The sequence below is a fragment of the Chryseobacterium sp. C3 genome, from assembly GCF_014218905.1.
Classification (GTDB): domain Bacteria; phylum Bacteroidota; class Bacteroidia; order Flavobacteriales; family Weeksellaceae; genus Chryseobacterium; species Chryseobacterium mucoviscidosis.
Genome location: NZ_JACLCU010000004.1, coordinates 115343 through 173013, shown reverse-complemented (window position 1 = coordinate 173013; position 57671 = coordinate 115343). Strand labels below are relative to the sequence as shown.

The 57671-nt window shown below is 35.8% G+C and carries 47 protein-coding genes and 4 tRNA genes (2 of these 51 running past the window's edge); 41 read left to right on the top strand and 10 right to left on the bottom strand.

The genetic code is table 11. From position 1 onward, the window contains the following. On the bottom strand, positions 1-876 hold the 5' portion of the coding sequence (gene glgP, locus H6W53_RS10525; protein ID WP_185206651.1) for an alpha-glucan family phosphorylase. The gene continues 783 nt to the left of window position 1, outside the view; the window shows 876 of its 1659 coding nt (coding positions 1-876); its start codon is at positions 874-876; its stop codon lies beyond the left edge, outside the window. 201 nt (positions 877-1077) lie between these two features. Here glgP and H6W53_RS10520 point away from each other — a divergent pair, with 201 nt between their 5' ends. From H6W53_RS10520 to H6W53_RS10500, 5 genes are all read left to right on the top strand, one after another. Then, the gene (locus H6W53_RS10520) at positions 1078-1875 is read left to right on the top strand and encodes a hypothetical protein (protein ID WP_185206649.1); all 798 of its coding nucleotides are present in this window, start codon (positions 1078-1080) and stop codon (positions 1873-1875) included. A 133-nt stretch (positions 1876-2008) separates the two neighbouring features. Further along, positions 2009-4105: a T9SS type B sorting domain-containing protein gene (locus H6W53_RS10515; RefSeq protein ID WP_185206647.1), complete on the top strand. Its 2097-nt coding sequence runs from the start codon at positions 2009-2011 to the stop codon at positions 4103-4105. Between the two features lie 84 nt (positions 4106-4189). Then, entirely contained in the window at positions 4190-4711 is a 522-nt protein-coding gene (locus H6W53_RS10510; RefSeq protein WP_185206645.1) for a DUF1572 family protein, read from the top strand. Beyond that, positions 4711-4899 carry a hypothetical protein gene (locus H6W53_RS10505; protein ID WP_185206643.1) on the top strand — a complete coding sequence of 63 codons (189 nt, stop codon included), beginning with the start codon at positions 4711-4713 and terminating at the stop codon, positions 4897-4899. The genes H6W53_RS10510 and H6W53_RS10505 overlap by 1 nt, the downstream gene beginning before the upstream one ends. Positions 4900-4994: 95 nt before the next feature. Then, positions 4995-5348: a hypothetical protein gene (locus tag H6W53_RS10500; RefSeq protein ID WP_185206641.1), complete on the top strand. Its 354-nt coding sequence runs from the start codon at positions 4995-4997 to the stop codon at positions 5346-5348. A gap of 34 nt (positions 5349-5382) precedes the next feature. Here H6W53_RS10500 and H6W53_RS10495 read toward each other — a convergent pair whose 3' ends face one another. Further along, positions 5383-6459, bottom strand: a complete 1077-nt coding sequence (locus H6W53_RS10495) for a helix-turn-helix domain-containing protein (RefSeq protein ID WP_185206639.1) — start codon at positions 6457-6459, stop codon at positions 5383-5385. Between the two features lie 386 nt (positions 6460-6845). On the opposite strand from H6W53_RS10495, the gene H6W53_RS10490 reads away from it, so the two are divergent. The 3 genes from H6W53_RS10490 (at position 6846) to H6W53_RS10480 (ending at position 10949) form a co-directional block, all read left to right on the top strand. Then, a complete protein-coding gene (locus H6W53_RS10490; protein ID WP_185206637.1) occupies positions 6846-7514 on the top strand; it encodes a hypothetical protein in 669 nt (222 codons plus the stop codon). Positions 7515-7890: 376 nt separating this feature from the next. Beyond that, positions 7891-9237 carry a tRNA (N(6)-L-threonylcarbamoyladenosine(37)-C(2))-methylthiotransferase MtaB gene (gene mtaB / locus H6W53_RS10485; RefSeq protein ID WP_185206635.1) on the top strand — a complete coding sequence of 449 codons (1347 nt, stop codon included), beginning with the start codon at positions 7891-7893 and terminating at the stop codon, positions 9235-9237. A 194-nt stretch (positions 9238-9431) separates the two neighbouring features. After that, on the top strand, positions 9432-10949 hold the full coding sequence (locus tag H6W53_RS10480; protein ID WP_185206633.1) for an FMN-binding glutamate synthase family protein: 1518 nt from the start codon (positions 9432-9434) through the stop codon (positions 10947-10949). A gap of 47 nt (positions 10950-10996) precedes the next feature. On the opposite strand, the gene H6W53_RS10475 is transcribed toward H6W53_RS10480, so the two are convergent. Further along, positions 10997-11755, bottom strand: coding sequence for a hypothetical protein (locus H6W53_RS10475; RefSeq protein ID WP_185206631.1), 759 nt, complete (start codon positions 11753-11755; stop codon positions 10997-10999). A 57-nt stretch (positions 11756-11812) separates the two neighbouring features. On the opposite strand from H6W53_RS10475, the gene H6W53_RS10470 reads away from it, so the two are divergent. Next, complete coding sequence (locus tag H6W53_RS10470) at positions 11813-12250, top strand: RNA-binding S4 domain-containing protein (protein ID WP_185206629.1); 438 nt, start codon at positions 11813-11815, stop codon at positions 12248-12250. A 9-nt stretch (positions 12251-12259) separates the two neighbouring features. Here the strand turns inward: H6W53_RS10470 and H6W53_RS10465 are convergent, their stop codons facing one another. Next, a complete protein-coding gene (locus tag H6W53_RS10465) occupies positions 12260-12775 on the bottom strand; it encodes a shikimate kinase (RefSeq protein ID WP_185206627.1) in 516 nt (171 codons plus the stop codon). Positions 12776-12889: 114 nt separating this feature from the next. Here H6W53_RS10465 and H6W53_RS10460 point away from each other — a divergent pair. The 4 genes from H6W53_RS10460 to H6W53_RS10445 all read left to right on the top strand — a co-directional run bounded on the left by H6W53_RS10460 (position 12890) and on the right by H6W53_RS10445 (position 13476). Beyond that, positions 12890-12962, top strand: a tRNA-Lys gene (locus tag H6W53_RS10460). A gap of 39 nt (positions 12963-13001) precedes the next feature. After that, positions 13002-13084 (top strand) — tRNA-Leu (locus tag H6W53_RS10455). Between the two features lie 67 nt (positions 13085-13151). Further along, positions 13152-13224 (top strand) — tRNA-Lys (locus tag H6W53_RS10450). A 179-nt stretch (positions 13225-13403) separates the two neighbouring features. Continuing rightward, positions 13404-13476 (top strand) — tRNA-Lys (locus tag H6W53_RS10445). Between the two features lie 184 nt (positions 13477-13660). Here the strand turns inward: H6W53_RS10445 and panC are convergent. Further along, positions 13661-14509 (bottom strand): pantoate--beta-alanine ligase, encoded by an 849-nt coding sequence (panC, locus tag H6W53_RS10440; protein ID WP_185206624.1) that lies wholly within the window; start codon positions 14507-14509, stop codon positions 13661-13663. A gap of 181 nt (positions 14510-14690) precedes the next feature. On the opposite strand from panC, the gene H6W53_RS10435 reads away from it, so the two are divergent. From H6W53_RS10435 to H6W53_RS10395, 9 genes are all read left to right on the top strand, one after another. Further along, entirely contained in the window at positions 14691-15461 is a 771-nt protein-coding gene (locus H6W53_RS10435) for a glycogen/starch synthase (RefSeq protein WP_116098756.1), read from the top strand. A gap of 14 nt (positions 15462-15475) precedes the next feature. Next, a complete protein-coding gene (locus tag H6W53_RS10430) occupies positions 15476-17068 on the top strand; it encodes a DUF4270 family protein (RefSeq protein ID WP_185206622.1) in 1593 nt (530 codons plus the stop codon). 23 nt (positions 17069-17091) lie between these two features. Then, the gene (gene glmS / locus H6W53_RS10425; protein ID WP_185206620.1) at positions 17092-18945 is read left to right on the top strand and encodes a glutamine--fructose-6-phosphate transaminase (isomerizing); all 1854 of its coding nucleotides are present in this window, start codon (positions 17092-17094) and stop codon (positions 18943-18945) included. A 108-nt stretch (positions 18946-19053) separates the two neighbouring features. After that, positions 19054-20472 carry a gliding motility lipoprotein GldK gene (gene gldK / locus H6W53_RS10420; RefSeq protein WP_116098753.1) on the top strand — a complete coding sequence of 473 codons (1419 nt, stop codon included), beginning with the start codon at positions 19054-19056 and terminating at the stop codon, positions 20470-20472. A 57-nt stretch (positions 20473-20529) separates the two neighbouring features. Then, entirely contained in the window at positions 20530-21219 is a 690-nt protein-coding gene (gldL, locus tag H6W53_RS10415) for a gliding motility protein GldL (protein WP_087711710.1), read from the top strand. Positions 21220-21273: 54 nt separating this feature from the next. After that, on the top strand, positions 21274-22863 hold the full coding sequence (locus H6W53_RS10410) for a GldM family protein (RefSeq protein WP_116098751.1): 1590 nt from the start codon (positions 21274-21276) through the stop codon (positions 22861-22863). A 9-nt stretch (positions 22864-22872) separates the two neighbouring features. Further along, complete coding sequence (gldN, locus tag H6W53_RS10405) at positions 22873-23811, top strand: gliding motility protein GldN (RefSeq protein WP_087711706.1); 939 nt, start codon at positions 22873-22875, stop codon at positions 23809-23811. A 55-nt stretch (positions 23812-23866) separates the two neighbouring features. Next, positions 23867-24910, top strand: a complete 1044-nt coding sequence (locus H6W53_RS10400) for an NAD(P)/FAD-dependent oxidoreductase (protein WP_185206617.1) — start codon at positions 23867-23869, stop codon at positions 24908-24910. 174 nt (positions 24911-25084) lie between these two features. After that, complete coding sequence (locus tag H6W53_RS10395; RefSeq protein WP_087711702.1) at positions 25085-25342, top strand: SemiSWEET transporter; 258 nt, start codon at positions 25085-25087, stop codon at positions 25340-25342. Between the two features lie 59 nt (positions 25343-25401). On the opposite strand, the gene H6W53_RS10390 is transcribed toward H6W53_RS10395, so the two are convergent. The 3 genes from H6W53_RS10390 to H6W53_RS10380 form a co-directional block, all read right to left on the bottom strand. Then, the gene (locus tag H6W53_RS10390) at positions 25402-25848 is read right to left on the bottom strand and encodes an META domain-containing protein (protein ID WP_185144421.1); all 447 of its coding nucleotides are present in this window, start codon (positions 25846-25848) and stop codon (positions 25402-25404) included. 18 nt (positions 25849-25866) lie between these two features. Next, positions 25867-26271, bottom strand: coding sequence for a hypothetical protein (locus H6W53_RS10385; protein ID WP_185206615.1), 405 nt, complete (start codon positions 26269-26271; stop codon positions 25867-25869). Positions 26272-26529: 258 nt separating this feature from the next. Next, the gene (locus H6W53_RS10380) at positions 26530-27402 is read right to left on the bottom strand and encodes a hypothetical protein (RefSeq protein ID WP_087711697.1); all 873 of its coding nucleotides are present in this window, start codon (positions 27400-27402) and stop codon (positions 26530-26532) included. 412 nt (positions 27403-27814) lie between these two features. Here H6W53_RS10380 and H6W53_RS10375 point away from each other — a divergent pair, with 412 nt between their 5' ends. From H6W53_RS10375 to H6W53_RS10285, 19 genes are all read left to right on the top strand, one after another. Further along, a complete protein-coding gene (locus H6W53_RS10375; RefSeq protein WP_185206613.1) occupies positions 27815-28204 on the top strand; it encodes a hypothetical protein in 390 nt (129 codons plus the stop codon). Positions 28205-28352: 148 nt separating this feature from the next. Then, on the top strand, positions 28353-29438 hold the full coding sequence (locus tag H6W53_RS10370) for an efflux RND transporter periplasmic adaptor subunit (protein ID WP_185206610.1): 1086 nt from the start codon (positions 28353-28355) through the stop codon (positions 29436-29438). Between the two features lie 87 nt (positions 29439-29525). Continuing rightward, entirely contained in the window at positions 29526-32720 is a 3195-nt protein-coding gene (locus H6W53_RS10365) for an efflux RND transporter permease subunit (protein ID WP_076392652.1), read from the top strand. Next, positions 32707-34152, top strand: coding sequence for a TolC family protein (locus tag H6W53_RS10360; protein ID WP_185206608.1), 1446 nt, complete (start codon positions 32707-32709; stop codon positions 34150-34152). Before H6W53_RS10365 ends, H6W53_RS10360 begins: the two co-directional genes overlap by 14 nt. A gap of 620 nt (positions 34153-34772) precedes the next feature. Continuing rightward, a complete protein-coding gene (locus tag H6W53_RS21675; RefSeq protein ID WP_185206606.1) occupies positions 34773-36491 on the top strand; it encodes a helix-turn-helix domain-containing protein in 1719 nt (572 codons plus the stop codon). Between the two features lie 250 nt (positions 36492-36741). Further along, a complete protein-coding gene (locus H6W53_RS10350; protein WP_185206604.1) occupies positions 36742-37596 on the top strand; it encodes a cell wall anchor protein in 855 nt (284 codons plus the stop codon). Positions 37597-37602: 6 nt separating this feature from the next. Then, positions 37603-38076 (top strand): hypothetical protein, encoded by a 474-nt coding sequence (locus tag H6W53_RS10345; protein ID WP_185206601.1) that lies wholly within the window; start codon positions 37603-37605, stop codon positions 38074-38076. A gap of 38 nt (positions 38077-38114) precedes the next feature. Further along, complete coding sequence (locus H6W53_RS10340; RefSeq protein WP_185206599.1) at positions 38115-44669, top strand: RHS repeat-associated core domain-containing protein; 6555 nt, start codon at positions 38115-38117, stop codon at positions 44667-44669. Beyond that, positions 44670-45158, top strand: coding sequence for a hypothetical protein (locus tag H6W53_RS10335; RefSeq protein ID WP_185206596.1), 489 nt, complete (start codon positions 44670-44672; stop codon positions 45156-45158). 469 nt (positions 45159-45627) lie between these two features. Then, positions 45628-45768, top strand: a complete 141-nt coding sequence (locus tag H6W53_RS10330) for a hypothetical protein (RefSeq protein ID WP_185206594.1) — start codon at positions 45628-45630, stop codon at positions 45766-45768. Positions 45769-45924: 156 nt separating this feature from the next. Then, entirely contained in the window at positions 45925-46377 is a 453-nt protein-coding gene (locus H6W53_RS10325; protein ID WP_185206592.1) for a hypothetical protein, read from the top strand. Positions 46378-46786: 409 nt separating this feature from the next. Continuing rightward, positions 46787-48319 carry a M20/M25/M40 family metallo-hydrolase gene (locus H6W53_RS10320; protein WP_185206590.1) on the top strand — a complete coding sequence of 511 codons (1533 nt, stop codon included), beginning with the start codon at positions 46787-46789 and terminating at the stop codon, positions 48317-48319. 235 nt (positions 48320-48554) lie between these two features. Then, on the top strand, positions 48555-49250 hold the full coding sequence (locus H6W53_RS10315) for a hypothetical protein (protein WP_185206587.1): 696 nt from the start codon (positions 48555-48557) through the stop codon (positions 49248-49250). 438 nt (positions 49251-49688) lie between these two features. Further along, positions 49689-50534, top strand: coding sequence for an RteC domain-containing protein (locus H6W53_RS10310; RefSeq protein ID WP_034735056.1), 846 nt, complete (start codon positions 49689-49691; stop codon positions 50532-50534). Positions 50535-50784: 250 nt separating this feature from the next. Next, positions 50785-51138, top strand: a complete 354-nt coding sequence (locus H6W53_RS10305; protein WP_013632656.1) for a helix-turn-helix domain-containing protein — start codon at positions 50785-50787, stop codon at positions 51136-51138. Positions 51139-51150: 12 nt separating this feature from the next. Next, positions 51151-51459, top strand: coding sequence for a helix-turn-helix domain-containing protein (locus H6W53_RS10300; protein ID WP_002978404.1), 309 nt, complete (start codon positions 51151-51153; stop codon positions 51457-51459). 85 nt (positions 51460-51544) lie between these two features. Then, positions 51545-53005 carry a DUF3945 domain-containing protein gene (locus H6W53_RS10295; RefSeq protein WP_013632655.1) on the top strand — a complete coding sequence of 487 codons (1461 nt, stop codon included), beginning with the start codon at positions 51545-51547 and terminating at the stop codon, positions 53003-53005. A 6-nt stretch (positions 53006-53011) separates the two neighbouring features. Continuing rightward, positions 53012-55105: a type IA DNA topoisomerase gene (locus H6W53_RS10290; RefSeq protein ID WP_013632654.1), complete on the top strand. Its 2094-nt coding sequence runs from the start codon at positions 53012-53014 to the stop codon at positions 55103-55105. Then, entirely contained in the window at positions 55095-55976 is an 882-nt protein-coding gene (locus H6W53_RS10285) for an ORF6N domain-containing protein (protein ID WP_091098879.1), read from the top strand. The genes H6W53_RS10290 and H6W53_RS10285 overlap by 11 nt, the downstream gene beginning before the upstream one ends. An 81-nt stretch (positions 55977-56057) precedes the next feature. Here H6W53_RS10285 and arsB read toward each other — a convergent pair whose 3' ends face one another. Together arsB and H6W53_RS10275 are read right to left on the bottom strand one after the other, a co-directional pair. Continuing rightward, a complete protein-coding gene (gene arsB, locus H6W53_RS10280; RefSeq protein WP_091098876.1) occupies positions 56058-57086 on the bottom strand; it encodes an ACR3 family arsenite efflux transporter in 1029 nt (342 codons plus the stop codon). A gap of 3 nt (positions 57087-57089) precedes the next feature. Further along, positions 57090-57671, bottom strand: the 3' portion of a protein-coding gene (locus H6W53_RS10275) for a protein-tyrosine-phosphatase (protein ID WP_072885949.1). The gene runs 33 nt beyond the window's last position; 582 of the gene's 615 nt are visible here — the last part of the coding sequence; its start codon lies off the right edge, out of view; the stop codon is at positions 57090-57092.

Below are 57671 nucleotides of genomic sequence, written 5' to 3'. Positions count from 1 at the left end.
TGAAGTAATCTCACAGATTCCCGGATATTTGCTCCACATTGCTCTGGAAACCACTCCATGAAGCTGAGAAACTCCGTTTGCTATTCTTGCCATTTTCAACGCGCAAAGCGAATGGTTGAAACGGTCGTCATCAGAACCTTCGATATTTTTTACCTCTTCCATACTGAATCCTGAAAAATAAGACATATCATAACATAGTCTCATATTGTGCTTTTCATTTCCAGCTTCTTCAGGAGTGTGCGTGGTAAAAACCAGCTTTTCTTTCACTTTATTCAGGTTTCCGTTGTATTTTTTCAGCAGATGGAACGCAGCAGGAAGTCCGTGAGCTTCATTTAAATGATAAACATCTCTTTCAATGTTCATTTCATCCAGCAATTTAGCGCCTCCTTTTCCTAGAAGAATGTACTGTGCCAGTTTTGTAGATTCATTGGCATCATACAGTTTATGACAGATGGTTTTAGAAATGTGGTCATTTTCAGGAACATCCGTTGACAGGAAAAACATTGGAGCCGTGTGGAAAATCTCAGGATCAAGGTACCATACTTTTACCCAAACCGGAGCGCTGTGGATTTCTATCTGAAATTTTATGCCGGTGTCTTCCAGAAAGCTGTACATTTTCTTCGTCCATGTCGGTTGTAACGTCTGATCATGATTTCTTGCCTGATCGTAATACCCGAATTTCCATAAAATCCCGATTCCGATAAGATCCTGTTTCAGATTGTAAGCACTTCTCATGTGGGAACCCGCCAGAAATCCTAATCCTCCCGAATATATTTTCAGCACCTGCTCAATCGCAAATTCCATAGAAAAATAAGCAACTTTCTTGGAATACTGCGGATTTACGCTAAAAGGTATTTTAAAATTTTTAAAATCCATGTGTAACAGTTTATTAAGTGAGGAGGCAAAGGTATTAATTATGAAAATAAACTCTACATTAATTATTTTATAAATTAACGTTAAAAATACTTTTTGAATCTGTTTTTTATTTACCTTTAATAGGTAATTTTTTGATAATCAAAACTTCATGATCTGAAACCGGAAGTTTTATGTGTTCCATAACAATAAAATAATAAGCACATGAAAAAGGCATTTTCTGATGAAGATTTAATTAAAAATCTGAGCTTATATTATCTGAACCGACACTTGAAAAAGAAGCCGATAGAAAAGTATCACCGTAAGATCGACGAATCTCCGCTTCACGACCGCGAAAAATATAAAAAGAAAGCGGAAATTTTACTGCTCAATTCTTTCATGCACCATTTTCCTGAAGTTAAATTTGAAGATTTAACCTGCGAAAGTCCCGACTTTATCGCAAAATTCAACGACAAGAAAATCGGAATCGAACTTACCGAAGTGATCAATCATCTTGAAATGAAGAAAGTTGAAAGCAATCTGAACAAGATTTTCCGTCAGGCAGAAATATTATTGGAACAGGAAGACACTACGAAATTTCGTGGTGTTTATTTTTTAGAATTTCACTCAAATATCAAACTTGATTCTCTGGAAAATCAGCAGGAAATTATTTTAAATATCTGTAAAAGCATCAAAAAAGGAAAACCTGTAGGAAATGTGAAAGGAATCCGAAAGTCTTTCCACCGTAGAAATGTTTTTATTACCCATGAATACAATATGAATCTTTTTGATGAATTATGTTCTGAGAAAATTGTAGAGCTGATTGAAAAAAAGAACGAAAAATTTCCTTACTACGATACTTCGGTCGACGAATGTTGGCTCGTTATTGTTTCGGATATGAATTCCATCGCCTCACGCTATACTTTTATTCAGGATAAAGAACATCTGCAAAAGGTAAAAAGCCCTTTTCACAAGATTTTTCATCTCGAAAATCTTTGCGGAAATATCACAAGTATCAAGTAGTAGCTGAAAATATTTCATTTTTAATCAGCTTTTATTGAATTATTTTCGTTGAATCTATTATTTTTAATTGGAATTGTTTATATTTGATAGACAGCAAATTACCGCACAAATTAATAACCAAATTCAACATGATATGAAAAAAACTCTACTTCTTTTCTTGCTTTTTATTTCATCTTTTATTTTCGCTCAGGCAGACTGTTCATCAGCACTTGCGGTATGCGGAAATTCCAGTATAACGTATTCTCCGACGGGAATCGGGGCCGTTAATGAAAATTTAGGAGGATGTTTATCTTCCGGTGAGCACAATTCAATCTGGTATAAATTTACCATTGCAACAGGCGGAACGCTTACTTTCGATCTCGTTCCTACAGATCCGGGAGCAGATTACGACTGGGCGATTTACGGACCGAATGTGAACTGTGCAAGTCTTGGTTTTCCGGTTCGCTGTAATGCAGCCACCGTTATCGGAGTCGGAGCTTCTACAGGCATGAATATGACGAGCACCATCATTAGTGCTGCAGGAGGATCGTTAACACCTTACTGTAAATATATGGATGTTTTACCGGGGCAGACTTACTATTTGTACATAGATAACTGGGTAGATGTTTTTAATCCTACAATGGCTCCGTTTTCTCTAAATTGGGGAGGAACGGCAACACTGGCTTCGCCGTTTACAGATCCTAACATTCAGACTTATCCATTTACTCCGCCGGGAGTTCCGGCTGCCAATCCTGCCAATCCAAGAGAAATTATTGTCTGCGAAAATCCCATGGTTTTTAATTTCAGTACCTTGTCTTCCGGTATTCTTAATGGCAACAGCAATTTCCAGATCAGTTATCATACTTCACAGAATGAAGCACTTTCCGGAGCAAATCCTATTGTGTCACCGATTACCGTTAATACTGCCACAACATATTATTACAGTATCCATTATCAGGATCCTGCAAACCCGAATAACCCTATTAATTCCTGCAGACAGGTGGGAGCTTTCAAATTTAAATACGGAAATATTTCAGGAACCAATGTTACGCTCTACAGCTGTAATAACAACAATGCCGGAACCGGAACTTACGATTTAACTTCCGCTGCTGTTTTTGGAGATCCTACCGCAGTAAAGGTTTATTATAATTCACTTTCAGATCTTAATGCGGGAATAAATCCCATTACAAACATCACTAATTTCGTTTCGGCAGAAGGAACGGTGTATGTTAAAATTACTTCTCAATATGGTTGTGTAGCTATTGCACAGATTATTCTGAAATTTTATCCGGTTGTTGTGGTTACCGAGGCCACTTTAAGAACCTGCTTTATTGAGTCCAATCCTTCAACGGGAGCATTTAATCTCAGTCTTGCAGCCGTCACCACGCAAAGCGGAACGACTAAAAAATATTATCCTTCTTTAGCAGATGCCCAAAACGGAACCAATGAAATTGTATTATTCTCAAATTACATCGCTCCAAATGGCGTTATTTACATCAAAGTATTTAATTCTAACAATTGTTTTGCAATTGCGAAAGTGAATTTAGTAGTCATTCAGCCGGTATATTCCAATGTCCTGAAAGACAAAATTATCTGTATGGAAGACCGAACCACACTGGATGCAGGTTCCGGATTTACGAGTTATGAGTGGAGTACAGGTGCAACGACACAGACCATCAATAATGTAGGAGTAGGAACGTATTGGGTGAAATTAAAAAGCGGCGACTGTATTACCAAGCAAAGTGTAAAAGTATATGCATCGGAACAGCCGGTAATTTCATCAGTTGATATTACCAATAATACCATAACGGTAGATGTTTCAGGTGGAACCGCTCCGTACAAATATTCTCTTGACGGAATCAAATGGCAGGATTCTAACGTATTTACAAACCTTCCGAGAGGAGACAGCAGAGTTTTTGTAAAAGATGCCTACAATTGTGAACCGATTGATATTACTGTGGTTGTTCCTAATTTGGTAAATGTAATTACACCAAACGGAGACGGAGTGAATGATGTGATCGATTATTCAGCTTTAGGATACAAACAGAATTTGGTATTGAGTGTTTTCGACAGATACGGAACGCTTGTTTTTAAGGCGGATAAATTCAGAAATTATACGTGGGACGGAACCATCGGAGGCAAAAAAGTCCCAACAGGAACTTACTGGTATTCGGTTTCTTGGAACGAAAATGATAAGAAGAACACCTTATTCAAGTATTCCGGCTGGGTAATGGTAAAAAACAGAGAATAATTTTCAGAACTCAATAGAAAACCGTTGCCTGTGTAACGGTTTTTGTTTTGTAAAATCCTTATCTTAGATATTCAAACTTACATCATGAAAGATTTATTGATAAAACGTTTTGAATACTATAAAATACTCGGAGATCAATCTTTCGGGCAGCTTTCGGATGAACAGATTTTCTGGCAGTTTAATGAAGAAAGCAATTCTGTAGCGATTATTGTTAAGCATATCGCCGGAAATATGTTATCCAGATGGACTAATTTTTTAACCGAAGACGGCGAAAAATCATGGCGGAACAGGGATGAAGAATTTGTTGATACTTTTAAAACGAAAGCTGAGGTTCTGGAATATTGGGAAAAAGGCTGGAAATGTTTTTTTGACGCTCTGAACCAGATGAATGATGAAAATATACATTCCGTAATTTACATAAGAAATGAAGCACATACGTTTATGGATGCCATTTTCCGTCAGTTGGCGCATTATCCTTATCATATCGGACAGATTGTGTATATCGCAAAAATGATGAAGAATGAAGACTGGAAAAGTCTTTCTATTCCGAGAAACAAATCGCAGGAATTTAATTCTGAAATGATTACTAAATTCAGACAGCAGTAATGAAGAACTTTACCATTCAAAATAAAGGAATTATTTCTGATGAATTTTTAAATAGAAAAATTACAGATTTTCATTCTGCGTGCCAATATATTTCAATGCTCCCTTACAAAAGAAATAATGATAAAAGCAGAACCGAATGTATTTTTGATGATTTTGGCGGAACCTGCAGTAAAAACACGCCGCCCTGAGAAAACTTGCTCTGGAAAACCATCACAGCGATGTAAAACTCATTCTTGGAATTTTTAAAATAGATGCAGAATACACTCCGAAAATTCGTGGTACTTTGCAAAAATTTAATTTGAAATACATTCCGGAAGCGCATAATTATCTCAAAATTGATGACGAATATTACGATTTTACGAACCGCAGTTCACATTATCAACAATTTAAAGATAAACTGCTGATTGAACAGGAAATAGAATTCAACGAAATTGGTACTCAGAAAATTTCATTTCACAAAGATTTTCTTGAAAAGTGGCTGAATGAAGAACGCATCACTTACAGTTTAGATGAATTGTGGAATATCAGAGAACAATGTATCATGGATTTGCAGCAGATTGATGAACCTGAAATTCAAAATTCGTCTCTCGTTTGTTACCAGAACAGTTCTGAGGTAAGAGACGAATACAGACAATAATCATAAACAGATGCCCCAGATAAATCGTCAACAGTCACATTTTAAATGAGTTTTTTTGTTTTTCGGAATTTTCCATATATTCCGAAGGAGTTATACCTTCCAGTTGTTTAAAAACACGATTAAACGTAGACTGGCTGGTAAAGCCTGCTTCAGTATAAATATACATGAGCGTTATTTTTTTCATATCACTTTCTTCTATTATTTTTTTTACATAGGAGATGCGGTGTGTGTTTATATAATGGTTGAAATTAGTATAACCATGAACTCTTATTGCTTTTGAAATATAATTGTTACTTATTTTCAGTATTGTACTCAGTGTCGAAATATTCAGATCCGGGTTGGTAAAAAGTTTATTACCTACAACTTCATGTTCTATTTTTTCAAAAAGAGAATCTGCCATTTCCAGTACTCTTTCATTAAGGGTAACCGGAAGGATAATTTTTTCCTTTTCTTCTATTTTGATGAGGGTGTTAACTTCCCTCATTTCATCTTTATAATAGGCTAACAAACCAACGACAAGAATGTTGGATAGAATCAGAAGAGTGTCCTTACAGTGTATCTTTTCGGGAATATGTTTTGTAAAGTTAAACGTAAAGAATTTATTGAGCATACACCCAAGAATTATAATGAAGCAGCAGTATAAAGAGTAAAGTATAACTTCTTTTCTAGCGAAAAATATATAAGCTCCAAAAGGAAGGGGGATGAGCCACACACATTGTCCTGTGGATACTTTCCAAAACTTTAGGATGATGTAAAATGCATATAAAGGAGCAATAATGAAATATGTATGCAGTATCTTATTCATTAGATTGTAGTAACATGTTCTTAGCCAAACCAATGTCAATAGCAATAAAATAACCCCTGCTGATAGATAATATACCAAAAAAATATCTTTCATAGCCGTTAGATAAATGGTAATATGCAATAGAAGTATAATACACATCAAATAAATATATCTTTCCGCTAATTCTTTTTTAAGCTTTAAAATCTGGCGTTCCCGGAGTGCTCTGTTATCTGTTAAAAGATATTGGGAATGCGCTTTAGATAAGTCATTAATCACTTTTGATATTCTTATTTTATTGATTATGAGCTTTTTTATCAATTTTTTCATTTTGTGTTTTTTTTCCATTTTACAATATATATATGTATTAATCAATAATCATTATTGGCTAATATTAATGAGGTTTCTATTTCAGTGATGAGCAGAAGTAAAATTATCTTTGTTGAAAATAAACGGAAGTAAAAATTCAAATCTTCTTTTAAGAATATTCTTGTTTTACAAGTAGGTAATAAGGGCATTCATTTGCCTGTGCGAACCTTAAAAGTCGAAAAGATTTGAAAGCACGAATTTATAAAAAAATCTGATAAAGCACGTCATTGTATCATTTTTTAACAAATGGCAGCTATTTTCAGCAAAATCTTTTACAAAACATCAGGTTGTGCTGTAATTATACTTATTATCATTTTAAAATATTAATCAAATATTATAATAACATTATGAAAATCAAATTTATTTCTCTATTAGCAGTTTTTCCTACAGTTTTATTTTACGCTCAAAATGGTAAAGTAGGGATTAATACCACCACTCCTGGGAACACCTTGGAAATTAAATCCGATTCCAACGGAACATCCGGCTTAAGATTCAGTAATCTTAACAGCTCTTCGAATACATCAGAAGGAAAGCCTCTTGGAGTAAACAGTAGTGGAGATGTAGTCACTATTACCGGAGGAGCGACTGTACTTTCAAAAACTTTTACTTTAACAGACAGTTACATTGCTGGACATCTCTCTCAAAACGTTTCTAATGACTCTTCCATTTCTTCTAATCTTTTGTCGATAGATGGTATTCTAATGGATGTTTTAGTATATTCCGCGGCTGAATATGTACCAAGAATAAAAAACCTCACAGGTAATACAATAAATGTAGCCTACGTTTCAAATATTGATATTTCGGTAGTAGGAAATACAACAGCAACTGATGTTTCTGTAAACAATGGAAGCAGCCTGAGTTTATCTTCTGCACCGGTAAGTTGGGTGGCGCCAACCAATTCGAGAATCGTTATTTCAATTAATAATACAAGTTGGTACGAGCTTAAATGGTTTTGCTACACAAAAGGAATTCCCGGAGTTAAATACATTTTTATATCTGCACAGCGCATCCTGTAAAAGAATAATTAAAGAAAAAACTCTGTCAATGTAAGCAGGACTACATTTAGTTTTTTAATTGTAGCCCTGCTTAAAACCACTTTCAGAATTAGCTGCAAAAGAGGCAAAAGATAATAATGCAGCGTATTTACGGAATAACCAAAACGCCCAATACAATAAAAATCAAGGGTTTTTAAAAATTTAATTTATCTTTTGCGACTTTTGTGGGTAAATAAAACTTTAAATAGCATTTTAGGATTTACGTGTTGTTTTTCCGGTCTGAAATTTTTGTTTTCCGTTTTCTATCAATTTTATGATGACACTATAATAGACTGAATCAATTCAGAATTCATCTTAAAATGATTATCTTTGCACCCACAAAATTCAGAATCAATAAATGTCTCAATTTCAAAGAACTGCCGCATTTCATACTCTTGGCTGCAAATTAAATTTTGCAGAAACATCTACCATTGCCCGCCAATTAACAGAAGCAGGTTACGATAAGGTAAGTTTTGATGAAAAGGCGAATGTGTATGTTATCAATACCTGTTCGGTAACTGAAAATGCCGACCGCGAATGCAAACTTCACGTAAAAAGAGCCATGAAAGCTAATCCGGATGGTCTGGTTGTAATAGTGGGATGTTATGCACAGTTGAAACCGGAGGAAATTTCACAGATTGAAGGGGTAGATTTGGTTTTAGGAGCCAAAGAAAAATTCAATATTCTGAGCTATCTTGATGATCTGGAGAAATCTGAAAACGAAGGGATCGTTCATTCATGCGAAATTGAAGAAACAGATTTTTTCATTGGAAGTTACTCCATCGGAGACAGAACCAGAGCTTTTCTGAAAGTTCAGGACGGCTGCGATTACAAATGTACCTACTGTACAATTCCTTTGGCAAGAGGGATTTCCCGTTCCGACACCATCGAAAATGTATTGAAAAACGCCAAAGAAATTGCTGAAAGAGACATCAAAGAAATTGTTCTTACAGGCGTAAACATCGGAGATTACGGAAAAGGAGAATTTGGAAACAAAAGACACGAACATACTTTTTTAGATTTAATTTCTGAGCTTGATCAGGTTGAAGGAATCGAAAGAATCCGTATTTCTTCCATCGAACCGAATCTGTTGAAAGACGAAAGCATAGAACTGGTTTCGAAAAGCAAAAGCTTTGTTCCGCATTTTCATATTCCTTTACAATCAGGAAGCGATGAATTGCTGAAAAAAATGAAGCGCCGTTATTTAACGAAATTATATACCGACAGAGTCAATAAAATCCGTGAGGTAATGCCGGATGCAGCGATTGGTGTGGATGTAATTGTCGGTTTTCCGGGAGAAACAGAAGAACTGTTTATGGAAACATATAACTTCCTGAATGAGCTTCCGATTACTTATCTTCACGTTTTCACCTATTCTGAAAGGGAAAATACGGAAGCGGCAGAAATGGAAGGCGTAGTTCCGATTCCCGAAAGAAAAAGACGCAATAAAATGCTTAGAATTTTATCTGAAAAGAAAAAGATGGCATTTTACCAGACCCAGCTTGGAAAAACACTTCCTGTACTTTGGGAACACGAAAACAAAGACGGAAAAATGTTTGGCTTCACAGAGAATTATGTGAGAGTTCAGAAAGATTTCGATCAGGCTTCAGTCAATCAGATTGAATTCTTAAAGCTTGAAAAAATAGAAGCAGACGGAACCGTTTCTGTGATGAATTCCTTTGAGAGTTTTCTCGAGAAAATTTAATATTCTTTTAAACAATTCATTTAAAATAATTCAGACATTGCTATCAGAGTGATGTCTTTTTTTGTTTTAATGAAATCGAAATCTGAAATCATCACATTTAATCCAAAAATAACTTCTTTCATTCATCTTTTTGATGTTTCTCAGCCCGTTCATATCAATTTAAATTTTTTAACTTTGGTAAAATTCAAAATGATATGAGAGACAAATTTTTGCTTTGGGGAGCTATTATTCTCGTCGTTGCGTGGTCGGTTGCTTTTTTAATAAGGGCAGATTGGTGGATTCCTGTTTTGTTAACCATTGTGTATGCAATCGGAATTTATAATATTACCCAATCTAAACATGCTATTCTAAGAAATTTTCCTGTTTTGGGCTATTTCAGATACTTTTTTGAGAGTATTTCACCGGAAATGCAGCAGTATTTCATTGAAAGAGAAACCGATGGAAAACCTTTTCCGAGAAATCAGCGTTCTGCGGTGTACAGAAGAGCCAAAAATTTAAGTGACACTGTGCCTTTCGGAACACAGCTCGAAGTTAACCACAGAAAATATGAAGGAATTAAGCATTCCATTTATGCAAAATCTCCTATGGAAGAACTTCCGAGAGTCTGGGTAGGAGGAGAGCAGTGTTCTCAGCCTTATCATGCTTCGTTATTTAATATTTCGGCAATGAGTTTCGGGGCATTAAGCGACCGCGCTCAGATCTCTTTGAACAGAGGCGCAAAAAAAGGAAATTTTTACCACAATACGGGAGAAGGAGGGATTTCTCCGCATCATCTGGAAGGAGGCGATCTTTGCTGGCAGATTGGAACCGGATATTTCGGCTGTCGTGATGAAGAAGGTAAATTTAATCCGGAATTGTTTAAAAAATATTCTACTTTACCCAATGTAAAGATGATTGAAATTAAATTATCTCAAGGGGCAAAACCAGGTCATGGCGGAGTTTTACCGGCTGTTAAAAATACTCCGGAAATTGCAAAAATCCGTCACGTCACTCCAGGAATGACGATTATTTCACCGCCTTCACACACTTCTTTTTCCGATGCTGCAGGTTTGTTGAGGTTTGTACAGCAGTTAAGAGAACTTTCCGGAGGAAAACCTGTTGGATTTAAATTGTGCGTCGGCGACACCAAAGAATTTGAAGATATCTGTGTCCAGATGAATGTTTTGAAGATTTATCCTGATTTTATAACCATTGACGGAGCGGAAGGAGGAACCGGAGCCGCACCGCCTGAGTTCTCAGATGGAGTAGGAATGCCTTTGGAACCTGCTTTGATTTTTGTTAACAGAACGCTGAATAATTATAATTTAAGAAGTAAATTAAGAGTGATTGCAAGCGGAAAAGTTCTGACAAGTCTAGACATTTTAAGAGCAATCGCGATGGGTGCAGATATGTGTAATAATGCGAGAGGATTTATGTTCTCTTTAGGCTGTATTCAGGCTTTAAGGTGTAATAACAATAATTGTCCGACAGGAGTTGCCACACAGGATAAAATGTTAATTAAAGGTCTGGATGTTACGGATAAAGCGGAAAGAGTGTATCATTTTCATAAAAATACGCTTCATACCTGCAATGAACTGATTGCAGCGGCAGGAAGAAGTTCTTACGAAGAAGTAGATGCCACAATGTTCATGAGGGGCGATGAGTTTGATCATTTAGCAGATCTCTATTTTCCGGATATTTTAGGAAATGTAAAGCAGAAAGCTAAGTATTAATTTTAAGCAAATAAAAAAGCGCTTCTTATTGGGAAGCGCTTTATTTTTTATTGTTCTAGAACAGGTCTCTGATTAGCTTTGTAAATTTGAAAATTGAATACAAAACAATTATTTTGGAGTGAATACCCTGTATAATTGTAGTGGGTATCTCTTCCGAAAGCAGCTCTTGAAGGGACGATAATTACACCCTGTAAATTATATGCGTCTCCGTCTGATAGATTTGCATATCCCTGAAAATACTTTAATCCTTCCTGAAGACCTTCTATTTCGTAGTATTTTCTTAGTTTGGCAGCATCAGTTGTAGCATCCGTCATTGTTTTTTTCTTCACATAATAAAACAACGGATCAGTTAAAGGAGAACCACTTCCGTTGATTGTGTTGGTTAAAACTCCTGATGTTGTAAATGCTACATTACCATCGGTATTTGTTGCAAGGTAATAGTTTGCTCTCATCATCGTTCTGATCTGAGTGGCGTTTGTTGCTTCAGGATTCGTTTCAAGAGTTACTCCTGAAGTTGGCTGTGCTCCGTTTCTTACAATATAAATAACCCCGGAAGAAAGTTTTACAGGACTCAGCTCAGATAATTTTTTCTCATTATCATCAGAAGTATCTGTAGAGCTGAATGCTTTTATATTTCCTTGTGAATCAAGGTAATTGTCATTCATAAACTTTTGGATCGCCTGATCATCATATGAATTTCTTACCGAGATATCTTCCGGTTCTACAAATGTTTCAACTTCATCATCCTTTTTACATGCCGTGAAACAAAGAGATCCAGCAAGGATATATAAAAATATTTTTTTCATTTTTCAAAAAACTTTAATTACTTTACAAATAATATAACGACAAAAGTATAAAAAATTATGAGAATAGATAAATTTTTATGGAGCATTCGTTTTTATAAGACCAGAACCATTGCTACTGAGGAGATTAAAAAGAACAGAGTTTCTATCGGTGCGTCGGTTGTAAGGTCTTCTAAAGAGGTGAAGGAAGGAGATGTTATTAAGATCCGTAAAAATCAGATTGACTATCAAATTAAAGTAATTCAGATTCCTAAAAGCAGGATCGGAGCGAAGCTTGTTCCTCTTCATATAAAGGATGTAACCGATAAGGAACAATATGAATTATTGAAAATGCGTAAAATGTCTCAGGATTATTATCGAAATAAAGGTGAGGGAAGACCTACGAAAAAAGACCGCAGAGACATGGACGATTACGTAGAAAATGATATTGCCTCAGATTTTACGGACTGGGACGATTTCTTTGGCGAAAATGGGGACGACTCTGAAAACGAAGATTAACAAAAAGCTCTAGAGATAGAGCTTTTCTGTTATTTCATTCACAATATCTTCCGGAGTTCTGCTGTCTGTAATTATGCTTATCTGTGCTTTATTATAAAAATCATTTCTTTCGAATAAATGCTTGGCTATAAATTCTGCAAGATTTTCATCAGTAATATTTGCAATTAAAGGTCTTTTTTCCTTCTGTTTAGAAAGTCTTTCTGTTAAAGTTGCAACAGAAGCCCTTAAAAAAACGCTTTTTGAATTATGGTTAATGATTTCCATATTGTTATAGTAAACAGGAGTTCCTCCGCCAAGACTTAAAATTGTATTTTTTTCGGACGCAAGAATTTCTTCCAATGTCTCTCTTTCCAGCTTTCTAAAGTAGATTTCTCCCTTTTTATCGAAGATTTCGGGGATTGTCATGTTGTTTCTTTTGGAAATCTCTTTATCCAGATCAATTAATTTAAAATTGAGTTTGTCGCTTAATATTTTGGAAATGTGAGATTTGCCACTTCCCATGTATCCGACCAGTGAAATTATCATGAATTTTTTTTAAACAAATTTGCAAAAAAGTTTTGAGATAAAGAAAAAACTCATATCTTTGCACCACTAAAAACGAGGGACATTATTACTGTGTTAATCGTTGATAAAGTGACCGACTCGGTAGCTCAGCTGGTAGAGCAATACACTTTTAATGTATGGGTCCTGGGTTCGAATCCCAGCCGGGTCACAAGCAAAAAAAGATTACTGGATTTTTGTAGTTTTTATTGCCTGCGTGGTGAAATTGGTAGACACGCCATCTTGAGGGGGTGGTTTCCTAAGGATGTGCTGGTTCGAGTCCAGTCGCAGGCACAATGCAGAAAATTTGAATAATTAATAGTAAAGTTTAGAATTTTAATTTTATCCTATTAATTGTGACGACTCGGTAGCTCAGCTGGTAGAGCAATACACTTTTAATGTATGGGTCCTGGGTTCGAATCCCAGCCGGGTCACAAGTTTACTGAAAAGTAAATTTTTTTCATATTAATATTTTGTGATTTGGTGTTTCAAAGGCTTTCTTAAGAAGCCTTTGATTTTGAAAATAAATTTTGCAGGAACGAAATAATTCGTATCTTTGCAGCTCTTAAAAAAAAGAATATTACTTTTTAAAGTAAATTCAAATTAAGTGACCGACTCGGTAGCTCAGCTGGTAGAGCAATACACTTTTAATGTATGGGTCCTGGGTTCGAATCCCAGCCGGGTCACAAGTTTACTGAAAAGTAAATTTTTTTCATATTAATATTTTGTGATTTGGTGTTTCAAAGGCTTCGTAAGAAGCCTTTGATTTTTTATATAATCTACTGTCTTCATTTATAGAGGTAGATAAAAATAACAAGCGTTGCTAAAAAGCAACGCTTGTTATTTTAAGATGATTTGAATTTGATTAAATTAATTCAGGTGCATATTGTCAATTAGTCTCACTCCATCCACAATTACAACTATAAATGCACGGAATTTTTTGTCCTTATAAAAGAAATCTGTTTCTTTGAGTGTTTTTTCATCGGCAATCAGAAAATATTCTAGCTGCATTCCTCTTTGATGATCAAAAATGTCCTGTACTCTGTTTTTTATTTCCGGAACTGTAATCACTCTGAACCATTCATTCACTTTTGTTAATGTCTCATAAATAACAGAAGATGCTTCTCTTCTGTCTTCATGAAGTCTTTGGTTTCGGGAACTTAAAGCAAGTCCGTTCTCTGCTCTGTAAATGGGAACACCCTTGATGTTAATCAGAAGTTTTTTCTTTTCAACCATTTTTTTGATAATTGCCAGTTGCTGGAAATCTTTTTCTCCAAAATAAGCATTGTCGGGCTTTACCTGACTGAAAAGCTCTTCTACGACCGTTCCGACACCGTCAAAATGTCCCGGTCGGGATTTTCCTTCCATTTCATTTTCCAGTCCGTCAAAATCATAATGCTGACTTTCTGTTTTTTCAGGATAAATGTCTGTGACTTCAGGAATGTAAACAGCGTCAACCAAACTTGATTTTTCAAGAATAGAAATATCTCTGTTGATATCTCTTGGATATTTTTCAAGATCTTCCGGATTATTAAATTGAGTAGGATTAACAAAAATTGATGATACCACAAGATCGTTCTCTTCTCTGGCTGCTTTATATAGGGATAAATGTCCGTCGTGAAGGGCTCCCATGGTAGGTGCAAAACCTATCTTTTTGCCCATTTCTTTCTGTCTTTCAATGAAATCCTGAAGAACTTTTTTATTTTTTAGAACTTCCATAGCTTATTTTAATAGTAATTCAAAAATACTAAAAATATCATATAATTATGATACATGAAGTCTTAGTTTTAATAATTTGACAAAGGGAATTATCGTAAAAAAATGTTAATTAAAATAATAATGAATGTTTTTTCGTAATTTTGCGCATTAAAGCATTTTTACAAAAATTAGATAGAAGTTTATGCCGAATCAAAAAATACTGTACATTACTACAGAGATGTATCCATATCAGGAAGATACAAATATGGCTGCAGTGGTAAACAAAATGGCACTTAAGATGCACCAAGAAGGCAATGATGTAAGAGTTTTTATGCCAAGATTTGGACAGATAAGTGAAAGGAAATTCCAGCTTCATGAGGTGATCCGACTTTCCGGAATGAATATTATTATTAATGATCTGGATCAGCCTCTTATTATTAAAGTAGCGTCTCTTCCGGGGGAAAGACTTCAGGTTTACTTTATCGATAATGAAGAGTATTTCAAAAGAAAACAATATTATTTTGATGATGAAGGACAGCCTTTCGAGGATAATGATGAAAGAGCAATATTTTTTGCCAGAGGAGTAATTGAAACCATTAAGAAACTGAATTGGGTTCCGGATGTTATTCATCTTAACGGATGGATGGCTTCTTTTGTTCCAATTTATCTGAAAACCTATTACGAAACAGATACTTACTTCAAGGATGCGAAAATCGTTCTTTCATTATACAATGAGAAAGATGCATCTTTGGCTTCCAATATCGACGAAAAACTGAAGTTTGATAATATTTCAGGATTAAAAGCGTTAGATAATCCGAGTGTAAAATCTTTTGTGATCGAAAGCATGAACTACGTAGATTTGGTTGTAAAAGGAGATGAATTTTTAGATGAAGACTTAGATAAAGCTTTCAACGAAAGTTCTACTCCCAAATCGGAATATCTTGACGTAGATTCTATAAATCAAATTTATTAAAAAACACATTTTTAATGATTCATACTATTAAAAAAGCAATCACCGTTTTTTCTATGGTGGTTTTCGGAAGTGCATTACTTTATAACTGTGAGCCAGATGCAGATACATTGGGAGAACAATTATTCTTAGATGGTGCTGCACAGGGAAATGAAAAATCTTTTGATGTTACTGCATTCAATATAAACAATAATGATAGTATCAGAAGTGATGCCTCTAAATTAACGTATGCTGTCTTAGGTGCTTTCAATGAAGGACAATTCGGAATGCAGAAAGCTTCTTATCTGACGCAGCTTAGACTGTCAACATACGATCCTGATTTTGGGACAAATGCAGTAGTCGACTCAGTAGTTTTGGTTATGAAACCTAGATACGCTACTGACAGTGTTACAACCAATACAGTAGATGATAGTTATACTTACACTACAGCCGCTGACGGGAGTGTTAATGCTAAAAAAGTAGTAAATACATATCCTGTTTTAAAATTTGGGAAGGCGAAAAAAACATTTAATTTAAGAGTTCATGAAGTAAATACATTCTTAAAAGGTGCTTCTGATAGTGCCAAATCTAATCAGACTTTTGATATAGGCGCAGATTTGGGATCAAAGCAGTTTAAAGGATATGTGAGTTCTGTAGCCATTACAAAAGATGATGGTGGTGCTGCTTTATTTACAGCATCAACTCCGGGAATCAGAATTCCATTGGATAAAACCTTTTTCCAGAGTAAAATTATAGCAAAGAAAGATCAGCCTGAACTTCAGGATGCTTCAAATTTCATAAGATATTTTAAGGGTCTTAGAATTTCTGTTGATGAAGAAGATGGCTATTTATTCCAGATTTCACATAACGATATGGAGCTTATTATGTACTATAAGTATGATAAAACTGAAAACGGTACAACAACAAGACCACAAACTACATATTCATTTGCTTTAGGGTCCGCTAATACCCATATTGGGCAATATCAATATGACAGAACAGGTTCTGCATGGGCATCTGCTACAATTGGAAATCAAAGTAATGGTGCTCCGAAATTATTTTTACAGGGAATGGGAGGTCCATCAATAGGTATTAAAATTCCAAATGAAACTATTAATCAGCTTAATCAATTGTATCAAAATGATAAAGCTGCTATTATTAGTGCTAAAGTGAGGATATATACAGATCCTACAGATTGGAATAATAATTTGGCTAAGCCGAGAGAGTTAACATTGTTAAAAAAATATATAGATCCGGCAAAGATTAATCCGACTACAGGTCTGCCGTCTACAATATCTAATTTTACAGATGATATATTAAATTTAGCGGGTTCTAATAATTATAGTATTTACAAGATTTTTGACTATGATAAAAATCCCACATATTATGATTTTATCGTTACTAAATCAGTAAAAGATCTTGTGGAAGATAGTAATTATGACTCTACTAAAAAGGCTACTATATATTTTAAAATTGATATGGGATCATTCCAGACTAATTCTGATGGAACCAGTTTAGCAGGATACAAATTCACTACAACACCATATAATACAAGTAGAGCTGTTTTTGTGGGGTCGCAGGTAGGAAACCCAAACAGGGTTCAATTAAAAGTAATTTACGGTACAAAATAATTTAAAATACATTTGATAAAAATATGTGCGGAATCGTTGGATACACAGGTTTTCAGGACGCTTACGATATTGTAATTAACGGTCTTAGAAGATTAGAATACAGAGGGTACGATAGTGCCGGAATCGTTCTTGAAAATGCAGAAAATAAACTTGAAGTTGAAAAAACCAAAGGTAAAGTAGATGATTTGGTAAGCATTTCCAGCCAGTTAAAAGGAGTTGCGAAAATTGGTATGGGACATACGCGTTGGGCTACACATGGTGTTCCTAGCGACAGAAATTCTCATCCTCATTTATCAAATAACGGAAAAATAGCACTTGTTCATAATGGCATCATTGAAAATTATGATACGATTAAAACGATGCTTACTGAAAAAGGATTTACATTTAAATCTGAAACAGATACAGAAGTTTTAGTAAATCTAGTACAGTATTTTATGGATTTAAATGCTGACATGGATTTTCCTACCGCAGTAAGATATGCCCTTAATGAAGTATATGGAGCCTACGCAATCACAGTAATGCATGAAGATTTTTCTGGCGTATTGGTTGTAGGAAGATTAGGATCTCCTTTGGCGATAGGAATCGGTGAGAAAGAATATTTTATCGCTTCAGACGCATCACCATTCGTAGAATTCACTAAAGAAGCTATTTATCTTGAAGAAGGTCATATGGCAACGATTTCTCTTGAAAATGGAGTGGACATCAGAACCATAAGCGAAAATTCTAAAATTGAACCGGAAATTCAGGAACTCAAACTAAGTTTAGAGCAGATTGAAAAAGGAGGATATGAGCATTTTATGCTGAAAGAAATTTTCGAACAGCCTAAATCGGTTCACGATACGATGAGAGGAAGGCTTCTCGTAGATGAAGGAGTTATCAAAATGGCTGGAATTTGGGATCATATCGAAAAATTTAAAAATGCCAACAGAATCATTATCATTGCTTGCGGAACTTCTTGGCATGCAGGACTTATTGGTGAATATTTAATTGAAGAATATGCCAGAATTCCTGTTGAAGTAGAATACGCTTCTGAATTCAGATACAGAAATCCAATTATCACAGATAAAGACGTTGTAATTGCAATTTCCCAGTCAGGTGAGACTGCAGATACTATGGCCGCCTTAAAATTGGCTAAAGAAAGAGGGGCATTTATTTATGGTATTTGTAATGTCGTAGATTCATCTATTGCGAGAATTACAGATGCAGGATCTTATACGCATGCTGGTCCCGAAATCGGGGTTGCTTCTACAAAAGCATTTACCGCGCAGTTAACAATTCTTTCTTTGATTGCACTTAAATTAGGGAAACATAATGGGAATTTAGGAAACGCCGAATTTATGAGCTTAATTGCCGAACTGGATGCCATTCCTAAAAAAATAGAAGATGTTTTGGGTACGACTCACGATCTGGTACAAAATATCGCAAAGGATTTTGTGAGTGCAACCAATTTCCTTTATTTGGGAAGAGGATACAATTATCCGGCTGCACTTGAAGGTGCTTTAAAATTAAAAGAAATCTCTTATATTCATGCTGAAGGTTACCCTGCTGCAGAAATGAAGCACGGTCCAATTGCATTAATTGATGAAAATATGCCAATTGTTATCATTGCTCCTAAAAAAGGACATTATGATAAAATTGTAAGCAATGTTCAGGAAATTAAGGCAAGAAAAGGAAAAGTTATTGCTGTTGTAAATAAAGGAGATACGCAGGTAAGTGCAATGGCAGACTACGTTATTGAAATTCCGGAAACATCAGAATGTTTTTCTCCAATTGTTGCATCAGTGCCTCTACAATTATTGGCATACTACATTGCAGTGTACAGAGGAGCTAACGTAGACCAGCCAAGAAACCTTGCGAAATCTGTAACTGTGGAATAAAAATTACTTGTAAATAAAATAAATTCAGATTTCTTCCGTTATTTCAAAAAAAATCTTAAAAGTTTCTTAAAAAAATTATATATTTACGGCTTAATTATAAAAATTAACATGAAAAGGATATTTCTTTTATTATTGTCTGCGTCGGTAGCATCGGTATCTTGTTCAGGTGGGGGAGCCTCTTCAGTAGGTAAACCGGGAACAAAAGGAGAATTGATACCTAGAGAAAAAACAAAATCATTTGTTGCAGAAAGACCTTACGGAATGGTAGCTATTCCTGCAGGATCGTTTGTTGCAGGATTAACTGATCAGGATTTCACAAACAGTCCTGAAAAGGCTCCGGCAAAAACTGTTACTGTTTCTTCTTTCTTCATGGATGAAGCAGAAACTACTAATGCGGAATACAGGGTATTTATCAATTATGTAAGAGATTCTATCGCAAGAACTTTACTTGCTGAAGCTGCCGGAGAAGGTGGTGAAGGTAAAGGTAAAGGAACAAGCATCGGAGATTATGCATACCTTGCACAGAAAGAAGAAAATTTAACACCATATCAGGAATATTTAGAAGGACAAGGCGGTGGAAACGAAGGAAACTACGATCCAACGAAAAAAATCGACTGGAAAGTTCCTTTGCACTGGAATACATCTAAATATCCGGATGTGGAATATGCGGAAGTTTTAGAATCAATGTATTTACCAGCTTCTTCAAGAATTGGTAATGAAAGAATCCTTGACGTTAGTAAATTAAAATATACTTACAGATGGGGAGATATGGATGTAGCAATGGCTGAAAAAGAAAGAGGTGTAAACTATCTTAGAAGTGAAAGCATTGCTATTTATCCGGATACAACTGTTTGGGTAAAAGATTTCCATTTTGCTTATAACGAGCCATTGTTTGAGCAGTATTTCTGGCACAAAGCTTACAAAGATTATCCTGTAGTTGGGGTAACTTGGGATCAGGCAAGAGCATACTGTAACTTCAGATCTAAATTGAAATCTGATTATAACGAAAGCTTAAAAAGAAGAAAACAAAGACCATTGCAGTTCAGACTGCCTACAGAAATCGAGTGGGAATATGCTGCAAGAGGTGGAATGCAAAATGCTACTTATCCTTGGGGAGGTCCTTATTTAATGGACGACAGAGGTTGCTACCTGGCAAACTTCAAACCTAAGAGAGGTAACTATATGGAAGACGACAAAAAAGGTACTTATACATATACAGCTCCAGTTAAGAAATTTAAGAAAAATGGGTTTGGGTTATTTGATATGGCTGGAAACGTTTCTGAATGGACATCATCTGATTACAACAACTCTTCATACGGATTCTCATCTACTTTAAATCCTTCTACGAAAGATTTGGCAGATACTAAGAAATCTATCAGAGGAGGATCTTGGAAAGATGTAGGATATATGCTTATGAACGGTGCAAGAGACTGGGAAAGAAAAGACTCTGCAAGAAGCTATATCGGATTCAGAACTGTACAGGATATTCCTGAAGCTGCTGTTAAACCAAGAAAAGTTAACAGATAATTCAATCACCATTATTTTTCGATAAATTTTATTTAACATTAAAAAAAACTAACTTATATGTTTAAGACTAAAGATGCTTGGATGAATTTCTTCTATTCATTCGGTGCTGCAATTGTAATTCTTGGAGCTTGGCTTAAAATTACTCACATTACCTTGGGACCAATTAACGGAAACATGGCCCTTACAGTGGGACTTATTACGGAAGCTATCATCTTCATCATTTTCGCTTTCGACCCGCCAAAATCTGAGGAGTCTTATGCTTGGGAAAACGTTTATCCTGAATTATTAGATAAACACGCAAACCCAAATCCATTACACTCAAATATATCTAAAAGCAACTCTGCTCAATTTGCTGAATTAGAAAATTCTCTTTCAACCAAATTAGACAAAATGCTTCAGGATGCTAAACTTGATGTTCAGTTATTTGAAAGATTAAGAACAGGAATCGATAAATTTTCAAGTTCTGTAGACCAGATCAACCAGACTGTTGACGTTTCTGCTTCTACTCATAAATATAATGAGCAGTTAAATAAAGCAGCGCAGCACATGGAAAGTATGAATGCTTTATATGCAATGCAAATGGAAAGCACTAAAAAACAATCTGAGTTTACTAATAAATATGTAGCAGATATGCAAAAATCTGCTGAACAATCAGAAAAATTCAATCAGGAATTACAAGGTTTAACTTCAAACTTAAACAATCTAAACAGAGTTTATGGCGGTATGTTAACTGCTATGAAGTCTTAATTTCCCAAACCATTTTTTAATTTAACTACTTAATCAAAAAACAAAGAAAAGAGAATGGCAGCAGGAAAACAGACACCTCGTCAGAAGATGATCAACCTGATGTATTTGGTGTTCATCGCTATGATGGCCCTAAATATTGATGCGGAAATCATCAGGTCATATTATGACTCTACTAAAGCTCTTAATGAAACAAGAACTTTAACTGAAAGAAAAAACGAAAAGATTTTTGAAAAAACTCTTGAAGCGAAAGCTCAACAGGTTCCGGATACTTATGCGCAGCCATGGGCTCAGTATCAGGTTCTTAGAGACAAGATCAACGTTTTGGTAAAATCTGCTCAGGAAATTAAAGACGTTCTTAAAAAGAAATCAGAATTCCACGATAAAGATGCACAGGGAAAAGATGTTGATGTAAGTGAAAACTTTGCAGCGCTTAACAATAATGAAGCTACAACTGAATATTTCTTTAAAGAAGGAGATGAAAACACACCTTCAAAAGGTGCATTGGAATTAAAAGCAAAAATAGATGATGTAAGAAATTACATTAATGCAACTTTTGGAAACAATCCTCAATTAAAAGACTTAGTTGAAAGAGCTAATAAATCTTTAATTGCTGAATATCCAAAAGGAAAATCTCCAAATGACAAAACTTGGTTTCAAAACAAGTTTTATCATCAGCCATTAATTGCTGCGATTTCTAACTTAGAAATTATCCAGAATGATGCAAGAAACGTTCAGTCTGATGCATTAGCATTAATGCTACAGGAGAAAGTAGATGCAAGTATTAAATTTACAAGCTATGAAGCTATTGTTTCTGCGCCTGTAGATGTAGTTGCAGGAAAACCGGCTGAAGCAGTTGTAATGTTAGGAAACTATTCAAACAGTAATAAGATCAGCATTTCCGGAGTAAGCAGACAGGAAAACGGAAAAGGATATGCAAATCTTAACACAAGCGGAATTGGACAGAAAACATTTAGCGGAAACATTACATTAACAGATGCGACAGGAAAAGCTCAGAATTTCCCTTTCACACATACTTATAATGTAATTGCTGGACCACAGGAAGTGAAACTTCAGAAAGGATTATTACTTTCTGCAGATAAGATGAACGTAATGTATAGAAACTTAGATAACCCTGTTTCAGGATCTATCTTAGGCGCTGACAATGCTAAGCTTTCATTATCTGCTCCGGGAGCTACTGTTAAGAGCACAGGTCCTGGTAAATGGGATGTTAGACCAGGTGCAGGAAATATTCTTAAAATAACATTATCTGGAACGGATCCTTATGGAAAATCAATTTCTCAGGTATTCGAATACAGAATTAAAAATGTACCTCCGCCACAAGGACAGATCAGAGGTAAGAATATTCTTACACTACCTGCAACTTCTGTTGAAAATCAGCAACTTCAGGCTGTTATTCCAGACTTTGATTTCCCTGTATCATTTAACGTGACTTCGTTCATGGTAAGAGTTCCGGGTAGAGCATCAATGCAGGTTCAGGGTAATTCATTACAAGGAGCAGCAGGTATGTTCAGAAACTTAAGACCTGGGGATGGCGTTTATATCTTTGATATTAAAGCAACAGCTACTGGATTAGGAAATACAATCGTTCCGAATATTTCACCGGTATTAATTAATGTTCAATAACAAATAATTATGAAAAAATATATTAGCAGTCTTTTAGTAGTAGTTTCGGGATTGATGTTTTCCCAAACTATTCTGAACGCTTCTTCGCCTGAAGAATTCAGAAAAATGAGAGCTGAAAACAAAATGAAAGTTGGAGATACTCTTATTGACAAAAAAGTAAAACCATTGGAATACGGATTTGTTGAAGATAAAGATATCTTAAAGAGTATGTTTGTTTGGGAAGTTATAGACATGAATGACAAGATCAATCAGCCGTTCTATTATAACAACCCTGATGGTTTATTAGCTACAGAAACAAAGTCTCTGTATAAATTATTGCTAGACGGTGCATTAAACGGAGATATTAAAGAAGTATATGACGATGAAAATTTCGTTCAAAGACTTACTCCAGAGCAAATCAAGACAAGATTAGTTGATGTGAGAGTTGATGACGAAGCTATTAATATTTTAAATAGCGGTCGTCAGTTAACAGAGCAGGAGAAAAAAGAACTTACTGATATTTACGAAACTACAACTGAAAAAGTTAAAGTTTTAAAAATCTTCGGTATGTGGTTTATTGATAAAAGAGACGGACAATTGAAGTACAGACCTTTAGGAATTGCTGCAATGGGACCAGATCCAAAATTAATTGGCAGAACAACTCCTGATGGACAGCCTTTACCGGGAGCTAATGATTTAATTGATCTTTTCTGGGTTTATTATCCAAATGCAAGAGATATTTTAGCGAATAATTTTGTATTCAACAGAAAAAATTCGTCTGCAGACTTATCTTTTGATGATCTAATTAACGCAAGAAGATTCTCTTCCGTTATCTTTAAATCTTCAACAGGATTAGGTGATGGAGTTATCAAAGACTACATTCCAAGAGATGCTGATGATCAGATTGAAGAAAGCGACAGAATTAAGGCGCAGATTCTTCAAATGGAAAATGATATGTGGAATTACTAAGATTTCACTTGATAATTATAGAAAACCTGAGTATTTTTACTCAGGTTTTTTTATTATGAAGAATGTAGATTATATTATCGTTGGAGACGGGTATGCAGGACTTTTCTTTGCGCATCAGTTGATCAGAAACAATAAGACTTTCGTGATGTTTTCTGAAAAAAAGAAGAGTGCTTCACAGGTTTCAGCAGGAATTATAAACCCTGTTGTGCTTAAAAAATTTACCACTTTCTGGAAAGCGCAGGAACAAATTGATTTCCTTAAAAACACTTTGAAAGAAATTGAGAATTACACAGGACAAAACTATCTCATCGATGCACCCATCCACAGAATTTTTCATGATGAAAATGAACAGTCACTTTGGTTAAAGAAATCCGGAAATGATGATCTTTTGAATTTTTTAGATAAAAATTTTGATCGTTTAAACGTTGTAAAAAACGACTTTCTTACAGGAAAGGTTAATCAGTCTGCAAGATTGAATGTTAATGGATTTTTCACAGGTTTATTTGATTTTTTAGATAAAAGTGGAAAATTAATCAGAGAAAAATTTGTTTATTCAGACATAGATGTAGAAAGATCCACTTATCAGGATTTTATTTTCAAGAATATTTTGTTTTGTGAAGGAATGGGGGTGGTACAAAATCCTTTTTTTTCCGATATTCCTGTAAATCCCAATAAAGGTCACCATATCAAAGTAGAACTTTCAGAAAAAATTACGGAAAATATCACCATCAAGAAAAAGCACTTTCTTTTTCCGGTGAATGATCGGTTGTATTTTTATGGTGGTACTTACGATAGAGAACAGCTCCATCATGAAATTGACGAGTCCGCTGTTGAACAGCTTAAAAAAGGTCTGATGGAATTTTATCCACATCCTTTTGAAATTAAAGACATCAATTTTGGATTCCGCCCAACCGTAAAAGACAGAAGACCAATTATTGGAAGACATCCTGAACATCACAATTTATATGTTTTCAATGGATTGGGAGCAAGAGGAATTTTAAACGGTTGCTATTTCTCCAAAAGTTTATATGATTTTATTGAAAACAATATTCCTTTACATGAAGACGTTGATCTAAAAAGGTTTATAATAAAAAGTTAGTATTGAAAATATAAACCTATTACATTAAATTTTCACAAAAAATACTATTTATTGTTTATAAGAACAACTAAATACTAATCAAAAAACATTATCACTTCAACCGGGATCTTAGAAATTTTAAAATTCTTTTAACAATTGACATAATTTTTGCTATATCTGATGTAAATAACAGCTATGAATGAAAATGTTTTAGGAATAATTGCCGGTCTTCTCACCTCAGGATCGATGATTCCACAATTGATAAAGGTAATTAAAGAAAAAAATGCCGATGATCTTTCCTCGGGAATGCTTATCGTTCTTATTTCAGGAGTTTCTTTATGGATCTGGTATGGATTTCTTAAAGATGAACTGCCTATTATTTTAACCAATGCATTTTCGGTAGTTGTAAATGTTACATTACTTATTTACTGTCTTATCTACAAAAACAAATAGTCTAAAATAAAAACACTTCCGTCAAAAGGAAGTGTTTTTTCTTACAAATAAGAATTTAGTTATTTTTTTAAAGTAAATTTTGCCAAAGGAGCCATCCTTGCTTTATTAAGCGTTAAAGTACTTCCATTCACAGAATAATTATCCGCAGAAAGTAACGCTTGCGTAAATGCACGTTCTGTTTCAAGATCATCGCAGGCAATCATCGTAGATATACCCTGATTGAATTTGATGCGCATTACTTCAGGTTTTATCTCAAAAGTACCTCCAACTCCGTTACAGCCGCCATGACCTTCATATCTCATCGTGGAAGTATTTAGCATAAAATGAGGTATTACCTGAGGATTTTTAAGCTGAATAGGTTTGCCGTTAAGTTCTGTCAGCTCCCATGTTTTTCCGGTAATGTCAGAATTATTTTCAGAAGTACTGGTTGCAGAAGACTTATTCATACAGGAAACCGTAAGAGCCACAACCAATAACGAGCAAAAGTAAATGATTAGCTTTTTCATAACTTTAAAATTTTGTGATTAATAAGAAGCCATCTTGGTATTAGATGAAGAAGATTTTTTCTTTTTATGATGGAATAGAACCATATTATAATCTTTTTTCAGGAAAGTGATTTCACCGCGCACATCAGAGTATTGATAGTTTGCATCTCCTGCCGTAAAATCAGGGAGTTCATCGCTTTTTTTAAGTTCGTAAGATTTACCGTCCAGATGAACCACAACAGTATTTTTCGTCTCATTAAAACCTACTTCCAACTGTTCTCCCGATTCATCTGTATAAACTTCTCGGGTAATTTTATCAGGCTTCTGTTGTATAGCGGTATTATTTTCAGGTTCTACAATTTCCTCTTTTACCTGATTCTTACATGCTGTTTGGACGATGAGTACAAAACCTGTTAACGTAATAATCCGTAATAATTTTTTCATAATAATAAGTGATTTTTAGGTGATTAATTTATAATGCAGTATAAATAATGCTGTAAAATTACAATTTTTTATAGTAATAATATGTTAATTTTTTATAAATTAATTAAAATTTAATGCTTTTTGATGTTATTAAATATTTTATGTTAAATTTAGAATTGCTATTTATCATAATCTGCACATATTTAAAATTGCTATCATCAAAAATAAAAAAGAGACATTCCGGGAACGTCTCTCAAAATCAGTGGTGTTTTTAGAATCCTATGGCGCTTTAATCTGATCGATTGTGAAAAATGCTTTGGTGGTATTACAGGTTCCGGACGGACAGTTTGTTGCGTTTCCGGCATTTCCGGGAGTAGAAGAACCCATCATATAATACATCTTATAAAATGTTTTATCAGATCCGTCAGTAGTAGTCCAAGAGTATAAACGCTGTTCCGGCATACCTCCGGCATAGGTTTCAGGATCGCCCCAATAAGGATTAGTAGTTGAGGATTGTACCCTTGCACCTGTGGTAGCATCAATAAGAGATGCACTGGAAGTTGCATTATCTCCTGCCCATGCACCTACAGGAAGTCTTAACTGGTTTTGCATATAACCGCCTGCTCCGGACCAAAGATAATGTCCGTTGGAGATAATTTCTACTACCCCTGTAGTATTATTTCTTATTTGCAGATTTACCTGCGAGAAATTTGTATTTGTTGGGATGAACGTTCTTACCGAAAATCTTCCGTCCGGTGTGGTTATAGACAGTGCATATCCGGCTCTTCCATTGTCTGAAGTAGAAGTAAGAGGTCCCATTACGGCAATACTTTCCACATTGGCAAGAGCCTGAGAAGAGCCGCTTCCCGAAGACGAAGAATTAAAAACCCTCCACTCAGATCCATTCCAGAAGTAATATCCCGGTGTTATTGTGGGGCCCGTATTGTAAATTAAAAGTCCGGCGGCATTAGGAGCCGAACCAAGCTGCATGGTAGCAGAAGTAAGACTTATTCTGGGACCTAAAATCCCTTTGTTTGTAGAACTCACATCCAAGACGGCAGAAGCGTCTGGAGATGTTGTGTTAATGCCAACTTGCGCAAATGTAAAAAAAGAGGCAAGCAGGAATCCTGAAATAAAGATTTTGTTTTTCATGTTATAATATTAATGTCAGTTTTAAACAAATAAAATGTGAGAATTTTCAGTGGTATTTTACAGTAAATATAATCAATATTATTTTATTTATGAAAAAAAATAAATAAAAATATTAATTTGTTTAATTTTTATCAATAATATGTGAATTTTATAATAATTTAACAAATTTGTGAGCTGCTTGTACAACGTAGAAATCGTATTAACGAAGTTCACAAATGGTAGATAATTTTTTTTATGATGCTAATTATTTGATAATCATTTTGTTTATATGTTTTTAAGTAGATCTTTTTTTTAATATTTAAACAAATTCAGCGAATTTAAATAAGTGTTAAATATTGTTAATATGAATAACTTGTCACATAATTGTCTTGAAACATAACAAAACTAAAGTCTACATTTGTGCCTTGAAATCATGAGAAACTATATCGTATATTTTTTGACCACTCTTTTTCTGCTTTTTGTAGTAGAAAGCAAGATCAATGTCAAAACGTTACGAAACGATTACACCCACACTTCTCAGAATTTACCCAAAAAAGCAAACCGTTTAAACCAGACCTGCGAAAAGCTTTCCATGCAACAGGCTTCGGATGATGTAAGCAATGCATATACGCTAGAACTTACTGAAGATGACTTTCAGTTGTCCGATACCTTTCAGGCAATGGTCGCTTTCGCCAGTGTTTTCACCTTGGTCTATATTTTTGGTTTAAAAAGTTTCAAAAGACTAAAATCAGCGATCCACAGCTGTATATCAGAATATTCTTCTGTTAAAAAATTCATTCTGATTCGTTCTATCAGAATTTAAAATCCACATTTTCAAACCCGTTTTCTGCCGATTAGCTATTCGGTGGGAAAATCCTGCGTTATAATTGCTGGCAATCAATTATTCCGTCGATCCTCTTATTGCCATTTTCATATTTAAAACATTAACGATTTACATAAACTCTAGAATTATGATTAAAAGAGTTGTCGCAAGCATTGCGCTAAGCAGTATTTTATTGTTCACAGGTTGTAACAAGAAAAAAGAAGAAAAAAAAGAAGCCGCTGTTTATCCGGTAACCTCACCCGTTGTGATGGATACTGTGATTGATAAAGAATATGTGGCGCAGATCAGATCTGTAAAGAACATCGAAGTTCGTGCACAGGAAAAAGGTTTTCTTGAGAAAATCTTTGTAGATGAGGGACAGTTTGTTCGTCAGGGACAGACCTTATTCAGAATTATGCCGAAATTGTATCAGGCAGAATTGCTGAAAGCTCAGGCAGAAGTTGCTCAGGCAACAATTGAGCTGAAAAATGCAAGTACATTAGCCAACAACAACATCGTTTCCAAAAACGAAAGAGCCATGGCGAAAGCTAAGCTGGATGCAGCCAATGCTGAAGCAAAACTGGCACAGATTCACCTGTCTTTTACAGATATTAAAGCTCCGTTTTCAGGAATTATCGACAGAATTCCTTTGAAACTGGGAAGTCTGGTAGATGAAGGGGATTTATTAACCTCCCTTTCTGATAACAATGATATTTATACCTACTTCAATGTTTCGGAGCCGGAATATCTTAACTATCAGAGAAATGTAGCTTCAAGAGGAAGCAATATGGTAGATCTCGTTATGGCAAACGGAGATGTTTTTCCACAGAAAGGACAGGTTCAGACCATTGAAGGGGAATTCGACAGTGAGACAGGAAATATCGCCTTCAGAGCTAAATTCCCGAATCCGGATAAACTTCTGAGAAACGGAGAAACCGGAAAAGTAAGAATGACGTTACCATTGAAAAATGCTTTGATCATTCCTCAGAAAGCTACCTACGAAATTCAGGATCAGAAATATGTTTTCGTGGTAGACAAGAACGGAGTGGCAAAATCTAAAAATATAAAGATCGCTTATGAGCTTCCTGATGTATATGTAGTCGCTTCAGGACTTTCAACCGGAGATAAAATCTTATTGGAAGGAGTTCAGAAAGTAAAAGACGATCAGAAAGTTCAGACAAAAGTTCAGGATCCGAAAAAAGTTCTTCAGTCATTAAAATTAAAAGCAGAGTAGAATACGATAATCGATACGTGATCGTGATTATGCAAAAACTTCATAATCATCATCTATCATTCATCATTAATAATTCATCATTATTTTATGTTTAAGAAATTTATTCGCAGACCTGTTCTGTCTATCGTAATCTCTTTGATTATCGTATTTATGGGAGTTTTATCCCTTGTAAAATTACCGGTTACCCAGTTTCCGTCCATTTCTCCGCCCAAAGTAAACATTACGGCGGATTATCCCGGAGCCAACAATGAATTGTTGATTAAATCCGTTGTTATTCCTTTAGAAAGAGGTCTGAATGGGGTTCCCGGAATGAAATATATGACTTCCGATGCCGGAAACGACGGGGAAGCTTCCATTCAGGTGGTTTTCGATTTGGGAACCGATCCGAATGTAGCAGCAGTAAACGTACAGAACCGTGTTTCTTCGGTGGTTAATAAACTTCCGCCATTGGTTGTTCGTGAAGGGGTGAAAATTACCCGTGAAGAACCCAATATGCTGATGTACATTAACCTGTACAGTGATGATCCGAAAGCTGATCAGAAATTTCTTTTCAACTATGCAGACATCAATGTAATGTCTGAATTGAGAAGGGTAAGCGGAGTCGGTTTCGCAGATATCCTTGGAACAAGAGAATATGCGATGCGTATCTGGCTGAAACCGGATAGATTAACGGCATACAGCATTTCCGCAGATGAAGTAATGGAATCCCTGAATCAGCAGAGTTTAGAAGCTTCTCCGGGAAAAACAGGAGAAAGTTCAGGGAAGAGATCGCAGTCATTTGAATATATTTTAAAATATCCGGGACGTTTTAATAATGAAAAAGATTACGGAAATATCATTCTTAAAGCAAAACCGGACGGAGAATTCATCAGGCTGAAAGATGTTGCAGATATAGAATTCGGGTCTTCCATGTATGATATTTATTCTACCTTGAACGGAAAACCTTCTGCGGCAATCACGGTAAAACAATCGTATGGTTCCAACGCAAGTGACGTTATCAAAAATGTAAAATCTTTGATGGAAGAATTGCAGAAAACCACTTTCCCGAAAGGAATGCATTACGACATCAGTTATGACGTATCAAAATTCCTTGATGCATCTATTGAAAAAGTAGTTCATACGCTTTTTGAAGCCTTTATTTTGGTAGCAATCGTGGTATTCCTATTCCTGGGAGACTGGCGTTCGACCTTAATTCCTGCTTTGGCGGTTCCGGTATCATTAGTAGGTACTTTCGCAGTCATGTCCGCCTTCGGAATTACCTTAAATATGATCTCGTTATTTGCGCTTGTTATGGCGATCGGGGTCGTGGTAGATGATGCGATTGTGGTTATTGAAGCCGTTCACGCCAAGATGGAGGAGAAGCATTTATCTCCGCTAAAAGCAACTGAAGAAGCGATGCATGAAATCAGCGGGGCAATTATCGCAATTACTCTGGTAATGGCATCCGTATTCATTCCTATTGCCTTCATGTCTGGTCCGGTTGGAGTTTTCTACCGTCAGTTTTCCATCACTATGGCTTCTGCAATTATTCTTTCAGGGGTTGTTGCTTTAACATTAACGCCGGCTTTATGTGCTTTAATTTTAAAAAATAACCACGGAAAAGCAAAAAGAAGAACTCCGATTACTATTTTCCTTGATAAGTTCAACGGATTATTTACAAAAGGAGCTAACAAATATGAAGGAATGCTTAATAAAACGGTGAAGAAAAAAACAATAACTTTACCTTTATTACTTGCGTTCTGTGCCTGTACATTCTTTTTAAGCAATTCATTGCCTTCAGGATTTATTCCTGCGGAAGATCAGGGAATGATTTATGCCATTATTCAGACTCCTCCGGGTTCTACACTGGAAAGAACCAACCAGATTGCCAAAGAACTATTAAGAGAATCTGAAGATATAGATGGAGTACAGTCTGTTTCTTCACTGGCGGGTTATGAAATCCTTACGGAAGGTACGGGTTCCAACTCCGGTACTTGTCTTATTAATCTTAAAAGCTGGGAAGACCGTAAAGAATCTGCCGCGGAAATCATAGAAAAGCTTGAAGAAAAAGCGAAGAATATTCCCGGTGCAAATATAGAATTCTTCCAGCCGCCTTCCATTCCGGGGTACGGTGCAGCAGGTGGTTTCGAGCTTCGTCTGCTCGATAAAGCGGGAAGCGGAGATTATCAAAAAATGGAAAAGGTAAGTAACGACTTCGTAAGAGAACTGAAAAAACGTCCGGAACTGGGTTCTGCGTTTACGTTCTATTCCGCGAGTTTCCCTCAGTATATGTTGAGAGTGGATAATGATCTTGCCGAACAAAAAGGAGTAACGATTGAAAATGCAATGGATAATTTATCCACATTAATCGGTTCGAACTATGAAACCAGCTTCATCCGTTTCGACAGACCTTATAAAGTAATCGTTCAGGCGGGACCTCAATATCGTGCACTACCGAGTGATCTTTTGAAATTGTATGTGAAAAATGATAAGGAGCAAATGGTTCCGTATTCAGATTTTATGCATCTGGAAAAAGTGTACGGTCTTTCCGAGATTACCAGACATAATATGTACAATTCTGCCGAGGTGAGTGGTACTCCTGCTCCGGGGTACAGTTCCGGACAGGCGATTGCAGCCATTAAAGAAGTTGCGGATAAAACCCTTCCGAGAGGTTTCGGGATCGACTGGGCGGGTATTTCTAAGGACGAGGTAAGCCGTGGAAACGAAGCGATTTTCATTTTCTTAGTGTGTTTAGGATTTGTTTATCTGATTCTTTCCGCACAGTACGAAAGTTTCATTCTTCCGTTACCGGTAATTTTATCGTTACCTACAGGTATTTTCGGAGCTTTCTTATGTCTGAAATTATTAGGATTGGAAAATAACATTTACGCTCAGGTAGCAATGGTGATGCTGATTGGTCTTTTAGGTAAAAATGCCGTACTGATTGTAGAATTTGCCGTTCAGAAAAAAGCGGAAGAAGGAATTCCTGTTGCGCAGGCTGCCATCGAAGGAGCTGCGATCCGTTTTCGTCCGATTCTGATGACCTCATTTGCATTCATTGCAGGTTTAATTCCATTAGTTCTGGCTACCGGACCGGGAGCAATCGGTAACCGTACCATCGGTACCGCTGCAGCAGGAGGGATGCTGATCGGAACTATTTTCGGACTGATGATTATTCCTGGATTGTATTACATTTTCGGAACAATCGCAGAAAAATCGAAACTGGCAAAATATGAAGAGGAAAATCCTTTAACAGAACAAACAGAACCGTACCAACACGACGACAAACATGAAGATTTATAATAAAAGATATATAGCTGCCATTGCCTTATCGCTTGTTTTAGCAGGCTGTAAGGCGCCCATGGCGACCGTGGTAAAAGATGAGGTGAAAGAAAATATTCCTCAGAATTTTAATCAGGAAGATCAGGGTGATGCAAACAACAACAGCGGAACAACCCCTTGGAGACAGTTTTTTACAGATCCTAATTTAGTAGCCTTAATAGAAACTGCTTTAAAAAATAATCAGGAGTTAATGATTACTTTGCAGGAAATTGAGATTGCAAAAAGCGGTGTCTTGGCAAAAAAAGGAAGATTAACGCCTACTGTTTCCGCAGGAATCGGCGCGGGTGTGAAAAAAGCAGGACGCTACACCAGCGAAGGAGCAGGTGATGCCACCACAGAAATAGAACCCGGAAAAGAAATGCCGGATCCGCTTGGGAATTTTGAGGGTGGACTGATGGCAAACTGGGAAGTGGATATCTGGAAAAAGCTGAGAACGGAGAAAGAATCTGCGGTAGCACATTATCTTTCTACCGTGGAAGGGAAGAATTTTATTCTTTCGAACTTAATTGAGGAAGTTGCTGACAATTATTATGAATTGTTGGCTCTGGATAATCAGTTGGATATCATTCAGCAGTATACGAAATTGCAGCAGAGAGCTCTGGAAATATCAAAAATTCAGAAGGAAGCTGCGGCAGCAACTGAATTGGCGGTAAAAAAATTCGAGGCAGAACTGGCAAAATCTAAAGCTTCGGAATTTACCATCCGTCAGGAAATTACGGAAAAAGAAAACGAAATCAATGCGCTTTGCGGACGATTTCCTCAACCGATTGTAAGATCAAAAGGAGATTTCATGTCGATGATTCCTCAGACGGTTTATACCGGAATTCCGTCACAGCTACTGGCGAACCGTCCCGATATCAAACAGGCTGAACTGGAATTAAAATCTTCAAAACTGGATGTGGAAGCTGCCAGAAAAGAGTTTTATCCAAGTCTGGAAATTTCTGCAACGTTAGGATTGGAAGCTTTCAAACCATCTTATCTGGTTAAATTGCCGGAATCTATGGCAGCAAGTCTGGTGGGTGAACTGGCGGGTCCGCTGATTAATAAAAGTGCTATTAAAGCCAATTTTCAGACAGCAGATGCAAGACAGATTCAGGCGTTGTACGAATATGATAAAACCATTCTGAATGCGTATCTGGATGTTGCTAATTTAATGTCTAAGGTGAAAAACATCGATCAGTATTACAAACTGAAGTCTGAAGAAACACAGGCTTTGGAAAAATCAATAGATATAGCGAATCAGCTGTTTAAAAATTCAAGAGCCGATTATCTGGAAGTTCTTCTGAACCAGAGAGATGCTTTGGATGCCAAAATGGAACTGGTGGAAGCTAAACAAAAACAGCTGAGTACAGTTGTTGATATTTACAAGAGCTTAGGCGGAGGCTGGAAGTGATTTGTAAATCCTTAATGTTTTAAAAAGAAAAGAGGCTGCCCATAAGGAACAGTCTCTTTTCGATTAAAACTGAAAACTTTAATAAAAAGGTTCATATTTCAGAACCTCCTTCCCAATTTACCTGTAGGATACAGGACTAATTTATTTCTTCGCGGTTATTGTATTTCAAAAAATGGTTATTAGCTTTTTTTTGAAAAATTAAATTTTAAAAAAACCAGCCTTCCAAAAAAGTAATTTCTCCTGTTAAGGAAGGTGGTAAGATTTATGAATAGAATCATGTTTTTTTATTAGCTTTCAAAATTTATCTGCATGTGCTTTTTTAGGGCTTTCTTTCTATTCAATAGTATATAAAACGGCTTTATTTAATTTTTTCTATTGTTTTGATTTCCGGTTTCGAAATTATAACCTTGTGGTGAAATAAAAAAACAGTTGCGGTCATTATTCATAAATTGAGACAGCGGAATATTTCTGTATTTATTATTTAATTGGTTGATTTTCAATTGATATATTTGTAAAGTAGAAATAATTCTATACCACATTTTAATTCCATATTCTTTGATAAAAAATGATCTATTTTCTGTACTTTTGGCAAAGTTTACACATAGGATTATTGAACAAGGGTGAAAAAAAAACTATTTTTTATTCTTTTTATCGGAATTGTTAATTTATTCTTCTCGCAGGAAGGATACAGCGAATATTATAAACTCAGGTTGAAGTATGAAGATTTTCCGGAAAATGACATGAAGGCATTTCCTTTTATAAAGCCATATCTCAATTTGGCAAAAAAGGAAAAGAATTACGAAAAACTGGTTCAGGGATATAAAGATGCGGTATTTTTTTCTTCTTTAAATGAAAATAAACTGAAGTATGCAGACAGCATGATCTGGGCAGCCAACCAGACCAATGAGGATGATCTTAAAATTGTTGCCCATATTGATAAAGGCGTTATTTATTATTACCATTATAAAAAGTTTCAACTTGCTCTTAACGAATATCTTGAAGCCTATAAATATTCAAGAAATACCAGAAATGAATATCTGAAATATCAGAATCTGTATCATATCGGAGTGGTGAAAAGCTATCTCGGCTATTACGAAGATGCTTCACAGGTCTTTACAAAATGTCTTGTTTATTACAGGGAAAAGGCGAAATCCATCACCAAACTTCATCCTAATGAAATTTATAACAATAAAAAAGGCTATCTCAACAGTCTTCATCAGCTTATTATCTGCAACAGGCATCTTGGGAAACAGGAAGAAGTGGATGCTGCTATACAGACCGGACTTTCTGAAGTAGGAGATAATCCGGATTATGCTCTGGAAAAAGGTTATTTCCTTTTGTCGAAAGGAATTTCCGAATACAAGAGAAATCAATTCAAGGAAGCATTAGAAGACTTTAATCAGTCTCTGCCCGTGATCAGAGAAAGCCGTGATTTTGCAAGGCTTTCGGTAAGTTATTTCTACATCGGGAAAACTTATTCCGATCTTAAAAAGACCAAACAATCTATTATTTATTTTAAAAAGATTGATTCCATTTTTCAGAAACATCAGTTTATCCTTCCGGAACTGAGGGAAAATTATGAAATACTGATCGATTATTCCAAAAAAGAGAAAAACGAGAAGAACCAGCTCTACTACACAAGCCAGTTGCTTCGTGCAGACAGTATTATGTCTAGAGATTTTATTTATCTGTCCCCGAAAATTCATAAAGATTACGATACCGATACTTTACTGGACGAAAAAAATAAACTTCAGAAAATAAATTATCTCGGGACTATTATTATCATTGTGTTAATTATCTGGGCAATCGGTCTGGTTGTTCTGCTGACGAGAAGGCATAAAAAATCCAAAGAAATTCAGAAAAAGTATATTTTGGTAGAAGAGAAGTTTACGGCAAACCATCAGAAAGAAGAGACGGAAGAAACCAAAGAACTTGTTCCGCAGATCGAAGAAAAGAAACTGACGATTACAGAAAATAAGGTAGAAGAACTTCTGAAAAAGCTTAAAACGTTTGAAGATAAAAAAGGGTTTACACAAAAAGGTTTAACCATTAGTAAATTAGCCGCCCAACTGGGTACTAATTCCAACTATCTTTCTCAGGTTATTAATGAATATAAAAAAGCGAATTTCAATAAATATTTAAGTGAACTCAGAATCAATTACATCACCAATCTGCTTTTTGAGGATAAAAAATACTTAAAATACAGCATCGAAACCCTCGCAAAAGAATGCGGAATCGCTTCCAGACAAAATTTTTCAGATCTTTTTTACGAAATCAACGGAATTCGCCCTACAGATTTTATTAAAAAGAGAAAGGAAGAGCTGGATAGTTATTCCTAATCTTTATAAAAAATATTAGCTAAGTTTTACATTGCTTTATTTTTCTTGTTTTGATTTTTTAGAATTTAATATTTGAAAATAAGACTACAAGTTTTGTCATCAGAATGGATCACCCCTGTTATAGGGTGATTTAAGCAAAAAAAAGTCACAAAAAAGTGATAAAGGTCATATTAAATGTCATTAAAACTCTTTTTGCTGTGAAATATAAAATTTAATTTTGCAACTCTTAATTTAACAAATTTTAACTTTTATGAAAACAAAACTACTGTTACTAGCTATTTTAGCCTCAACCTTAGTGCCTGCTCAATCTTGGAATTTAAATGGAAATTCAGGAACGAATTCTTCAAACAATTTTATAGGTACTTTGGATAGCCAAGATCTGGTTTTTAAAACCAACAATCTTGAAAGAATGCGTTTTAATAGTAATGGAAATATTGGTATTGGTGGAGCACCTGCGAATGATATTGCATTAAAGGTTTCAGGAAGAGCACAGGTAGTAACTAATATAGTGAGTGATACTTTTTATGTTGGGAATGAAGGAGCTAATCATGATAATGGAAACTCCCTTGTTTTTCTAAGATATACTCAATATCAACCTAATAATCCAGGTATTATTGATGTAGCCGGATGGCCAACTTCTAGTGCATATGGATGGATCATGTCACTGCGAGCGAATGGGAAACTTTTTTTAGGGACTAATCCAAGTAATACTTGTGCAGACTGTAATGATTACCGATTATTTGTAAAAGATGGAATTCGAACAGAAAAGATAAAAGTTGATGTATCAACTACTAATGGCTGGGCAGATTATGTATTTAAGAACGATTATAAACTTAAAACCCTAGAAGAAGTTGAAAAGCATATTGCTGAAAATGGTCACCTCCCTAATATTCCTTCTGCTTCTGAGATAGAGAAAAATGGAATTAACCTTGGAGAAATGGATGCTAAACTTCTTGAAAAAATTGAAGAATTAACACTTTATTCAATCGAACAAAATAAGCAGATAAAACGACTTCAGGAAGAAAATAAAGCTTTGAGATCTCAATCTGAAGACATTAAAGAACTTAAAAAGCAAGTTCAGGAATTATTATCAACAAAAAAATAACCACAGATGAAAAGAAAAATACTTTCCCTTTTTTCTTTAATGATAGGTTTCTTCGGTTTTTCTCAGACAGAAGTTTATTTCAAGTATGACGAAGCCGGAAACCAAAGATACAGAGGAACTAACTCAGCAGGTAAAACAGCGCCCGAAGAAATGAAGAAAGTGGAAGAAATCAAAACAGTAACTTCTGTGAAACAAGATCCTGTAATGGATGAAAAAGCTTTCTGGAAGCAGATCAGATTATATCCGGTTCCCGTTAACGATTATCTTACCATTGACTGGACGGAAGAAGTTGACGGCCTTATTGAATCTGTTTCACTTTACCAGCACAGCACAGTTCACTGGAAATTCCAACAACAAAACATTCCGAGTCTAAACAGACAGTTGAAAATCAATATGATCAATTACGATTGGGGTATTTATATATTGCATTTTACATTGAAAGACGGAAGGGTTTTCAGCAGAAACATTACAAAGCGATAAAAATTTTTAACAAAATATAATTATTAACAACAATGAAAATGAAATTATTTTCATCATTTATACTGTCCTTATGTTCAGTCATGGGCTTTTCGCAGACCATACTGTATCAGGCAGAAAGCACGACCCGAACGGTGCAGGATCCGCAGACAGTTGTATTGGCTCAGGGCTTTCAGGCATCAGGAAGTGTGTCGAATCCTTTTGTAGCTAAGATTGGTCCTGCCACGGAAAATCCGGGAGGTGGACCTGCGGATTCTGGAGCGGGGGCAAGTAATCCGTCTGGAACGACAGCTCCTTCAGGACAAAGTTTTCATGATACTAAAGGTAATATTGAAGTAACAGGGGCGGGTCAATTACAATATACACTACTAATAGATTTACCTCCTGGTGTAAAAAGTGTTGCTCCACAAACAAGTCTTGTATATGTAAGTGGTTCAGGAAATGGTCTTGCTGGTTACGGCTGGAATCTTTCAGGAATTACTGCAATTACAAGAATGGGAAAGTCTGTTGAAATTAATGGAGAGGCTAAAGGGCTTCAGTTAGATTATTCAGATTATTATAGTTTTAATGGGCAAAGGTTAATTTTAAAATCTGGAGAATATGGAAAGGATGGAGCTGAATATGTTACCGAAAAATATTCCAATATTAAAATTAAATCTATAGGAACAGCACAGGCATCTACTCCTCAGCCAATGTATTTTCAGGTAACTTTTGAAGATGGTTCTCAAGCTTGGTATGGAGATATCCAATCCGATGATCCGGAATTTAATACTTTTAATGGGAGAACTCCTCTTGAATATAATATTGTAAAATGGAAAGATGCTCAAGGTAATTATATCAGTTATTCATATGATTACAATGCAGGGCAGATGCAGGGGCGTGTAAGCAGAATATCTTCCATACAATGGGGAGGAAACGAAGTATTAAACAAACCTCATTTTAACAGAATAGATTTTAATTACACTAACAGAAACCTGGTAGAAGAATCTTATGTGAAAGGATATAAATTTGTTCAGGATAAATTATTAACAGAGGTTAAAGTACAATCCAATGGTAATTCTTATAGAAAATATGTAATTGACTACTTGCAGAATGGGACAAATTATAAGTTTATAAATAAAATTACAGAATATAATTCTCAAGGAGAAGCTGCCAATCCAGTCACATTTACATATCCAAATTCAGTTCCTGCAAGTGTAGACTATTATGGAGTTTTACCTTTTAATAGCAGTTCTTTTGATGACGTTAAGCTTACAGGAGACTTTAACGGAGATTCTTATTTGGATTTTGTAATGAATAATGGTGTTGTAAAGCTTGGAGCTTTTAACGATTCATATCAGGATATCTCTACAGGAAAGGTATTTAATGCAGAAGCTAAAGTAGTCAATGTTCTGTTAGATGAAGAAGGGCAAGTTTATAACGGAAACGGAATTGTTCAATATGAAAATGGTAAAGCTGTAGGTTATATCTTTAGAAACAACACCTTTGTGAAGGTTTTTGAAAAAGTTTTATCTCAGACACCTTGTACATCGTGTAATATAAGCCTTAACGAGGGTGACATAAATGGAGATGGAATTTCCGATTTGTTTATTACTTCATCACCACAGTCAGGATTTGGATTTGTAGATAAATATATTGTAGATTTAAAAGATGCAAATGCTCCGTTTTCAACCTACGCACCATTCTCTGGAATTCTTGAAAGCGATTATCCAAATCAAGTGTATATGGATGTGGATGGCGATGGAAAGACAGAAATTATCAACATTTCAAACACAACATATACTGTTTTTGAACTTGTTAAAACATCACCAACCCAATATCTCAAGAAAATTAAGTTTTCAGGAAACTTAGTAGAAACCAAAGACCCTGATTATCCTATACTTTTTGGAGATTTCAATGGAGATGGAAATCTGGATTTTACAATTCCAACTACAGCAAATCAAAGTGCAGATAACTGGAGGTTTTACATGGGTACAGAAAATGGATTTGAAAATACTTTGAAGCAGAATTTTCTAAAGTATAGAAAACCGACCCAACCTGCAAATTTATCTTTACTTGATCATCACTTTTATTCTATTTCAGACATCAATAAAGATGGAAAATCTGATATTGTATTTATTTATTCGAAAAGTACAGTAGGTGCAATAGACAATAGTGGAAATGCTATGTGGAGAAGTGTACAGTATGAGGTTAATACATTATTGGCGAATGGAGGGACGAATTTTGTTCCGGGATTAAGCTCTTCAAGCCCATCATACAGTGTAGGAGGTGGAGATTATGGATTATTTCAACCATTAACCAATCCAATCAAATCCAATAATAATTATTATGATATTTTCGTATTTAAAAAAACGAGAGTACATAAGTATAAAGCACAGACTCCTTTAGCCGAACTATCCAGAATTAAATCCATCAATCAGGCTGGTGTTACAACTACAATTGATTATAAAGAATTGAATCCGGATACAAATCCTTATTTTTATACTAAAACTAAAAAAGAATATTATCCATACGTATCATTCGCTCGTGCAGATAATTCTTATGCAGTATCTCAGCTTTTACAAGAAAACAGAAAACAGGATTTCAGATATAGAGGAATGACCTCTCATATGCAAGGAAAAGGAATCGTAGGCTATCATCAAGTAGCTCGCTCTTCTTGGTATGCAGATAATTTTGAAAACACAAAAGTATGGACAGGAGTAGAAATTAATCCACTTCTTGATTCATCTCCTATAAAAGAATGGTCTATAAGAACAAACGACGAGAGTAAGATATTCCCGACTGATATTTCCGAAAATAACACACAATTACTTTCATTCAAATCTACCGATTATCAAAAAGATGAATTAATAGATGGAAATGTTGTTTTAACTGTAAATGATGCAGATAGACCGAAAGTAGTAACTGCAATCCTTCCTAGAACTACTTTAGAGAAAAACTTTTTAACGGGAATTACAACGGCAGGTTTGGTCTCATATGGAAATTATTATCTTCCTGTAAGAAGCAGTTCTAGCATTAATAATGGCTATGGCATTAAAAATTCTTTTTATGACTATTTTAATAATGAATCCGGAATAGGTGAAAACTACTATATCGGGCGCCCAAAATCAAAAAAGGATATAGTATATGCTTATGGAGATACACAATCTTCAAATACAGAATATACATATGAAAATAATCTTTTAAAGACATCAAAAAGCTGGAATAGAAATAATACAGAATATTTATTAGAAACATATAACTTTGACGGATTTGGAAATGTCACTCAAAAAATTATAACTAATAGCATCGATTCTCAAACCCAGGTTGCAGGAACCGAATACGATTCTAAAGGAAGATTTGTTGTTAAAAAAACTGATAATCTTGGCTTAGAGACTACTACTACCTATGATACTTGGGGGCAAATGCTCACTCAGACTGATCCACTTGGGAATGTTCTTGCCAATACTTATGATAATTGGGGAAAATTATTGACTTCAAAAAGTAATATATCTGGAACTACAACATATCAATATGATAGAGATAATAATTCGAATATCATAATTACCCAAAATGATCCTGATGGCAAAATATCTAAAAGATATACAAACAAGCTAGGGCAGGAATATAAAACTTCTATTAAAGCTTTCGTACAAGGAAAATATATTTCAAAAGAAGTACAGTATGATCTCTTAGGAAGAAAAATAAAAGATAGCGAACCTTATTTTGAAGGACAAGGAGCATCAGAGTGGAATACTATTGTTTATGACGATACTTTATTTCCTGCAAAAATAACTGCACAAACATTTAATGGGAAGCAGATGGAAACTATTGTTTCCGGTTTAACAACTAATGTGAAAGAGCTCAATGGCTACGGAAGAACAACATCCAAGACAACAGATGCCTTAGGCAATGTTATATCTTCTACCGATAAAGGAGGAACAATTATATTCTCATATAATGCAGCCGGAGAGCAAATAAAAGCTCAATATGGAAATAACACTGTAACTACAAAATATAACTCTTGGGGTAACAAGTCAGAGCTAAATGACCCATCTAACGGATTGTATAAATATGAATATGATGGTGCGGGGCAACCTAAAAAGATTATAAGTCCAAAAGGAACAAAAGAATATACTCATAATAATTTAGGACAGCTTATTACTCAGACCGAAGTATCAACCATAGACGGAGGACAGGCTACCAGCAAAACAATTTCCTTTACTTATGATAATAAAGGTAGAGTTATTTCAAAAGTCGGAATATCAAAAGGAAAAGCCTACAGTTCAAACGTATCCTTTGATCCGCAAGGAAGAATATTATCTTCTTCAGAGAGCAGCAACGGAAAGATTTTTATTAATAAAGGAATCACTTATGATGATAAAGGAAGAATAATTTCTTACGAAAAACAATTATATTCTTCTGGAACACTTACGAAAGTACAACTAGAAAATGTATATAATCCTTGGAATGGTGAGTTGTACCAAATAAAAGATAAAAATTCTGGAAAGATACTTTCAGAATTGCAGGAAACTACCGCTAAAGGACAAATTTTAAAAGCAAAACTGGGAGAGACTACTATTAATAATACTTATGATACAAATGGTTTCTTAACAAACGTAAATCATTCTTCACAGGTAAAACCTAGTATTCTTCAACTATCTTATTCATTTAATGCTATTAAAAATGAACTGGAAAGCAGAACAACAGGTGGCGATTTTAATATCACAGAAACTTTTGATTATGATGATAACAACCGCCTTGTAAATTGGACGAATCCTGTAACAGGAACTAAACCTTCTGTAAATAGAAATGTTTACGATGTTAAAGGAAGAATTATGGAAAATGATCAGGTGGGAACAATTAAATATGATAATGCTGCTAAGATTTATCAACCAACCGGGATGATATTGAATTCTGCGGGAGAGCAAAATTATAATAATGATTTAATTCAAACCATCGCTTATAATGAAAATAATGATCCTGTATTTATCGATGGAATGAAGGGAGATGTTGCCTTCCAATATGGATTAACAAGTATGAGGCAAAGAGTTACATACGGTGGAAACTTCAATGCGGATGGGGACGGTCAATTTACTAAATTTTATAGTGAAGATGGAAGCTTCGAAATTCAATTGAATAATAGTACAGGAGCAGAGAAACATATTCTTTATATTGGAGGAAATCCTTATAAAAGTGATATCATTTTCATTAAAAACTATGCTGAAACTACAGGTTCTTATAAATTTTTGCATAAAGATTATTTAGGAAGTATTTTAGCAATAACCGATGAAAATGGCTATAAATTAGAGCAAAGGCATTTTGATGCTTGGGGTAATATGACTCATTTCCAAAAAGGAAATAAAGCGGTAGTTACAGATCGTAATCAAATCAATACTCTTCTTGCCAATGGAAATTCATTATTAGACAGAGGATATACAAGTCATGAATATTTTCCTGAAATTGGAATTATTCATATGAATGGAAGATTATACGATCCATTATTAAGAAGGTTCTTAAATGCAGATGAAAACATTCAGGATCCTTACAATACTCAAAATTACAATAAGTATGGGTATGTGTTGAATAACCCTTTAATGTTTAATGATCCGTCTGGAGAATTCATCTTCTTGGCTCCGGTCATTACATGGTTGGTCGCAAATGCTGTTGCAATCGGTACAGGAGCACTTATTGGTGCAGCAATAAGTGTTGCGATGTACACAATTCAGGCAGCAATTAATAATAACTGGAGTTTAGGAGGCTTTGCAAAAGCTCTTGTCACCGGTGCTGTAACAGGAGCCGTCTCCGCAGGAGCCGGGCAGATATTTAGTGCCGGAAGCTTCTTGGCTACCGTTGGAAATGGAGCTATTTCAGGAGCTGCCAGTGGCGGTGTAGTAGCTCTTATCAATGGAGATAACTTTTTGAAAGGTCTTATAAAAGGTGCTGTTATTGGAGCTGCAACATCAGCAGTCAGTTATACAATATCAGTATATAGAAGAACCGGATTTAAGTTTAAGCAAGAATTAAAAGTAGAAGATGTTGATGTAAGTGTGAGTGCTGCTGATGTAGACGCTACAGATCCGTATTATGCAAAAGATCCTGTAGATAGGGTAAAAGATGCAAGAAGTACGTATGGTGATGCAAAATACGGAGTTAGAAGTGAAACTATTGATTTTGATTCTTATGATACATATGGGCTTATTGATGGTAAAATTGTTGATGGTAAAATTACAGGAGACCTTGCTGTTTCTAGATTTAATTTCTTTAGAAATAGTACCAGTATTACTTATTCATATAAGGTGCTTCAGAATAAATATTTATTAGCTAAAACAATGGCACACGAAACTGCTCATGCCTATTACAACTCTGCCGGGATTATATACCATGCTAGATTTGATAATCCTACAAATACACTTAATAATCTTGAGCATTTAGCAATAAAGGATAGTGAATGGACGTTAGTTAAATTAAATAATATGCCTACAAGTGGCATGAATTTAATCAGTCAAGGAGAAATTTTGAAACGTATAATGTCTTTAGACTCACAAGGCTTTCAGGCTTATCAGAAGTTTATGAAATTTTTTGAACCTATTTTTAAACGTAAATTATCATATTAAATGAAAATATATCTTTTTTTGTTACTATCCTTCTTTTCTTGTTCCAGAAATAACACAAAAGTTCAAAGTCAAAATTTTTATTTTGAATATTGGAAAGGTGAAGATCATTATAGTTCTAAAGATAGTTTGTTTACAAGAAATTACGAAGCTAATGATCAAATGAAAAGAAGTGATAGTACAAGAAAAGTCGTTCTTACAGAGGAGGAGATTAAAAAAATAGTTAATGAAATAAATAATTATTCCATTTTAGATTTACCGAATGACTTTTCATGTAATATTCTTCCCATAAATGATCCACATTTTATACATGTTAAAATAGTTAATAATAATAAAATTAAAGACATTATATTTACATATAGTCATAGTAACCCTAAACAAAATTGCTCAAAAGGAAAAAGAATAGTAAACTTTAGGAAGGTTTTAGATTCTATAATTTATAGAAAAAAAAATGTTAAAGAGTTACCTGCTACGAATTTATATTATGAATGATTTATAAAATGTATATTTATTTAGATGACTTTTTGCTCTTCTGTTAATGAAAAAATTAACACATGATTTTTAATAAAAACCCGATCTCGCGGATTTGTAATCCGTGAGCAACAATAAATAACCCACCGCAATTGCGGTGGGTTTTGTGTTTTATAATGCAATATTTTACTTTATAAATATTTAAATTTTTTCTGATCAATAAAAGTATCAATTATTTTTTAAGATCATTTGTAAGTCTCCCCAAAAACTAGACATCTTTTATCTCATAAAATCAAAGATTAATCAAATATTTATAATCCATAGTAAAAAATTATTCTATAAAATTTCAAAAAATAATTAATCCATTTAATAATAAAAATAATATCAAATAATAATTTTTCAACTATCTGTTAATTAAATGATTAATTTTTGTTTTTGGCAAATTATTAGAACAATCTTATATATTTGTTTTACAATAAAAAAGACAGATATGAAAAACACAAAAAGCTCGGTGAGCGAAACAGGTCATGCAAAAAATATTGCCAACCTTCAGGATCTTATCTCTTTTTGCAGAGGGTATGGCGAAAAATACAATCCGGTAAAAGAAGAACTAAAAATTACAGGTTTATAAACGCTTTATCAGAATGCGCTTCAGAAACTTACAGAGACACAGACCAAGAAGACCGTTTTTGATAACGCTACCAATCAGAGAGCTGATGCTTTTAAAGAACTAAATCCGTTAGCAACAAAAATCGTTAATGCCTTAGCAGTTTCAGCAAACAATCCTATGATGCTCAATAATGCAAAATCATATAACAAAAAATTACAGGGCAGGACAAAAGCAAAAACAGAAAACCAAAATTTAGATGAAAATTCAGAACCTGTAACTAAAACGATCTCCACTTCACAACAAAGCTACGACAGTAAGATTAATAACTTCTTCAATTTATTACAGGTTTTGGAACAAAGTGAATCTTATAGTCCCAATGAAGAAGATCTTAAAATAACTTCATTACAAACAAAACTAACTGACTTACAAAATAAGAACACAGCCCATATTAACAGCTACACAGAATATTCCAATGCCAGATTATCAAGAGATCAGGTTTTATATAATAATCTCACCGGACTTTGTCAGGTAGCAAAAGAAGTAAAGCAGTATGTAAAATCAGTTTTCGGAGCTACAAGTCCTCAGTACAAACAAATTTCAGGGATATTATTCAGTAAAATAAAATCATGATATAAAAATTTAGAAAAGATTAAAAGGCTCCTGTAATGAATTGGAAATTTCATACAGGAGTTTTTGCTTTTCTTGATATTAATGTAGATGAAGTAAACTTGAATTAATATTTTCCAGACACGAATATTACAATAAGCAACTCTAATCATACATTTAGCAACTTTATTACATATTTTAATAACTGTAATTATAAAGTAAAGAATTTTAATTATGCTTTTTCAAACTTTTAGTAGTATTTTTTTAACTTAAATTTAAATATTCGGAACTTGAAAAATACTTTTTGCAACTTTAGAGAGTATTTTACTAACTTCGAAAATAAAATTAAAGCCTGCAAAAAAAATATTTCGAACAGAAAATCTGAGTAATCAGAAATCTGCGGGATATAAAAACCATCAAATCCAAAATTTCCATGAAAAAACTCCTCTACATTTTAATCAGTATCATACTTATATTAATCATTATCGTTTTAATCAGAACCTTTACCTATCCTTTCAAAAAAACAGATCAGGCAGATTCCGGAGGATGGAAATTTGTGAAGAACGATTCGGTTGTTAAACGTTTTTCCGACGGATTAAAGATCCCAACAGTTTCCACCGGAGAATTAGGGGATTTCGATTATTCCCCTTTTGTAACATTTAAAGAATATCTGAAAAAAGCATATCCAGAAGTTTATAAAAATACAGAATATGTTGAGGTGAATACTTATGGTCTGGTTTTCAGGCTTAAAGGAAGCAATCCAGGTCTCGCTCCCATTATGTTTCTGTCCCATATTGATGTGGTTCCTCCCGGAGATGCGGAGGTGAAAAATACAGCAGAAAATGTTTTCAGACCCAATGATAAACCTTTTCCAGCCATTACAAAAGTTGCTGAAGACTGGGATTTTGCTCCGTTTTCAGGAGCCGTTGCCAATGGAAGAATTTACGGACGCGGAGCAATTGACATGAAAGGAATGCTCTTTTCTCTGATGGAATCCATGAATAATGTAATTAAAAATAAACATACGCCGAAACGCGATATCTATCTGGCTTTCGGATTCGATGAAGAAGTAGGAGGGAAGAAGGGAGCAACACAAATCGCCTCTTATTTTAAGAAAAAAAACATACAGTTTGATGCTGTTTATGATGAAGGCGGTTTAATTTTAGAAAAAGGAAGCATTTCCGGAATCGATTCGGATGTAGCGGTAATCGGCTGTGCAGAAAAAGGTTTTCTTTCTGCCAAAATAAAAGTGAAAGGTTTAGGCGGACATTCGTCGACACCGCCCATGGAAAGTGCGATCGGAAAAGCTGCCGTTATTATGCAGCGACTGGAAGACGATCAGATGAAACCGGTAATTACCCCTTTAATCCAACAGTTTTTTGATAATATAGGAAGTTCCATGTCTTTCCCGAGCAGAATGGCAATCTCCAATCAATGGCTTTTGAAACCGCTTCTTCTTTCTCAGCTTACCAAAAATAATTCTACCAACGCCTTGGTTCGCACAACAACGGCGCTTACCATGATGAAGGGAAGTGACGGAACCAATGTACTTTCTCCCGAAGTGGAATTTGTGGTTAATTTCAGGCTGCTTCCCGGAAATACCGTAAAAGATGTAAAAGCACATATTGCCAAAGCAACCGAAGGTTTTGAGGTGGAAGTGGAAGAAATTGACAATACCAGAGAAGCTTCCGCAGTTTCATCAAGCAATACAAAAGCGTATCAGCTAATTGAACAAGGAGTAAAACAGCTTTATCCGGCAGCTATTGTAACGCCGTATCTTACATTGGGCGGAACGGATGCCTACAAATATCAGATGGTAAGTAAAAACATTTACAGATTTATGCCTGTTAAAATCAATAATTCTGAACAACAGAGCATTCACAGCACCAATGAATATCTCAGCATCGAAAATTATATGAAGATGATTCATTATTTTGAATTTATTATGACGAATTATGATAAATGATAAATGATAAATGATGAATGATGAATGATGAATGATGAATTTTACAATTAAATTTCAGGTAGTTGGAATTTGCAATGTTTTCCTGAGCGCGAATCAGTGGACGTATTTTAGATCGTATTCACTTTATTACATCAATCCAAAATCATCAATTCAAAAAAAATTCAAAACTAAAAAATAACACGTCGAGTTTTGTCGCATTACCGCAATAGCTTTGTCTTATCAAAATTACGAAGCTATGGAACTGCCATTATATCTAAGTTTTAAAGAGTTTGAAAATACCTATTACGACAACCTTGAAAAATGGTTTGAAGAATATAAGAATACAAGCGAAACCGACTATCTGAAAGCACTTTCGGATCTGTACAGCCCTTATCTGTATTACAACTTTGCCAACGACAGACTTCAGGCAGATGCTTCCATACAGATTAAAGACTGCTTTTTTCCTTATCACGACAAAATCGGGATTTCTTTCTGCACCACCTGTGTAAACGGAAAGCCTGCCAAAAATTTGAAAAAAATCAATCATCAGTTCGAATGGAAAACCGTTACGATGATGGAATATGCACAGCATATTTTGGATAAAATCAACAGATACTTGTCGAAAAATAGTAATAAAGAAGATAAAAACGTGCTGGATTTTATCAACGATTTTGAGATCATCACATCGCGTGAAGGAGCGGGATACTGTGTAAACTACAACCAGCATCAGGCGACAATTCCTTTTCTGAAAGCTTATCTTCCGGTTCACGGACAAACGGTAAATATTGCGGTATATAGAGATTTTCTTTTTTCCATTGTTCAGATCGCAGAATTCATAGATCAGAAATTAAAAGAAGTACAGGCTTTTGAAAGCATGATCTATTCTAAGCTGAAATCAGACGCGAGATTCAAAGTACAGATGAGCCATCAGTTTTTAACGATGTGCAATTAACCAAAACACCAAAACATTCATATAGCTAAATTGTAGTTTGAAATTAGTTGGTACTTTTTCAAACAGAAAATCCCGGTTGAAAAACTGGGATTTTTTATTAAAAAAGATTAATATAGCCCAAAGTGGCTAATAAAGAGTAGTTTACAAGAACCGAAAGTGCTATCGGTAACGATTTAGTAATGGTGCTTACTGCACTCGCTTTCATCTGATTACCTTGTAAATCATTACCGCAAATTTAATAAAAAAAAGGGTTAAGTCGTAGCGTACTTAACCCTTTTTTCTGCTTTTTCCAATATACATCATAAGGCGTTATAAAATAAATCTTCCCCAATATGGGGGCAACCTGTGATATTGGTTCCGATATTATTTCCAAGTTTTGACAAATAAACAAAAATGTAAATCCGAAACGTATGGTGTTAATCTCTAAAAATCTAAGCTATGGAAATCGTGTTGAACAAAATATTATCGGAAATTCAGCGTCAGGAAGATATGCTATCTTCTCAAATGATGCAAACTGCGGATGAGGCTTACCAAATGACCTTATTCTTAAAGGAAATGCTGTTTACTATAAAGATGAAAGTCTTGCAGACCGGATTTAAGGACGAACGGCAGGAAATCAATTTTTTCAAGAATATCAAACCGCAGATTTTAGGAAAACTTATTTATTACAATAAGGTATTCCGCATTGAAACTACCTGCCCCGTAAGTGCAGGGAGAATACACCAAAGTTATTTTGAAAACCAACTGAAAATTCTGAAATCCGAATACAAGGAAAGCATATCCAATGAGGATTTTTACAGGTACTATCGTGCAGGCAGAACTGACCGTGACCACAGTTATTTCAGGCTCGGAAAAATCAATTACCACGATGGTCTAAAAAGTAGTGTATTTGAAATTGACCTTAGCTTTTCTACTTATTACGATAACAAAGTTGCCCATATTATAGCCAATGAATTACTTTATACTTTCTTGCTTACCAAAATAAACCCTGAAAAAAATCCCGATACCATTTCAATAAACGGTGATGGAAACAAAGACATTTCGTGGACGAACTCGCAAAATGCACTGATAGAATTGATTTACGCCCTGTATGTTTCCAAATCTATTGCATACGGGAAAATAGGCATCAGGAAATTAGCATTGATTTTCCAAATCCTCTTCCGAACGCCCTTGAACGATATACATCATTCTTTCCACCGAATGAAAACAAGGGCAGGCTCCCGAACGGTGTTTTTAGACCAGCTCAAAATTTCCCTCGAAGAGTATATGGATAAAGACCTTTAGCAACATCAGCACGGGTGTTTGAAAGCAGTACACAAAATGTACTGCTTTTTCTTTGCCCATATATGCCAATTGGCATATATGGGCAAAAGGCTACTACAAAATAACCGAAACACGCTAAAACCCTTATTAAACAAGGGTTTTTCTCATTGCAAAAAATTTGAAAAAAAGTGCCAAACCAATGGGTACGCATTGGCAGACAAACACTGCCACACTTCTGAATTTTGTACTGTGAATATTAAACAATAGTGCAATGAACATTATAACAGTTGACGAAGAAGTGTGGAAGCACCTCAACGAACGGTTGAAAGCCATTAGCGAATATATCCTCAAACTGGAAGATACAAGCTACGATAGCTTATGGCTCAACAATCACGAAGTCTGCCAGTATCTCCACATCAGCGAAAAAACGTTGTGGCGTATGCGCACCAACGGGCAGATAGCTTTTTCAAAAATGTACGGGCAGTATTACTATACGATTGGTGCTATCAAGGAAATGCTCAACGCTAACGCCGTGCAGACGACCGATGAATATGTGGAGCAGCTTATGGCGAAAGGCAAAAGCTATATCGAGAAAGGCAGAAAGCTGAAATCAGGTAATCATTAAAAGCGTACCCGTATGAATATCGACAAAATGGAATTTGTGGCGTGGATGGAACGCATAATGGACAGGCTGGACATTCTTGGCAACCACATAGACGATTTACAAAAGAAGCGCAACAGCATAGACGGCGAAGAGTTACTGGATAATCAGGATTTATTGCAAATGCTGAAAATCAGTAACCGTTCCCTGCAACGGTATCGCTCCATAGGTAAGCTCCCTTATTATACCATTAGCGGAAAACTGTATTACAAGCTATCCGATGTGCATCAGTTCATCAGGGAAAGTTTTAACCCTCCGTTACCTAAACTGGATGCCAATAAGTGACAAACGCTGCCTTTGAGTGCCACATAAAGCAAATCAGTGAAGGCTTCCTTTACATTCGATCGTGAAATTGTGAAATTTTCAGATTATGAGCGAAGAAACAACTAATAAACAGGAAATGCCCGAACAGCTTTCGGACATCTTACTCGTACTGGATAAAGAGAAAATGAAAATCCAGGCAGTAAAGAGTATAGACGAAAACGGGAAAATGGAAACCGTTGACCCCACGAAGAAAAATCAAAACCAGTTTATGCGTGTGGATAAAAGCGGTGATTTCTTTTCCAACTTCTTTTCCAATTTTTTCAGCCAGTTAAAGAACCCTACAAACTTTACTTTCTTCAAAGTGCCTGCCTCGGTTGCTGCTGAAAAAGCAGAGGAATTACAAAAGCACGTAGATAAGCCCACTCCACAGGGCGAAAAAGTGCTGAAAGAACACGAAGTGAAAGCAGAACCCCAACCCGATAAAAAACAAGAAAATCAAAATAATATGGCAACAGCACAAACAACAACGGAAACAAGCGAATATCGCTACAAGCCGGAGCAGATTGATTGGGACACAATGAAAAACCTCGGATTGAGCAAAGAGTATCTTGAAAAAAGGAACCTGCTCGACCCTTTGTTACGAGGTTATAAAACCAATGAGCTTTTACCGATAGGTATCAACCTCGGGGGCTCTATCCTCCGCACGGATGCCCGCCTGTCTTTACAGCAAGCGGAAGACGGCAATGTTATCGTGGCAATACACGGTATCAAAAGAGAACCTAACCTCCACTTTGAATTTTTCGGTCACAAGTTTACGGACGAAGACAAGAAAAACCTGCTCGAAACGGGTAATATGGGGCGTGTCGTCAATTTGGTAAACTCCAAAACAGGCGACCTGATGCCGTCCATTATAAGTATTGACAGGCTGACCAATGACGTGGTTGCACTGCGCACGGAGTTTATAAAAATTCCCGATGAAATTAAGGGCGTAAAGCTGAATGACGAACAAAAACAAACGCTGATGGAGGGCAAACCGCTCTATTTAGAGGGTATGATTTCCTCGAAAGGAACGGAGTTTTCGGCAACTGTACAATTCAATGCGGACAAACGGTATGTTGAGTTCCTGTTTGACAGAAGCAACAACAATCAGCAGGCGCAAACGAACCAACAGAATACCCAACAAAGCAATCAGCAAAGCCAACCGCAAGAAGCTCCAAGAACTTTCAGGGGCAAAGAACTGGATGATGAGCAGTACAACAAGTTCAAAGCCGGACAAACCATATACGTTGAACTGAAAGACAAAAAAGACCAACCGTATAAGGGTTATATCACGTTCGACAAAGATACCGGAAAGACCAATTTTGAGTTTCCCGGTCAGTACAAAGCACGGGTAGAACCTGCCGAAACTCATAAAACACAAACTGCCGTCAATTCGGAGGGTAAAACCAACGAAGCGACCAAGAACGTCCAAGAGCCTTTGAAGTCCGGGCAGCAAAGACCGAAAAACGAGAAGCAGCAGGAGCAACAGGATAACAAGCCTGAAAAATCCAAAGGCAGAAAAATGTAATACAGTATGAAAACAATCATTGCAGAAAAACCAAGCGTAGCAAGGGAAATAGCCGGACTTGTGGGAGCATCCGATAAAAAGGATGGCTACCTGACAGGTAACGGCTATTTTGTTACGTGGGCATTCGGTCATTTAATAGGACTGGGAATGCCCGAAGATTACGGCATTTCGGGATTTGATAAAGCATCCCTGCCGATATTGCCCAACCCGTTTTTATTGACCGTCCGCAAGGTCAAAAAAGACAAAGGGTACACCGCCGATACTGGCGCATTAAAGCAACTGAAAGTCATTGAGCAGCTTTTTAAGCAAAGCAACAGCATCATCGTTGCTACCGATGCAGGTCGTGAGGGCGAACTCATTTTCAGGTACATTTATGAATACCTGAAATGCAACAAACCTTTTGAACGCCTTTGGATAAGTTCGCTTACCGAAAAGGCAATAAAGCAAGGCTTCAACAACCTAAAAGACGGGGCAGCATTTGACGGACTGTATCAGGCAGCGCAAGGCAGAAGCCGTGCCGACTGGCTTGTAGGCATCAATGCTACACAGGCATTGAGCATTGCCGCAGGCAATGGTATCTATTCGCTTGGAAGAGTGCAAACGCCCACACTGGCTTTGATATGCAAACGTTACCTCGACAATAAGAATTTCACGGTAAAGAAATACTGGCAGATACAATTAACGCACAACAAAGCCCAGGTTGATTTCAAAAGTATTTCCGCAACCAAATGGGACGAAAAGCAACTTGCTGATGATACCCTTAAAGCTATTCAGCGTGGCGCAACGGCAACCTTTACATCAGTAGAAACCAAAAGCGTTACAGAACAACCGCCCTTGCTTTTCGACCTGACAGGCTTACAAAAGGAAGCCAACAAAAGGCTGAAATTATCTGCTGAAGCAACGCTCAATATTGCGCAAAGCCTGTACGAAAAGAAGTTTATCACGTACCCACGTACCGGGAGCAAATACATCCCTGAAGATATGTGGGCAGAAATTCCAAACCTCGTGCGGGCATTGCAAAATCGTGAGGATTGCAAGCAAGCCCTTACCAAAATCAAATGGGGACGGTTCAACAAACGTATCGTGAATGACCTCCGTGTAACGGACCATCACGGTTTGTTGATTACGGACAAAGTGCCGTCCGTACTTAATGCAGACGAAAACAAGATTTACAATATGATTGCGCTTCGCTTGCTTGAAGCCATATCGCAAGCCTGTGTCAAAGAAATAACCGATGTATCATTACAGGTATTGCATTACGACTTTACGGCAAAAGGCTGTAAAATTCAGGAAGCGGGTTGGCGTTCCATAAAAGGAAGTTTTACCGATGACGGCGAAGAGCCAGTGCAGGAATTACCTGAACTGCATAAAGGCGACGAACTTGCCATAAAGGAAGCCGCAGTTTTGGAAAAGCAGACCAAACCACCAGTGCTTTACACCGAAGCCGGGCTTTTGTCGGCTATGGAAACCGCAGGGAAAGAAATTGAGAACGAAGAAGAACGCAAAGCCCTCAAAAATATCGGCATCGGTACTCCTGCAACAAGAGCCGCCATTATCGAAACCCTGTTTACCCGTAATTATATCCAACGGGATAAACGTTCTTTAATCCCTACGGAAAAAGGATTGCAGGTGTACGGGCTTGTAAAAGACCGGAAAATTGCAGACGTGGCAATGACTGCCGAATGGGAATTGGCGTTACAGAAAATAGAAAATAACGAAGCGGATGCCGGAACATTCCAAAAGGAAATGGAAACCTATGCCAAATCTATTACCGATGAATTGCTACAAACCTCTATTGCAAGCACCAACCAACCCAAACTAACCTGCCCGAAATGCAAAAGTCAGCAGCTTATTATCCGTGACAAGATTGTGAAATGCCCTGATGAGGCTTGTAACTGGGTACAGTTCCGCACCGTCTGCGGTGTACAAATCAGTATCGAAAATGTAACAAACCTTGTCAATAAAGGCAAAACCTCTCTTATCAAAGGAATGACAAGCAAAGCCGGAAAGAAATTCGATGCTTACATCATTCTGAAAGAAAACGCTGAAAGTTCCTTTGAGTTTGAAAAAAACAAAAGCAGTAAACGCAATGGAAAATAAACCGTCAATCGTACCCAAAGAAATCAGGAACCTGATTTATACTATCCGGGGCAAACAGGTAATGTTGGATAGCGACCTCGCTGCCTTATATCAGGTAGAAACAAAGAACCTGAACAAAGCTGTTAAAAGAAATATTAAGCGTTTTCCTGTATCATTCTGCTTTCAACTGACCGAAGAGGAAGTTGAAAACTTGAGGTTCCAAATTGGAACCTCAAGTTTAAATTACGGCGGCAGACGTTATTTGCCCTATGCTTTTACGGAACAAGGCGTTGCAATGGCATCTGCCATACTTCGTTCTGATATAGCCGTTAAAATGAGTGTGGAAATAATGGAAGCCTTTGTAGAAATGCGGCGTATGCTCATCAGCAACGCTTCTTTGTTTCATCGTTTGGACAATATCGAGTTAAAGCAACTGGAAGCCGACCAAAAATTTGAAGAGATTTTTAAGGCTTTGGAAAGCGACAAGCTGCACAGCGAAAAAGGCATTTTCTACAACGGGCAGATTTTTGATGCCTACGCCTTTGTTTCCGATATTATCCGTAGTGCCAAAAGCTCTGTTATCCTGCTTGATAATTATGTGGATGATACGGTGCTTACCTTGTTGGGTAAGCGTAAGACTAATGTAACCGCTACAATCCTTACCAAAAGTATCAGCAATCAGTTACGGTTAGACTTACAACGCTACAATAGCCAATATCCTCCGATAGAAATTGAAGTGTTTTCCGACGCCCACGACCGTTTTTTGATTATTGACCATACAGAACTCTACCATATAGGGGCATCGCTCAAAGACCTGGGCAAAAAATGGTTTGCTTTTTCAAGAATGGATATTGAAGTCGGCAGGATGCTTCAAATATTGAACAAGCCGTAAAAAATGAACCTCCGAATTATCGGAGGTTCATTTTTAGTTTTTTTATGCTTCAAAATGCTCTAATACGTTCTTAAATAACCTTTAGTAATATTTCTTCTTTAGCCATAAACTTGCTTTTACCAACAGTATCAGTACAGGTACTTCTACCAACGGTCCTATAACGCCCACAAATGCCTGTGGAGAATGAATACCGAAAACCGCTATTGCTACGGCTATTGCCAATTCAAAATTGTTTCCTGTGGCTGTAAATGCGATGGATGCGTTTTTGTCGTAAGGAACGTTTAAAGATTTATTGATAAAGAAGCTGACAAAAAACATTAGTACAAAATAGATGATTAACGGTATGGCTACTTTTACTACATCCATTGGCAGTTCTAATATTTTATCGCCTTTCAGACTGAACATTAATACGATTGTAAACAGTAAAGCATATAATGTAATGGGCGATATTCGAGGTACAAATTTCCTGTTATACCATTCTATTCCTTTTGACTTTACCAATGCGTAACGGCTTATAAAACCTGCTAAGAAAGGAATGCCTAAGTATATTAATACGCTTTCGGTTACGTCTTTCATTGATACGCTTACATTGAAATTGGCTACTCCTAATTTGCTTGGTAATACATTAATGAATAACCAAACTAAGAAGCTATAAGAAATTATCTGAAAGATGCTGTTTAATGCAACTAACATAGCTGTGTATTCTCTGTTTGCTTTAGCTAAATCGCTCCATACGATTACCATTGCGATACATCTTGCCAAACCTATCAATATCAAGCCTGTCATATAATCGGGTTCATTACGTAAAAACAAAACGGCTAATCCGAACATCAATATTGTACCGATAACCCAATTGAGCAATAAGGATATGCCGATTACTTTTTTATCCTTAAATGCTTGGGGCAATAATGAATAATCCACTTTTGCCAATGGCGGGTACATCATCAGTATCAGACCTATTGCCAAAGGAACGTTTGTAGTGCCTACGGATAAAGCATTTGTAATTTTTGATATTCCCGGAAAGAAATACCCTAAACCTATACCTGCTGCCATTGCAAGGAATATCCATAAGGTAAGGTAACGGTCAAGAAATTTTAGTTTTGGTTGCATTGGTTATTGACTGACTTTTGAAAAAACATAAAACATTTCCGTTGCTATCTGTAAACTTCTTTCTGCATATACCTGTGATTGCTCCGGTGTATTGTCTGAAATTTTAGGGTCTTCAAATGTGATAGGTATCCTTTTTTCTGCACCTGCAATAAATGGACATCCACCGTCTGCCTGTGAACAGGTCATAATGGCTGTAAATGCTGATACTGGGTTGAAAGGACTATCGTACTTTTTTGAAAAGCCGATAACAGGCAAAGCATTATCGCTGTATTTTATGGCATATACAGGGTTATTAGTATCTGCGATTTTGAAAATGTTAAACCCCTGATTAGTCAATGTTTCTGCAACTTTCGGAAATAGTGACGTTTCTTCCGTACCGCCCGAATAACAATGTACATTTGGTATATTAAAATGTGCTGACGCTACCTGTGCCCAAACCTGTGATAAATGGCTTCTTCGGGAATTGTGGGTACAGATGAAATTGATATTTATATCCTGCCTGTCGTTTACTTTTTGCTGTATAAAATCAATCAGCGGTTGTAATACGGCTTTACGTTCTTCGCTGATGCTTTGTACATCAATTTT

Bases quoted from the DNA above. Each gene is read 5' to 3' on its own strand.
- H6W53_RS10520 (WP_185206649.1), top strand. From the start codon at position 1,078: ATGAAAAAGGCATTTTCTGATGAAGATTTAATTAAAAATCTGAGCTTA.
- H6W53_RS10515 (WP_185206647.1), top strand. From the start codon at position 2,009: ATGAAAAAAACTCTACTTCTTTTCTTGCTTTTTATTTCATCTTTTATT.
- H6W53_RS10510 (WP_185206645.1), top strand. From the start codon at position 4,190: ATGAAAGATTTATTGATAAAACGTTTTGAATACTATAAAATACTCGGA.
- H6W53_RS10505 (WP_185206643.1), top strand. From the start codon at position 4,711: ATGAAGAACTTTACCATTCAAAATAAAGGAATTATTTCTGATGAATTT.
- H6W53_RS10495 (WP_185206639.1), bottom strand. From the start codon at position 6,459: ATGAAAAAATTGATAAAAAAGCTCATAATCAATAAAATAAGAATATCA.
- H6W53_RS10490 (WP_185206637.1), top strand. From the start codon at position 6,846: ATGAAAATCAAATTTATTTCTCTATTAGCAGTTTTTCCTACAGTTTTA.
- mtaB (WP_185206635.1), top strand. From the start codon at position 7,891: ATGTCTCAATTTCAAAGAACTGCCGCATTTCATACTCTTGGCTGCAAA.
- H6W53_RS10480 (WP_185206633.1), top strand. From the start codon at position 9,432: ATGAGAGACAAATTTTTGCTTTGGGGAGCTATTATTCTCGTCGTTGCG.
- H6W53_RS10475 (WP_185206631.1), bottom strand. From the start codon at position 11,755: ATGAAAAAAATATTTTTATATATCCTTGCTGGATCTCTTTGTTTCACG.
- H6W53_RS10470 (WP_185206629.1), top strand. From the start codon at position 11,813: ATGAGAATAGATAAATTTTTATGGAGCATTCGTTTTTATAAGACCAGA.
- H6W53_RS10465 (WP_185206627.1), bottom strand. From the start codon at position 12,775: ATGATAATTTCACTGGTCGGATACATGGGAAGTGGCAAATCTCACATT.
- panC (WP_185206624.1), bottom strand. From the start codon at position 14,509: ATGGAAGTTCTAAAAAATAAAAAAGTTCTTCAGGATTTCATTGAAAGA.
- H6W53_RS10435 (WP_116098756.1), top strand. From the start codon at position 14,691: ATGCCGAATCAAAAAATACTGTACATTACTACAGAGATGTATCCATAT.
- H6W53_RS10430 (WP_185206622.1), top strand. From the start codon at position 15,476: ATGATTCATACTATTAAAAAAGCAATCACCGTTTTTTCTATGGTGGTT.
- glmS (WP_185206620.1), top strand. From the start codon at position 17,092: ATGTGCGGAATCGTTGGATACACAGGTTTTCAGGACGCTTACGATATT.
- gldK (WP_116098753.1), top strand. From the start codon at position 19,054: ATGAAAAGGATATTTCTTTTATTATTGTCTGCGTCGGTAGCATCGGTA.
- gldL (WP_087711710.1), top strand. From the start codon at position 20,530: ATGTTTAAGACTAAAGATGCTTGGATGAATTTCTTCTATTCATTCGGT.
- H6W53_RS10410 (WP_116098751.1), top strand. From the start codon at position 21,274: ATGGCAGCAGGAAAACAGACACCTCGTCAGAAGATGATCAACCTGATG.
- gldN (WP_087711706.1), top strand. From the start codon at position 22,873: ATGAAAAAATATATTAGCAGTCTTTTAGTAGTAGTTTCGGGATTGATG.
- H6W53_RS10400 (WP_185206617.1), top strand. From the start codon at position 23,867: ATGAAGAATGTAGATTATATTATCGTTGGAGACGGGTATGCAGGACTT.
- H6W53_RS10395 (WP_087711702.1), top strand. From the start codon at position 25,085: ATGAATGAAAATGTTTTAGGAATAATTGCCGGTCTTCTCACCTCAGGA.
- H6W53_RS10390 (WP_185144421.1), bottom strand. From the start codon at position 25,848: ATGAAAAAGCTAATCATTTACTTTTGCTCGTTATTGGTTGTGGCTCTT.
- H6W53_RS10385 (WP_185206615.1), bottom strand. From the start codon at position 26,271: ATGAAAAAATTATTACGGATTATTACGTTAACAGGTTTTGTACTCATC.
- H6W53_RS10380 (WP_087711697.1), bottom strand. From the start codon at position 27,402: ATGAAAAACAAAATCTTTATTTCAGGATTCCTGCTTGCCTCTTTTTTT.
- H6W53_RS10375 (WP_185206613.1), top strand. From the start codon at position 27,815: ATGAGAAACTATATCGTATATTTTTTGACCACTCTTTTTCTGCTTTTT.
- H6W53_RS10370 (WP_185206610.1), top strand. From the start codon at position 28,353: ATGATTAAAAGAGTTGTCGCAAGCATTGCGCTAAGCAGTATTTTATTG.
- H6W53_RS10365 (WP_076392652.1), top strand. From the start codon at position 29,526: ATGTTTAAGAAATTTATTCGCAGACCTGTTCTGTCTATCGTAATCTCT.
- H6W53_RS10360 (WP_185206608.1), top strand. From the start codon at position 32,707: ATGAAGATTTATAATAAAAGATATATAGCTGCCATTGCCTTATCGCTT.
- H6W53_RS10350 (WP_185206604.1), top strand. From the start codon at position 36,742: ATGAAAACAAAACTACTGTTACTAGCTATTTTAGCCTCAACCTTAGTG.
- H6W53_RS10345 (WP_185206601.1), top strand. From the start codon at position 37,603: ATGAAAAGAAAAATACTTTCCCTTTTTTCTTTAATGATAGGTTTCTTC.
- H6W53_RS10340 (WP_185206599.1), top strand. From the start codon at position 38,115: ATGAAATTATTTTCATCATTTATACTGTCCTTATGTTCAGTCATGGGC.
- H6W53_RS10335 (WP_185206596.1), top strand. From the start codon at position 44,670: ATGAAAATATATCTTTTTTTGTTACTATCCTTCTTTTCTTGTTCCAGA.
- H6W53_RS10330 (WP_185206594.1), top strand. From the start codon at position 45,628: ATGAAAAACACAAAAAGCTCGGTGAGCGAAACAGGTCATGCAAAAAAT.
- H6W53_RS10325 (WP_185206592.1), top strand. From the start codon at position 45,925: ATGATGCTCAATAATGCAAAATCATATAACAAAAAATTACAGGGCAGG.
- H6W53_RS10320 (WP_185206590.1), top strand. From the start codon at position 46,787: ATGAAAAAACTCCTCTACATTTTAATCAGTATCATACTTATATTAATC.
- H6W53_RS10315 (WP_185206587.1), top strand. From the start codon at position 48,555: ATGGAACTGCCATTATATCTAAGTTTTAAAGAGTTTGAAAATACCTAT.
- H6W53_RS10310 (WP_034735056.1), top strand. From the start codon at position 49,689: ATGGAAATCGTGTTGAACAAAATATTATCGGAAATTCAGCGTCAGGAA.
- H6W53_RS10305 (WP_013632656.1), top strand. From the start codon at position 50,785: ATGAACATTATAACAGTTGACGAAGAAGTGTGGAAGCACCTCAACGAA.
- H6W53_RS10300 (WP_002978404.1), top strand. From the start codon at position 51,151: ATGAATATCGACAAAATGGAATTTGTGGCGTGGATGGAACGCATAATG.
- H6W53_RS10295 (WP_013632655.1), top strand. From the start codon at position 51,545: ATGAGCGAAGAAACAACTAATAAACAGGAAATGCCCGAACAGCTTTCG.
- H6W53_RS10290 (WP_013632654.1), top strand. From the start codon at position 53,012: ATGAAAACAATCATTGCAGAAAAACCAAGCGTAGCAAGGGAAATAGCC.
- H6W53_RS10285 (WP_091098879.1), top strand. From the start codon at position 55,095: ATGGAAAATAAACCGTCAATCGTACCCAAAGAAATCAGGAACCTGATT.
- arsB (WP_091098876.1), bottom strand. From the start codon at position 57,086: ATGCAACCAAAACTAAAATTTCTTGACCGTTACCTTACCTTATGGATA.